General features: G+C 53.8%; 49 protein-coding genes (2 of these 49 only partly in view). 30 read left to right on the top strand and 19 right to left on the bottom strand.

The features are described 5' to 3' along the window. The 4 genes from AC0VXT_RS14285 to AC0VXT_RS14270 form a co-directional block, all read right to left on the bottom strand. Nucleotides 1-1,398, bottom strand: the 5' portion of a protein-coding gene (locus tag AC0VXT_RS14285) for a GcvT family protein (protein ID WP_475545957.1). Its footprint begins 1,164 nt before the window's first position; 1,398 of the gene's 2,562 nt are visible here — the first part of the coding sequence; it begins with the start codon at nucleotides 1,396-1,398; its stop codon lies off the left edge, out of view. A gap of 92 nt (nucleotides 1,399-1,490) precedes the next feature. Next, nucleotides 1,491-2,348, bottom strand: a complete 858-nt coding sequence (gene purU / locus AC0VXT_RS14280; protein ID WP_417823990.1) for a formyltetrahydrofolate deformylase — start codon at nucleotides 2,346-2,348, stop codon at nucleotides 1,491-1,493. A gap of 36 nt (nucleotides 2,349-2,384) precedes the next feature. Continuing rightward, nucleotides 2,385-3,320: an electron transfer flavoprotein subunit alpha/FixB family protein gene (locus AC0VXT_RS14275; RefSeq protein WP_475545956.1), complete on the bottom strand. Its 936-nt coding sequence runs from the start codon at nucleotides 3,318-3,320 to the stop codon at nucleotides 2,385-2,387. Between the two features lie 20 nt (nucleotides 3,321-3,340). After that, nucleotides 3,341-4,090 (bottom strand): electron transfer flavoprotein subunit beta/FixA family protein, encoded by a 750-nt coding sequence (locus AC0VXT_RS14270; protein WP_475548587.1) that lies wholly within the window; start codon nucleotides 4,088-4,090, stop codon nucleotides 3,341-3,343. A 407-nt stretch (nucleotides 4,091-4,497) separates the two neighbouring features. Between AC0VXT_RS14270 and AC0VXT_RS14265 the strand changes: the two genes are divergently transcribed. Continuing rightward, complete coding sequence (locus AC0VXT_RS14265; RefSeq protein ID WP_475545955.1) at nucleotides 4,498-5,595, top strand: GlxA family transcriptional regulator; 1,098 nt, start codon at nucleotides 4,498-4,500, stop codon at nucleotides 5,593-5,595. A 30-nt stretch (nucleotides 5,596-5,625) separates the two neighbouring features. Here AC0VXT_RS14265 and AC0VXT_RS14260 read toward each other — a convergent pair whose 3' ends face one another. The 4 genes from AC0VXT_RS14260 to AC0VXT_RS14245 all read right to left on the bottom strand — a co-directional run bounded on the left by AC0VXT_RS14260 (nucleotide 5,626) and on the right by AC0VXT_RS14245 (nucleotide 11,494). After that, nucleotides 5,626-6,759: an FAD-binding oxidoreductase gene (locus tag AC0VXT_RS14260; RefSeq protein WP_475545954.1), complete on the bottom strand. Its 1,134-nt coding sequence runs from the start codon at nucleotides 6,757-6,759 to the stop codon at nucleotides 5,626-5,628. Next, on the bottom strand, nucleotides 6,756-8,033 hold the full coding sequence (locus tag AC0VXT_RS14255; protein ID WP_475545953.1) for an aromatic ring-hydroxylating oxygenase subunit alpha: 1,278 nt from the start codon (nucleotides 8,031-8,033) through the stop codon (nucleotides 6,756-6,758). Before AC0VXT_RS14255 ends, AC0VXT_RS14260 begins: the two co-directional genes overlap by 4 nt. Nucleotides 8,034-8,700: 667 nt before the next feature. Next, nucleotides 8,701-10,656: a 3-hydroxyacyl-CoA dehydrogenase NAD-binding domain-containing protein gene (locus tag AC0VXT_RS14250; RefSeq protein ID WP_475545952.1), complete on the bottom strand. Its 1,956-nt coding sequence runs from the start codon at nucleotides 10,654-10,656 to the stop codon at nucleotides 8,701-8,703. 1 nt (nucleotide 10,657) lies between these two features. Continuing rightward, a complete protein-coding gene (locus AC0VXT_RS14245) occupies nucleotides 10,658-11,494 on the bottom strand; it encodes an alpha/beta hydrolase (RefSeq protein ID WP_475545951.1) in 837 nt (278 codons plus the stop codon). A gap of 267 nt (nucleotides 11,495-11,761) precedes the next feature. Between AC0VXT_RS14245 and AC0VXT_RS14240 the strand changes: the two genes are divergently transcribed. From AC0VXT_RS14240 to AC0VXT_RS14170, 15 genes are all read left to right on the top strand, one after another. Then, nucleotides 11,762-14,002 (top strand): bifunctional salicylyl-CoA 5-hydroxylase/oxidoreductase, encoded by a 2,241-nt coding sequence (locus AC0VXT_RS14240; RefSeq protein ID WP_475545950.1) that lies wholly within the window; start codon nucleotides 11,762-11,764, stop codon nucleotides 14,000-14,002. Between the two features lie 6 nt (nucleotides 14,003-14,008). After that, entirely contained in the window at nucleotides 14,009-14,767 is a 759-nt protein-coding gene (locus tag AC0VXT_RS14235; RefSeq protein WP_475545949.1) for an SDR family NAD(P)-dependent oxidoreductase, read from the top strand. Further along, nucleotides 14,764-15,261, top strand: a complete 498-nt coding sequence (locus tag AC0VXT_RS14230) for a MarR family winged helix-turn-helix transcriptional regulator (RefSeq protein WP_475545948.1) — start codon at nucleotides 14,764-14,766, stop codon at nucleotides 15,259-15,261. Before AC0VXT_RS14235 ends, AC0VXT_RS14230 begins: the two co-directional genes overlap by 4 nt. Next, on the top strand, nucleotides 15,254-16,066 hold the full coding sequence (locus tag AC0VXT_RS14225; RefSeq protein WP_475545947.1) for an enoyl-CoA hydratase family protein: 813 nt from the start codon (nucleotides 15,254-15,256) through the stop codon (nucleotides 16,064-16,066). The genes AC0VXT_RS14230 and AC0VXT_RS14225 overlap by 8 nt, the downstream gene beginning before the upstream one ends. Next, nucleotides 16,066-17,220 carry an acyl-CoA dehydrogenase family protein gene (locus AC0VXT_RS14220; RefSeq protein WP_475545946.1) on the top strand — a complete coding sequence of 385 codons (1,155 nt, stop codon included), beginning with the start codon at nucleotides 16,066-16,068 and terminating at the stop codon, nucleotides 17,218-17,220. The genes AC0VXT_RS14225 and AC0VXT_RS14220 overlap by 1 nt, the downstream gene beginning before the upstream one ends. A gap of 22 nt (nucleotides 17,221-17,242) precedes the next feature. Beyond that, nucleotides 17,243-18,868, top strand: coding sequence for an AMP-binding protein (locus AC0VXT_RS14215; protein ID WP_475545945.1), 1,626 nt, complete (start codon nucleotides 17,243-17,245; stop codon nucleotides 18,866-18,868). Then, nucleotides 18,865-20,058: a kynureninase gene (kynU, locus tag AC0VXT_RS14210; RefSeq protein ID WP_475545944.1), complete on the top strand. Its 1,194-nt coding sequence runs from the start codon at nucleotides 18,865-18,867 to the stop codon at nucleotides 20,056-20,058. Before AC0VXT_RS14215 ends, kynU begins: the two co-directional genes overlap by 4 nt. Before the next feature lie 2 nt (nucleotides 20,059-20,060). Continuing rightward, nucleotides 20,061-20,906 carry a tryptophan 2,3-dioxygenase gene (gene kynA / locus AC0VXT_RS14205; RefSeq protein WP_475545943.1) on the top strand — a complete coding sequence of 282 codons (846 nt, stop codon included), beginning with the start codon at nucleotides 20,061-20,063 and terminating at the stop codon, nucleotides 20,904-20,906. A gap of 138 nt (nucleotides 20,907-21,044) precedes the next feature. Next, complete coding sequence (locus tag AC0VXT_RS14200; RefSeq protein ID WP_475545942.1) at nucleotides 21,045-22,184, top strand: ABC transporter substrate-binding protein; 1,140 nt, start codon at nucleotides 21,045-21,047, stop codon at nucleotides 22,182-22,184. A gap of 79 nt (nucleotides 22,185-22,263) precedes the next feature. Further along, nucleotides 22,264-23,181 (top strand): branched-chain amino acid ABC transporter permease, encoded by a 918-nt coding sequence (locus tag AC0VXT_RS14195; RefSeq protein ID WP_181951533.1) that lies wholly within the window; start codon nucleotides 22,264-22,266, stop codon nucleotides 23,179-23,181. Nucleotide 23,182: 1 nt separating this feature from the next. Further along, complete coding sequence (locus AC0VXT_RS14190) at nucleotides 23,183-24,169, top strand: branched-chain amino acid ABC transporter permease (protein ID WP_022733363.1); 987 nt, start codon at nucleotides 23,183-23,185, stop codon at nucleotides 24,167-24,169. Next, nucleotides 24,162-24,911 (top strand): ABC transporter ATP-binding protein, encoded by a 750-nt coding sequence (locus AC0VXT_RS14185; protein ID WP_475545941.1) that lies wholly within the window; start codon nucleotides 24,162-24,164, stop codon nucleotides 24,909-24,911. Before AC0VXT_RS14190 ends, AC0VXT_RS14185 begins: the two co-directional genes overlap by 8 nt. 1 nt (nucleotide 24,912) lies before the next feature. Continuing rightward, on the top strand, nucleotides 24,913-25,602 hold the full coding sequence (locus AC0VXT_RS14180; RefSeq protein ID WP_475545940.1) for an ABC transporter ATP-binding protein: 690 nt from the start codon (nucleotides 24,913-24,915) through the stop codon (nucleotides 25,600-25,602). 1 nt (nucleotide 25,603) lies between these two features. Then, entirely contained in the window at nucleotides 25,604-26,035 is a 432-nt protein-coding gene (locus AC0VXT_RS14175) for an acyl-CoA thioesterase (RefSeq protein WP_475545939.1), read from the top strand. After that, nucleotides 26,028-26,423 carry a RidA family protein gene (locus tag AC0VXT_RS14170; protein ID WP_475545938.1) on the top strand — a complete coding sequence of 132 codons (396 nt, stop codon included), beginning with the start codon at nucleotides 26,028-26,030 and terminating at the stop codon, nucleotides 26,421-26,423. Before AC0VXT_RS14175 ends, AC0VXT_RS14170 begins: the two co-directional genes overlap by 8 nt. Here AC0VXT_RS14170 and AC0VXT_RS14165 read toward each other — a convergent pair. Next, the gene (locus AC0VXT_RS14165; protein WP_475545937.1) at nucleotides 26,309-27,469 is read right to left on the bottom strand and encodes a transposase; all 1,161 of its coding nucleotides are present in this window, start codon (nucleotides 27,467-27,469) and stop codon (nucleotides 26,309-26,311) included. The two genes, AC0VXT_RS14170 and AC0VXT_RS14165, sit on opposite strands and share 115 nt — an antisense overlap. Nucleotides 27,470-27,690: 221 nt before the next feature. Here AC0VXT_RS14165 and AC0VXT_RS14160 point away from each other — a divergent pair, with 221 nt between their 5' ends. Both AC0VXT_RS14160 and AC0VXT_RS14155 read left to right on the top strand, forming a co-directional pair. After that, nucleotides 27,691-29,121, top strand: a complete 1,431-nt coding sequence (locus AC0VXT_RS14160) for a sigma-54-dependent transcriptional regulator (RefSeq protein WP_102782436.1) — start codon at nucleotides 27,691-27,693, stop codon at nucleotides 29,119-29,121. Next, nucleotides 29,121-31,127, top strand: coding sequence for a sensor histidine kinase (locus AC0VXT_RS14155; protein ID WP_475545936.1), 2,007 nt, complete (start codon nucleotides 29,121-29,123; stop codon nucleotides 31,125-31,127). The genes AC0VXT_RS14160 and AC0VXT_RS14155 overlap by 1 nt, the downstream gene beginning before the upstream one ends. Nucleotides 31,128-31,219: 92 nt before the next feature. Here AC0VXT_RS14155 and AC0VXT_RS14150 read toward each other — a convergent pair whose 3' ends face one another. Continuing rightward, nucleotides 31,220-31,642: a VOC family protein gene (locus AC0VXT_RS14150; RefSeq protein ID WP_475545935.1), complete on the bottom strand. Its 423-nt coding sequence runs from the start codon at nucleotides 31,640-31,642 to the stop codon at nucleotides 31,220-31,222. 552 nt (nucleotides 31,643-32,194) lie between these two features. Between AC0VXT_RS14150 and AC0VXT_RS14145 the strand changes: the two genes are divergently transcribed. The 7 genes from AC0VXT_RS14145 to fdhD all read left to right on the top strand — a co-directional run bounded on the left by AC0VXT_RS14145 (nucleotide 32,195) and on the right by fdhD (nucleotide 41,224). Further along, nucleotides 32,195-33,922: an OFA family MFS transporter gene (locus AC0VXT_RS14145; protein ID WP_475545934.1), complete on the top strand. Its 1,728-nt coding sequence runs from the start codon at nucleotides 32,195-32,197 to the stop codon at nucleotides 33,920-33,922. Between the two features lie 143 nt (nucleotides 33,923-34,065). After that, entirely contained in the window at nucleotides 34,066-35,064 is a 999-nt protein-coding gene (locus tag AC0VXT_RS14140; protein ID WP_475545933.1) for a LysR family transcriptional regulator, read from the top strand. 123 nt (nucleotides 35,065-35,187) lie between these two features. Further along, on the top strand, nucleotides 35,188-35,661 hold the full coding sequence (locus AC0VXT_RS14135; protein WP_475545932.1) for a formate dehydrogenase subunit gamma: 474 nt from the start codon (nucleotides 35,188-35,190) through the stop codon (nucleotides 35,659-35,661). Next, the gene (locus AC0VXT_RS14130; RefSeq protein ID WP_475545931.1) at nucleotides 35,658-37,214 is read left to right on the top strand and encodes a formate dehydrogenase beta subunit; all 1,557 of its coding nucleotides are present in this window, start codon (nucleotides 35,658-35,660) and stop codon (nucleotides 37,212-37,214) included. Before AC0VXT_RS14135 ends, AC0VXT_RS14130 begins: the two co-directional genes overlap by 4 nt. A 5-nt stretch (nucleotides 37,215-37,219) precedes the next feature. Next, nucleotides 37,220-40,099: a formate dehydrogenase subunit alpha gene (gene fdhF / locus AC0VXT_RS14125; protein WP_475545930.1), complete on the top strand. Its 2,880-nt coding sequence runs from the start codon at nucleotides 37,220-37,222 to the stop codon at nucleotides 40,097-40,099. 94 nt (nucleotides 40,100-40,193) lie between these two features. Then, nucleotides 40,194-40,418 (top strand): formate dehydrogenase subunit delta, encoded by a 225-nt coding sequence (locus tag AC0VXT_RS14120; RefSeq protein ID WP_102782428.1) that lies wholly within the window; start codon nucleotides 40,194-40,196, stop codon nucleotides 40,416-40,418. Beyond that, entirely contained in the window at nucleotides 40,415-41,224 is an 810-nt protein-coding gene (gene fdhD / locus AC0VXT_RS14115) for a formate dehydrogenase accessory sulfurtransferase FdhD (protein WP_475545929.1), read from the top strand. The genes AC0VXT_RS14120 and fdhD overlap by 4 nt, the downstream gene beginning before the upstream one ends. Before the next feature lie 2 nt (nucleotides 41,225-41,226). Here fdhD and AC0VXT_RS14110 read toward each other — a convergent pair whose 3' ends face one another. From AC0VXT_RS14110 to AC0VXT_RS14095, 4 genes are all read right to left on the bottom strand, one after another. Continuing rightward, a complete protein-coding gene (locus tag AC0VXT_RS14110; RefSeq protein WP_475545928.1) occupies nucleotides 41,227-42,267 on the bottom strand; it encodes a LacI family DNA-binding transcriptional regulator in 1,041 nt (346 codons plus the stop codon). Nucleotides 42,268-42,471: 204 nt separating this feature from the next. Then, a complete protein-coding gene (locus AC0VXT_RS14105) occupies nucleotides 42,472-43,965 on the bottom strand; it encodes a tripartite tricarboxylate transporter permease (RefSeq protein ID WP_417823962.1) in 1,494 nt (497 codons plus the stop codon). Nucleotides 43,966-44,003: 38 nt separating this feature from the next. Beyond that, on the bottom strand, nucleotides 44,004-44,429 hold the full coding sequence (locus AC0VXT_RS14100) for a tripartite tricarboxylate transporter TctB family protein (RefSeq protein WP_022733344.1): 426 nt from the start codon (nucleotides 44,427-44,429) through the stop codon (nucleotides 44,004-44,006). Nucleotides 44,430-44,594: 165 nt separating this feature from the next. Then, nucleotides 44,595-45,641 carry a type 2 periplasmic-binding domain-containing protein gene (locus AC0VXT_RS14095; RefSeq protein ID WP_475545927.1) on the bottom strand — a complete coding sequence of 349 codons (1,047 nt, stop codon included), beginning with the start codon at nucleotides 45,639-45,641 and terminating at the stop codon, nucleotides 44,595-44,597. 351 nt (nucleotides 45,642-45,992) lie between these two features. Here AC0VXT_RS14095 and araD point away from each other — a divergent pair, with 351 nt between their 5' ends. The 4 genes from araD (at nucleotide 45,993) to AC0VXT_RS14075 (ending at nucleotide 51,052) form a co-directional block, all read left to right on the top strand. Beyond that, the gene (gene araD / locus AC0VXT_RS14090; RefSeq protein WP_475545926.1) at nucleotides 45,993-47,738 is read left to right on the top strand and encodes an L-arabinonate dehydratase; all 1,746 of its coding nucleotides are present in this window, start codon (nucleotides 45,993-45,995) and stop codon (nucleotides 47,736-47,738) included. Between the two features lie 69 nt (nucleotides 47,739-47,807). After that, nucleotides 47,808-48,719 carry a dihydrodipicolinate synthase family protein gene (locus AC0VXT_RS14085; RefSeq protein ID WP_475545925.1) on the top strand — a complete coding sequence of 304 codons (912 nt, stop codon included), beginning with the start codon at nucleotides 47,808-47,810 and terminating at the stop codon, nucleotides 48,717-48,719. A gap of 29 nt (nucleotides 48,720-48,748) precedes the next feature. Then, nucleotides 48,749-50,263, top strand: a complete 1,515-nt coding sequence (locus AC0VXT_RS14080; protein WP_475545924.1) for an aldehyde dehydrogenase (NADP(+)) — start codon at nucleotides 48,749-48,751, stop codon at nucleotides 50,261-50,263. A 63-nt stretch (nucleotides 50,264-50,326) separates the two neighbouring features. Continuing rightward, the gene (locus tag AC0VXT_RS14075; RefSeq protein ID WP_475545923.1) at nucleotides 50,327-51,052 is read left to right on the top strand and encodes a ribonuclease activity regulator RraA; all 726 of its coding nucleotides are present in this window, start codon (nucleotides 50,327-50,329) and stop codon (nucleotides 51,050-51,052) included. A gap of 88 nt (nucleotides 51,053-51,140) precedes the next feature. Here AC0VXT_RS14075 and AC0VXT_RS14070 read toward each other — a convergent pair whose 3' ends face one another. From AC0VXT_RS14070 to xylF, 5 genes are all read right to left on the bottom strand, one after another. Continuing rightward, complete coding sequence (locus AC0VXT_RS14070) at nucleotides 51,141-52,406, bottom strand: ROK family protein (RefSeq protein ID WP_475545922.1); 1,266 nt, start codon at nucleotides 52,404-52,406, stop codon at nucleotides 51,141-51,143. 142 nt (nucleotides 52,407-52,548) lie between these two features. Beyond that, nucleotides 52,549-53,730: a fumarylacetoacetate hydrolase family protein gene (locus tag AC0VXT_RS14065; RefSeq protein WP_276654477.1), complete on the bottom strand. Its 1,182-nt coding sequence runs from the start codon at nucleotides 53,728-53,730 to the stop codon at nucleotides 52,549-52,551. Then, nucleotides 53,727-54,554 carry an ATP-binding cassette domain-containing protein gene (locus tag AC0VXT_RS14060; protein WP_475545921.1) on the bottom strand — a complete coding sequence of 276 codons (828 nt, stop codon included), beginning with the start codon at nucleotides 54,552-54,554 and terminating at the stop codon, nucleotides 53,727-53,729. The genes AC0VXT_RS14065 and AC0VXT_RS14060 overlap by 4 nt, the downstream gene beginning before the upstream one ends. Nucleotides 54,555-54,565: 11 nt before the next feature. Beyond that, nucleotides 54,566-55,831, bottom strand: a complete 1,266-nt coding sequence (locus AC0VXT_RS14055) for a sugar ABC transporter permease (RefSeq protein WP_475545920.1) — start codon at nucleotides 55,829-55,831, stop codon at nucleotides 54,566-54,568. 98 nt (nucleotides 55,832-55,929) lie between these two features. After that, nucleotides 55,930-56,961 (bottom strand): D-xylose ABC transporter substrate-binding protein, encoded by a 1,032-nt coding sequence (gene xylF, locus AC0VXT_RS14050; protein WP_475545919.1) that lies wholly within the window; start codon nucleotides 56,959-56,961, stop codon nucleotides 55,930-55,932. Between the two features lie 241 nt (nucleotides 56,962-57,202). On the opposite strand from xylF, the gene AC0VXT_RS14045 reads away from it, so the two are divergent. Continuing rightward, nucleotides 57,203-57,671 carry the 5' portion of an SDR family NAD(P)-dependent oxidoreductase gene (locus AC0VXT_RS14045; protein WP_101304121.1) on the top strand. It continues 293 nt past the right edge of the window, so the window shows 469 of its 762 coding nt (coding positions 1-469); the start codon lies at nucleotides 57,203-57,205; the stop codon falls past the right edge of the window.

Genomic DNA, 57,671 nt, shown 5'->3' with positions numbered 1-57,671 from the left:
ATAACCATGCGCACGTTCCCAACCACCCAACTCCATGAAATATCCACCCAGTTCGACTTCACGCTCATAGAACGGGGAGCGACGAATGCCACGTGCATTGGCGAACGGTTCACGCGGGTGGACTGGCGGGTTATAAATCTTTTTCGCCGTCTCATAGCAACGGTCATAGATGTATTTTTCGTCGAGTTGGAATTCATTGTAGCGGGCAAAATCAATTGCATGATGATCGACATGGGTGCGGCCATGGGTCATCCAGTCGGCAATAAGTTTGCCCATGCCCGGTCCGTCTTTGATCCAGATTCCAACAGCATACCACAATCCGCGCAGTTTCTGACTTTCCCCCATCGCAGGGCCACCATCGGCTGATGATTGCAACAGGCCGTTAAACGAATGGCTTTCGTTAAAGCCAAGCTCGGTCAGGATTGGGGTAAGTTCCATGGCGCGTTCAAGTGGTTCGATCACGTCTTCGAGTTCGAGATCGCGCTGTGATGGTGACAGGCGTGCCTGGTCTTTTTCAAGAATGTCGCGCGGATGCACAAGACGCGGGTTTTCTTCGTAGTAATACCCCCACTCGATCTGACCGCCTTCGGTGCTTTTGGGATCGCCCGTATCGCGCATATAGGCCGAGTTGCCCTGATCACGCAGAAGCGGCATGCCGATTTCAACGCCGGTGTTTTCAAAGGCGTTGTACGGACCAAAGAAGGTCAACGGATGATCGACCGGCATCACCGGCAAATCTTCGCCAGCCATTTCCGCAATCAAACGGCCCCAAAGACCGGCACAGACAACAACATGATTGGCATGGATCGTGCCACGTTCGGTCTTAACGCCGATGATGCGACCATTTTCGGTGATCAGATCAAGGGCCGATGTGTTGGCAAACATTTGAAGTTTGCCGGTGGCAGCAGCCTGATCAATCAGTTTGCCAGCAACAGTTTGGGAGCGCGGTGTCACAAGACCAGCATCGGGGTCCCACAAAGCCCCCTGAATTTGATCTTCTTCAAGCAGCGGGAATTTTTCCTTGGCCTCGGCAGCACTGATGATTTTGACATTGGTGCCAAAAGCCTTGCTGGAATCAACGCGGCGTTTGAGTTCTGCCATGCGTTCGTCATCGCCAACACGCGCGACTTCGATGCCGCCGATGCGCGCGTAATGGCCCATCTTTTCATAGAAATCCATGGAATACATGGTTGTCCAGCACGTCAACAGATCGTGGCTCGTCGCAAAGCAGAAGTCAGATGCATGCGCCGTGGAGCCAACGTCAGTTGGTATGCCGGACTTATCGATACCAACAATATCGTCCCACCCGTTCTCGATCAGGTGATGGGTAACCGAAGCCCCCACGATACCGCCGAGGCCGACGATGACGACGTTAGCCTTTTGTGGAAATGCGGCCATTTTTTCATTCCTTGTTTTCGAGACGATTATCATTGGTCGGCATTGGACAATATGTCCGGACCGATTTGACCCGGTCCCGACACTCATTTGGCCTATAAGGTGAAGACCACAGTGCGATGATTGTTCAGCATCACGCGACCTTCAAGATGATATTTTACAGCACGGGCAAGAACGCGAGCTTCAATGTCACGACCCGTGGCGACAAAATCATCCGCGGACATCGCGTGGTTTACCCGTTCTGTTTCCTGTTCAATGATTGGGCCTTCATCAAGATCAGGTGTGACATAGTGTGCCGTGGCACCAATCAGTTTCACCCCACGGTCATAGGCCTGATGATAGGGTTTTGCGCCCTTGAACGACGGCAAGAACGAGTGATGAATATTGATGATCATGCCATAAAACTGGCTTGAAAGCTCGTTGGTCAGAACCTGCATATAGCGGGCAAGGACGACCAGCTCGGAATTGGTTTGCTTGATCAGGTCGGCCAGTTTGGCTTCCTGTTCAATCTTGTTGTCCTTGTTCACCGGCATGTAATGGAACGGAATACCTTCCTGTTCGGCAACTTTGCGGGCGTCTTCGTGGTTGGAGACAATTGCAGCAACTTCCGCATCAAGCCACCCCACCTTGATTTGATAGAGCAGGTGAAGCATGGCGTGGTCGAATTTCGACACCATGATGATAATTTTCGGGCGCCGCGAAACGACATCGACTTTCAGCTTCATGTTGAAGCGGTCAACCGCCGGATTAAGTGTTAGAACAATTGAATCCTTGTCGATTTCTGCCGGTACACTGATCCCCACACGAAGGAAGAACTGGTTCGTGTGCCGGTCCCAGAACTGATTTGATTCGATGATGTTTGCACCGCGCGATGCCAGTGCAGACGTTACCGTTGCAACGATGCCGGGCTGGTCGTCACAGGCGATGCGCAGGATGTAAGAATTTTCGCTCACTGGATCAGTTCCGTTTCAATTGGGTTAAGGTGCGTCTCAGAGCTGACCTTCCAGCTCCGGCAGGACATCAAACAGATCTCCGACAATACCGTAATCTGCGACCTGAAAAATCGGTGCATCTTCGTCAGTGTTGATGGCGACGATGATCTTTGAATCTTTCATGCCTGCCAGATGCTGGATCGCACCGGAAATACCACACGCGATATAAAGATCGGGTGCCACGACCTTGCCGGTCTGGCCAACCTGCAAGTCGTTTGGAGCATACCCGGCATCAACAGCCGCGCGTGATGCACCAACGGCCGCACCGAGTTTGTCCGCCAATGGAGTAATGACGGCCTTGAACTTTTCCTCGGAGCCAAGTGCACGGCCACCCGAAACAATGATCTTGGCAGATCCCAATTCCGGGCGGTCATTTTGCGACAGGATATTTTCGACAAAGGATGATTTTCCGGCATCAGCCGCACCGACATCAATGCTTTTGATCGGGGCTGTGGTGCTGCCGTCTTCGGTGGCACCAAAGCTGGATGTTCGGATGGTCATGACCTTTGTCGCATCGGTCGTTTGAACGACTTCAACAGCATTTCCCGCATAGATCGGACGTTTGAACGTATCAGCATCGACGACGTCCATAACCTCGGATATCTGCATCACATCAAGTAGGGCTGCGACGCGCGGCAGAATGTTTTTGCCGTTTGCGGTTGCCGCGGCAACGATGGTGTCGTAGTCGCCGCTTAGCGAGACAATGAGGGCTGCTGCGTTTTCTGCCAGTTGGTTTTCCAGTGCATCACTTTGGGCAACCAGTACAGTACGCACGCCTGAAAGCTTGGCACTTGCTTCGGCAACTGTGCTGACATCTTTGCCTGCAACCAGAATATCGATGTCACCACCGATCTTTGCCGCAGCACTCAGCGCCTTTGCGGTCTGCTCGGAGAGTGCGATGTTGTCATGCTCGGCAAAAAGAAGAATAGCCATAATTTCAATCTCCGCTTGGTTCAGATGACGCCAGCTTCGTTTTTAAGTTTTTCGGTCAATTCCGCAACGTTGGCGACCTTAACGCCAGCCTGACGGACAGCGGGTTCTTCAACCCGGATGACGCGCAGACGCGATGCGACGGTAATGCCGAAATCATCGGGGGTTTTCGTTTCAAACGGCTTTTTCTTGGCCTTCATGATGTTTGGAAGCGACGCGTAGCGCGGCTCGTTCAGACGCAAGTCCGCCGTCACAATCGCCGGGAGACTGATGTTGATGGCCTGAAGACCGCCGTCAACCTCTCGGGTGACTTTTGCACTGTCGCTGCCAAGTTCAAGCTTGGAAGCAAAGGTTGCCTGCGACCAGCCCAGCATTGCCGAAAGCATTTGACCGGTTTGATTGGCATCATCATCAATGGCCTGTTTGCCAAGGATGACAAGTTCGGGTTGTTCGTCTTTTACTACGCCAGCAAGAATTTTTGCGACGCTAAGCGGCTCAACCGGCCCATCGATGGTAATCAGGATGGCGCGGTCTGCGCCCATGGCAAGGGCGGTACGCAGGGTTTCCTGCGCTTGTGCCGGGCCGATGGAAACGGCAACAACTTCGTCTGCCTGACCATTTTCCTTCAAACGAACGGCCTCTTCGACGGCAATCTCGTCAAACGGGTTCATCGACATTTTGACATTGGCAAGATCAACGCCGGAACCATCCGCCTTGACGCGGATTTTCACGTTGTAATCGACGACGCGCTTTACTGGTACGAGTACCTTCATCATTTTCCTCTCTATCGAAGTCCCCGACAGAATGACCTGTCTTAGGACGACCAGCGCATCAGCCGCGGTCTATTGTGCGTATCAAAGATTGGAAGCATTACGTGATGTAAGACTTCCGAAGGTAACATCGGTTTTGGATGTGTTTTCCCGGAAATAGGGTCAGATCAATACGTTGGAGATCGAATATCAGGGGCGCGAATGTTCTGTGTGCAAGTTTGCGCGAAAAAGAACATGGTCCTTTAGGCCGATATGCCGAGTCCTTAGAGTTTCTCTTGGTTCCCCAATCTGGTCGTCTAGATCGCAGTTGATAATCTGGCGACTTTTTGCGCCACAAAATAGAATGTTTGCGTCAAAGTGAGATTATCGCTACGACAAAAGCAGAAACCTTGTCTGTATCGGAGGAACCGGTGCTCACGAATACGAAATTTGGTAACCAAAACACACCGCGCCTGACTGTCGGGTTTATTCTGGCGAACAGGTTCACGCTTTGCGCTTTTGCCAACTTTGTTGATGTACTGCGACTGGCTGCAGACGAGGGGGATCGTAGTCGACCGATCCTGTGCAACTGGACGGTTCTGTCTGAACGGATGGACCCGATAACGTCCAGCAGCGGTATCACGGTGCAACCCAAAGAACGCCTTGGCGATCCCCGACGGTTTAATTACATCGTTGTCGTCGGTGGCCTCATGGCGGAAGAGCCAAATCTTAGTCCGGCCTATCAGAAGTTTTTGCATGAAGCCGCCGCCGTTGGTGTGCCGCTTGTTGGTGTTTGTACCGGCGCGTTTCTGCTGCATGAAGCTGGGCTGCTTGATGGGTATCGCTGTTGCATAAGCTGGTTCCATCACTCCGAAGTTGTTGATCAATTTGAAGGACTTGACCCGGTTACAGAGCAGATCTTTGTTGTCGATCGGGATCGCCTAACCTGTTCGGGGGGCGTGAGTTCGGCCCATCTGGCGGCTTATCTTGTTGATAAGCATGTCGGGCGTGCACAGGCCAACAAAAGCCTTCACATCATGATCATTGATGATGCGCTTCAGGCTGAAAAACCGCAGCCGGGCATTCCGCTTGATCTGAAGACACAAGATACGATTGTTCAGCGTGCCTTGCTCATCATGCAGCAGAACATCGATATGCCAATTTCCGTGCAGGAGATTGCGCGCCGGATGGGCAACAGCAAGCGTCAGGTCGAGCGACATTTTCGCATCAGCCTCGACACATCCCCGCAGGTTGCCTTTCTTAACATCCGTCTTGATTTGGCCCATCACCTGATCGAAAAGAGCCAGAAGTCTGTCGCCCAGATTGCCGTGGATTGCGGTTTTTGCGACTCGTCACATCTAAGCAGGATGTTCCGCCGCCGCTATGGCTGCACGCCGCAAGCATTGCGACGGCCCGTAAGTTTGGAGGCGGAATTAGCCGTTCAACGAACTGCAGCCAGAAGGTACGTTCGAGGAATAATTCCCAAATGGTCGTACCACTGGTGGCGGCTTCTTGGTCCTGAACCGTGATGAACGGCGTATGGGCGCCGGGACTGGATTTTACAGCTCGACCTCAACATCGGAAAGCGGTGTGGAGCAACAGATCAGGATTTTTCCCTGATCGATTTCGCGCTGACGAATGCCGCCACCATGCTGCATATCGACCTCGCCTGAGTTCAGCTTTGATTTACACGTTCCGCAAATGCCACGCTGACACGAAGACAATGGCAACAGTCCCGCTTCACGTGCGGCCGAAAGGATTGTCATGCCCGGACTGCATTCGACGACATGACCGGTTTTGCTGAAACTTACACGGAAGGTCTGGCCACTGATTTCCGGTGCGACAGAGCTGTGCTCTTCGAAAGTACCTGCCGTTTCAGCACCGAAGTCAAAGCTTTCCTCATAGTACTTTTCCATGTCGAACCCGGCTTCGCGCAACATGTCGCGCACACCATCCATGAAGCGGCCCGGTCCACAGCAGAAAATCTTCCGGTCCTTGAAGTCAGGTGACATAAGCGACAGCATCTGCAAGCTCAGGCGCCCGCTAAAGCCCGTCCAGCTGTGGCTGGCTGATGTGCTGTCGCAGGTTAGCGATACTTTTAGTCCCGGGTTCTGCGACGCCAGAAGTGAAAGTTCGTCGCGGAAAATCAGGTCGGATGGCGTACGTGCTGCATGGACGAAATGCAAATCTGTCGGTTCGGACAAATCACATGCCGTTCGGGTCATCGACATCATCGGTGTGATGCCGCTTCCTGCGGAAATGAACAGCAGTTTTTCTTCAGATGTCGCGTCGGTGGTAAATTCACCCCCCGGGCCCGAGACATTTACTTCCTTGCCCGGCACCATGTAATCATGAAGCCAGTTTGATCCGGGGCCGCCGGGAACACGTTTGACCGTGATTTCGAGCCGGTATGGCCGTGCCGCCGATGCAGAGATCGTATAGCAGCGCGTCACCATGCCTTCGACCGGAAGTTCGAACGTCATGAATTGTCCCGGTGAATACCGAAAGTCGCGCGGTTCGCGTCCGGAAAAGACGAACGTTTTGACGTCATGGGTTTCCTGGCGCACCTGTTGACAGACAAGAACGTCGTCATGCTCAGGGTCCCAAAGCGGAACGCGGGTTGCTTCGGTCAGCATTTCTTCGCTGGGCTTATCGCCACCTTGTCCAGTCGTGGTCGTTTTGTTCGCACTCATTCTGCGGCAATCCCGGCTTTTTGGGTGGTAGCAAAGTGGTCATCCAGACGCTTGATATACCAGTCACAGAACGCTTCGACATGTGGTTCTGTGAATGTGGAATAAGGACCCGGTTCGTAGGCAGGCTGTTGACTGCCAATCTGGGCGAGACGCACAAGTTCAGCATCCTGCACGTTGGTCATATTCCAGACATGCGTGAGGTTATCAAGATTGTAATCTTCGTTCTCATGGGCATTCTTGTGCACAAGCCATGTGGTCCGCACCAGCGTCTTATCAGGGCCGAGTGGCAAGACGGAGAATGTGACAATGTGGTCGCTCATGAAATGGTGCCACGAGTTCGGATGTGTCCAGAAACTAAGCCCGCCAAGTTTGGCGTCCGTGAACTGCCCAAGCAGCTTTTTCGATGCAACTTTGGTGTCAAGCGTATGCGATTCCCCGGCGCGCATGAGCGGCAGCCGCATCGTGCGGAAACCGGTAATGTTTGACAGATGATCTGATTCTGCTGATGGCAGGCCACATGCTTCCCAGCGCGTATGATCTGTGTGAACTGCAGAAAGGTACTTGTTTACCTCCTCAGAACGCCGCTGATCCATTTCATCGGGTGAGAAACCAAAGCCAAATGCTGACAACGGAACGGTGAGCTGCGGGTGATTGCCATCACAGTGATAGCATTCCCGATTGTTCTCCATCGTCAGTTTCCAGTTGCCTTCTTCGATCAGCTCCGATGTATGGGCGACCTTACAGTTGGCAATATCATGCGGTGCGAGGTAGGGCTCCATAACTCGGGCCATTTCCTCAATATCGGCAGGGGCATCTTTCGCAAGGCATATAAAGATCAAACCCGCGATTGAGCGCACATGTACAGTCTTGAGGCCGTGACAGCTTTTGTCAAAGCCAGCCCCCATGTGTTCGGCAAGGATCAAGTTGCCATCTTCGTTGTACGTCCAACCGTGATAGCGACAGACAATGTTACCAATTGTTGTGGCACGTTCGTCAATCAGCTTGGCCCCGCGGTGGCGACACACATTGTGAAAGGCGCGTATTTCCATATCATCGCCACGCAGCAGCAAAACCGACGTCTTGTCGACCTCAACCGTGACGCAATCGCCTGGCTCGGGGAGCTCCGGCTCGACGGCGACAAAAATCCAGTGCTTGCTGAAAATCTCTTTGATGTCGAGATCAAGAATTTCAGGCGAACTATAGAAAGGAGCTTCGAGGCTTTTGCCTTTTTGGCGACGGGACACAAGTTTTTGAATATCGGATAATGAATGCATGATCGAAACCTTGGCTTCTGTGTGGTGCCCGGATAGAAAACCTGTGCAGGGCGCATGTCTGCAGCAGGGAATTAGCGTCTCACGTCACAAGGCATCGTCGTATCTTTTGTCCGTCCTGATCTTTGATCAGAAGGGCATGGACGCGTGATCGCCTGTTTGGCCGAGGTGATTTGCAAACAGATAACGTGATCGCCGACCTTAATACAGGCGCTGATTGATCATGCCCCGCGCGATCGAAGATGCGGGGATATGTGGTGTTCAGGCGGGACCCTGAACACTTAAGATCAGTCACATGCCATGCATGGGCTGCGTCACGGGCTGTCAGTTGCACCCAAATTCTCCCTAATCTTCGTCGGCAGGTTACCTGCTCTTTGGTCGCCGTCGTTTGAAATTTTGACGACTTGAAAATCTATTTCGGATTGATCCCGATATGGCAGAAAGCTTAAGTCAAAAAGGCAGTAGGTTTGCGACGCAACACCGTATTGTGTGATCCAAAGGCACGTTTACGCCGACATCGAGGACTTTTCACGGTGTTGAGTATGTACTTTATTTGGTCATCAAAGTGCATTTAGACAAGTTCGAAATACACCAGAAACCAAATCGGGGCGGAAGGTGAAAAACCTTCTGCCCCGACGACGTTGAAATGATTAGGCGTTCTTGATCCCGGTTACTTTTGGGTCATGAACATCGGGCCGCCCTTATGGCGCGGGAAACCGTATCCATTGACCATGACGACATCAATGGCGTCTGGGCCCATGGCGATCCCCTCGGCAAGGATTTTATCGCCTTCGCGACGCATGGCATCAAGGATGATGGACATGATTTCTTTGGTGTCGAAATTGCGACGTGTGATGCCTTTTTTATCCGATTCCGCAATCACCAGTGCATCGACGTCCGGGTCCGGGTGTCCTTTGCCGTTTTCATCATAACGATACCAGCCAAGACCGTTCTTTTTGCCAAACCGTTCCATCTCACACAGGTAGTCGCCAAGCGCGACGTAGCGTTCATTCGGATCGCGGAATGGGGCAAGGCGTTTGCGGGTGGCCCATGAAATTTCAAGCCCGGCCATGTCCTGCATGGCAAACAGGCCCATAGGAAAACCAAATTCGACCATCGCATCATCAATTTGATGAGGAAGTGCGCCATCTTCGAGCATGTATTCGCAATGTTTGCGATAGGCCGACATGATGCGATTGCCAATAAAGCCATCGCAAACTCCACAGGGAACAGCGATCTTGCCAAGTTTGCGCGCAAAGGTAAAAGCGGTCGCAAGACTTGTCGCATTGGCCTGATCGGTGCGGACCACTTCAAGCAGCTTCATGATATGTGCCGGTGAAAAGAAATGAAGCCCGATCACCCGTTCCGGATGGGCGCATTTGGCAGCAATTTCATTGATGTCGAGATAGGACGTGTTGGATGCCAGAACCGCATCTGGCTTGCAATGCTGTGATAGTTTGCCAAACACCTCGTGCTTGACGGTCATATCTTCAAACACAGCTTCGACCACCAGATCGGCAATGCCAAGGTCCGCGTAGTCGGTGCTGGTAGAAAGCGATGCCAGCAGATCGTCAAAACGATCTTGCGTAATCAGGCCGCGTTTGAGGCTGCCGCCAAGATGCTTTTCAACGGTTGCCCGCCCATGAGCACAGGCGTCTTCGTTGCGTTCAATAATCGTTGCCTTGAAACCCGCCAAAAGGGATGCGGTTGCAATGCCAGCCCCCATGATGCCGCCACCGATCACGCCGACTTCATTGATTGGGTTTGGTGAAGCACCATCAAGTTCAGGAAGTTTGGCAACGGATCGTTCGGCAAAGAAAATATGACGCAGTGCCTTGGACTGATCACTATCGCGCAGTTCGACGAACTTTTCGCGTTCATGAACAAGGCCCGCTGCGGTGTCCTGTTCGATGCCGATGCGAATGGCCTGGGCGGCGATGACGGGGGCAATCTGTCCGCGGGCTTTTTTACCGACACCCGCAATGATTTCATCCCACTGATGATCATCAGGCGCATCAACTGGCGGGCAGCGACGCAATTCCAAGGGGCGCGGGCGATTAATGATGGTACGGGCGAAATCCTGTGCGGCATCGCGAAGCGGGCCATGCGCGATGGCATCAATCAGGCCGATTGCGTTGGCCTTGTCGGCCGAAACCGGTTTGCCACTCGTGATCATGACAATAGCGTCGCGGACTGGAACAAGGCGTGGCAAGCGTACTGTACCACCAGCACCGGGAATAAGCCCCAGATTAACTTCTGGCAGGCCAAGCTTCGCACCACTTTCCGCAATCCGGTAATGACAGCCAAGCGCAACTTCGAGCCCGCCACCCAGTGCATGGCCATGAATGGCGGCAATGATTGGTTTGGTGGTGGCCTCCAACCGTTTGATCACATCGGGCAAGATCGGATCTTTGGGCGGTAGACCAAATTCACTGACATCGGCACCGGCAATGAACGTTTTGCCCGCACAGATTAGAATGGCGACCTTGATACTGCTATCGCCTTCGATCTTATCAAGGGCGTCGACGATGCCTTGACGCACGCTGTGGCTGGTGGCGTTGATCGGCGGATTGTCGATGGTGATGAAGGCGATGTCGTTTTCAGTTGAGAGGTTGACGGTCAACATGTCAGATGTCCTCCGGATTAATCGGGGTCAGCAGACAGGCTGTCAGATCAGAGTCCGGTTCGGCCAGATCGGAAATAACATTGAAATGATGCTTGTCCGGGACGTGCACCGCACGGGTCGATGCCCCAAGTCCGGTCCAGATATTGGCCAAAAGATCATTCTGGCGGACAAATTCAGGACGTTCATCCGCCCCGACCCAGCAGGTGATTGAGCAGGGAAGGGCGGGGCGCAGAAGTGCCGCACTTTCCATCACAAATTCCTGACCATCCAGCCCTAGAGCATCATTCATTGATGTGTTTAGAAGTGGGCGCAGGTCATGCAGGCCGGAAATTGAGACTGTGTTTTTAACACGTGACAGGTTGCCCGACAGTAGCGGGCTGGTTTCACTGACCATGCGACTGACGAGGTGCCCACCGGCAGAATGGCCGGTCAAATGAATGGGACCATCGATGCGCGCAGCGGCGTGATTTATTGCCGCCCCGATTTGACGGGTGATCTGCGACAGGCGGACATTTGGAGCCAAGGTATAACTTGGCATGCATACCGCCCAACCCTTGGCAACAGCACCGTTCGCCAGATGTGACCAACTGGATTTATCAAAGGCCTTCCAATACCCGCCGTGCACAAAAACAACCAGTCCCTTTGGCGTGTTGTCAGGAAGAAACAGGTCGTATTTTTCGCGGTCCCCGGTGCCATAGGCGATATCAAGCTCTGCGCGTTGGGTCGCGAGCAGGGTGTCACGGAACCGTGCGGATTGCTCTGCCCACATGCCCGGATATGAGCCGGCATCGGCGATATGGTCGCCATTGGCATATGCGTCGTCCCAGTCGGTAATCATGTGATCTGTCTTCCCTGATCGTCGATATGTTAGGTGCGCCAGCCGTGATTTTCGTGGGGCTATTGTGGGCGCACCTTCGTTTGTTTGGCAAATTCTAGGCAATTTCACAGATATTTCAAACTCAAAATATTTATGCTTGAAATAAATCAATTCGAGGCGTACCGTTTTGTCAGTTTCCCGAAACAGCCAAACAAATCAGGAAGGGAAAAGCTGGTGAGAGTAGCTTGTCTGGGTGGCGGTCCCGCGGGGCTTTATTTTGCAATATCAATGAAATTGCGTGATCCGGCCAACGAGGTCGTGGTGATTGAACGCAACAAAGCCGACGATACGTTCGGTTGGGGCGTTGTGCTGTCTGACGAGACTCTTACGAACCTTGCTGAGAATGATCCCAAAAGTGCCGAAGCCATTCGGGCGCATTTTTCCTATTGGGATGATGTTGCGGTCAAATACCGTGGTGCTAAGACAGTCTCAACCGGGCATGGCTTTTGTGGCATTGGTCGAAAACAGCTTTTGATCCTGTTGCAGCAACGTGCGCGTGAACTTGGCGTAGACCTGCGCTTTGAAACAGAAGCCCAGAGTGCGGCGGACTATAACAAGGATTACGACCTTGTGGTTGCCTGCGATGGGTTGAATTCTAAAACCCGCACCGACTATACCGAGCATTTCCAGCCCGATATTGACACGCGCAAATGCAAGTTTGTCTGGCTGGGCACTCATCAGAAATTTGATGATGCCTTTACCTTCATCTTTGAAGAAACCGACAAGGGCTGGGTCTGGGCGCATGCCTATCAGTTTGATGATGAAACGGCGACGTTCATTGTCGAATGCTCTCATGAAACCTGGGAAGCTTATGGCTTTGGCGAGATGACCAAGGAAGAGTCTATCGCGACCTGCGAGGAGATATTCAAGGATCATCTTGATGGCCATGCCCTGATCAGCAATGCGCACCATGTGCGCGGTTCCGCGTGGCTCAGCTTCCCGCGCGTTTTGTGCAAAAGCTGGTCGCATGAAAATATCGTTCTGATGGGAGACGCCGCGGCAACCGCACATTTCTCCATCGGGTCGGGAACCAAGCTGGCGCTTGAAAGTGCGATTGCACTGGCAAATTATCTGCATTCCGAAACCGATCTGAAATCGGCCTTTGGCAAATATGAAGACGAACGCCGTCTTGAAGTTTTGCGCCTGCAGTCGGCAGCGCGTAACTCGATGGAATGGTTCGAAGAAATTGAACGCTATTTCGATTTTGATCCGGTTCAGTTTACCTATTCTCTTTTGACCCGATCACAGCGTATCAGCCACGAAAACCTGCGTGTCCGCGATGCCAGATGGCTCAGTGCGGCAGAAGGCTGGTTCCAGAAACAGGCTGGTGTTCCTGTAAACGATGCGGTCCGTCATCCCATGTTTGTGCCGTTCAAACTGCGCGACATGGACCTTAAAAACCGGATCGTTGTGTCCCCGATGGCCCAGTATAAGGCGGTTGATGGCTGCCCGACGGATTGGCATTTGGTGCATTACGCCGAACGGGCCAAGGGCGGTGCGGCAATGGTCTATACCGAGATGACCTGTGTGTCGGCCGATGGTCGGATTACACCGGGATGTCCGGGGCTTTATGACGATGCGCATGAGCAGGCCTGGAAACGGATTGTCGATTTTGTCCATGGTGAAACCGATGCCAAGCTGTGCATGCAGATCGGGCATGCCGGGCGTAAAGGATCAACCCAGCTTGGTTGGGAAGAAATGGATGCGCCGCTGTCTGATGGTAACTGGCCGCTTTTGTCGGCATCTGCCATAGCATGGTCGGATCGCAATCAGACGCCAAAGGCCATGACGCGCGATGATATGGACGTTGTCCGTGATCAGTTCGTCGCAAGTGCCAAAATGGCCGACCGGGCCGGGTTTGACATGGTCGAAGTCCATGCCGCCCACGGGTATCTTTTGTCGTCCTTCATCAGTCCGGTCAGCAATGTACGCGATGATGAATATGGCGGGTCGCTTGAAAGCCGGATGCGCTATCCGCTTGAAGTGATCAATGCGGTGCGTGCCGCATGGCCTGCACGTAAGCCGCTTTCTGTGCGTATTTCGGCCAATGACTGGGTTGGTGAGGCTGGTGTTACGCCAGAGGAAGCGGTTGAAATCGCCCGTATGCTTAAGGCCAATAATGTTGATATCTGCGACGTGTCGGCCGGTCAAACCACCAAGGATGCCCGCCCGGTTTATGGTCGGATGTTCCAGACGCCGTTCTCTGACCGTATTCGCAACGAAGCCAATATCGCGACGATGGCGGTGGGCAATATTTACGAACCCGATCACGTTAATTCGATCCTGATGGCAGGGCGTGCGGACCTTGTCTGTCTGGCGCGGCCGCATCTGGCGAACCCGTATTGGACGTTGCATCAGGCAGCAGCCCTTGGCAATCAGACGGAAAACTGGCCCGCACCTTATTATGCGGGACGTGACCAGATGGTCCGTCTGGCCGAACGGGCCGACGTCATGACCGGAAAGGTCTAAGCACTCATGGTCGATCTTGCTGTTCAGCGTGCATTGATTACTGGCGGTGGGTCCGGGGTGGGGGCCGTCATGGCGCGCATGTTGGCTGATGCCGGGGTGAAGGTTGCTGTTTCAGGACGTCGCAGCGACGTTTTGGCCGAGGTCGCCCAACATGAAAATATCACAGCAATCGTTGCCGATGTGACCGACGAGACATCGGTGCGCGACATGTATGCGACCATGGTGGCCGAAATCGGCGCCCCGGATTTGGTGATTGCCAATGCGGGTATGGCCGAAAGTGCTCCGATTGGCAAAACATCGGTCGATCTGTGGAAACGCACGATTGACGTCAATCTGACCGGTACGTTTCTGACCTTCCGCGAAGGATTGGCTGTGATGGATAAGGCCAAGCCGGGCCGCCTGATTTCGATTGCTTCGACCGCCGGGCTTAAGGGCTATGCCTATGTCACGGCCTATTGCGCGGCAAAACACGGTGTGGTCGGCCTTGTTGAGGGCATGGCCGCCGAGCTTGCCAGCAGCTTGGTTACCGTAAATGCGGTGTGCCCCGGTTTTATGGAAACGCCGATGTTGGAAAAGTCGGTCGAAAACATCGTTGCCAAAACCGGCATGAGCATGGACGCCGCGCGTGCAAGCCTTGCGAAAATCAATCCGCAGAACCGCTTTATCCAGCCTGGTGAAGTGGCCAACACCGTCATGTGGCTTTGCAGTCCCCATGCGGCATCCATTACCGGACAGGCGATTTCGGTATCGGGAGGAGAAGTATGAAAATGAACCATTCCGATGATCGGCGCGATCTGATGGATAATGAAACATCTGATCTGTCCAAGGCGCGTTTGCGGGCGTGGCTTCAGATTCTGAAAGTCTCGCGCAAAATCGAAGGTGAGCTGCGCGAAAAAATGCGCATCGAATTTGGCTCAACCCTGCCGCGTTTTGATGTTCTGGCCGCACTTTACCGCGAACGCGATGGCATGCGCATGAGCGAACTTTCAAAATCCCTGATGGTGTCAAACGGCAATGTCACCGGCATTGTCGATCGCCTTGTCGGGGAGGGAATGCTCGTACGTGTGCCGGTCGAAAATGACCGCCGCGCATCGATTGTGCGCCTGACCGAAGCGGGCGAAAAGGATTTCGCCGAACGGGCCCTTGTGCATGAAGGCTGGGTTTCCGAGCTGTTTAGCGACCTTTCGGCCAGTGATGCCGATGGCCTGATCCGTATTCTGCGCACCATTTCCCATCATAACGAGGCGCCCCATGACTAAAATGGCGAACATCAAACCAACCCATTTCAACTGGCGCATGGAAGGCGACGTTGCGGTCATTTCACTGGATCGTCCCGACCGCAAAAACCCGTTGACGTTCGATAGCTATGCCGAGCTTCGCGATACCTTCCGCGATCTGGTTTATGCCGATGATGTCAAGGCGGTGGTGTTTGGATCAAACGGTGGCAACTTCTGTTCTGGCGGGGATGTGCATGACATCATTGGTCCGCTGATCAAAAAGGACATGAAGGGTCTTTTGGAATTCACCCGCATGACGGGTGATCTGGTCAAGTCGATCATTGGCTGTGGCAAACCGGTGATTGCGGCGGTGGACGGCGTTTGTGTGGGTGCGGGGGCAATCATTGCCATGGCATCCGACCTTCGTCTGGCGACGGCCGCCTCCAAAACGGCCTTCCTGTTTACCCGTGTCGGGTTGGCGGGCTGTGACATGGGGGCATGTGCGATCCTGCCACGCATCATCGGACAGGGACGTGCGGCTGAACTTCTGTATACCGGGCGTTCGATGTCGGCCGAGGAAGGCGAACGTTGGGGGTTCTATAACCGTCTGGTCGAGGCCGATGTTCTTGAGGCGGAGGCCATCACCCTTGCAACCCGTATTTCCCAAGGCCCGAATTTCGGTCACATGATGACCAAAACCATGCTGGCGCAAGAATGGAACATGTCGATCGAACAGGCGATCGAGGCGGAGGCACAGGCGCAGGCAATTTGCATGCAGACCGAAGATTTCAATCGTGCCTATACGGCCTTTGTTGCCAAGGAAAAACCGGTGTTTGAGGGCGACTGATGGCAGATATATCCTTCCTTGATTGGCCGTTTTTTGAAGACAGGCACCGTGAATTGGCGGTTAAGCTTGATGCTTGGGCGGCGACCAATCTTGATGGCATTGATCATGATGATGTCGATGATGCCTGCCGGGATCTGGTTCGCCGACTGGCCGATGGTGGTTGGTTGCGCCATGCGGCCATTGATCCGCAAGATACCGGATCGAAACTTGATGTGCGGTCGCTGTGCCTGATCCGCGAAACATTGGCGCGCTATGACGGGTTGGCTGATTTCGCCTTTGCGATGCAGGGGTTGGGGAGTGGCGCGATCTCTTTGTTTGGGACGCAAGCCCACCGGGGGGGATGGCTTTTGAAAGTACGTTCTGGCAAGGGGATCGCTGCCTTTGCGCTGACCGAACCGCAATCGGGATCGGATGTTGCCAATATCGCCCTTGATGCCAAACGTGATGGCGATGATTTTATTCTGAACGGTGAAAAGACCTGGATTTCCAATGGCGGGATCGCAGACTTTTACTGCGTCTTTGCGCGCACCGGCGAAGCACCGGGGGCCAAGGGGCTTTCGGCCTTTGTCGTTCCGGCAAACACACCCGGATTAGAAATTGCCGAACGGCTGCATACCATCGCACCCCATCCACTCGCACGCCTGAAATTCACCGATTGCCGTATCCCCAAAGAAGCCCTGATCGGTTCGGGTGGGGATGGATTTAAAATTGCGATGTCGGTTCTGGATGTTTTCCGGTCAACCGTTGCCGCCGCCGCCCTTGGTTTCGCGCGCCGTGCGCTTGATGAGACGATCAATCGCGTTCAGGAACGCGAATTGTTTGGCGCACCGCTTTTTGATCTGCAGATGGTTCAGGGACATGTCGCGGACATGGCGCTTGATATCGATGCGTCGGCGCTTTTGGTCTATCGCGCCGCATGGCTCAAAGACAGCGGTGCCCCGCGCGTAAGCCGCGAAGCGGCGATGGCAAAACTTTATGCAACCGATCATGCACAAACCGTCATTGATAAGGCGGTGCAAATTCATGGCGGCGACGGTGTGCGCAGTGGGCACATCATAGAACTGCTGTACCGGGAAATTCGCGCTCTTCGTATCTATGAAGGCGCCTCAGACGTCCAAAAAATAATCATCGCACGGCAAACGCTGGCGAAATAATGGCTTTATCAGGGGCTTTACAATGCTTGGACCGACTGCACATACTGATCAATTCACACGGGACAATTTGCCACCGGTGGCAGACTGGCCAGAGTTCAATTTGGACAAGTTTGAGTATCCCGAATATCTGAATGCCGGGGTCGAACTGACCGACAAAATGGTCGAACAGGGTTTTGGCGATAACACCGCCCTGATTGGCAATGGTCGCCAGCGGACCTATAAGGAACTGGCAGACTGGACCAACCGCATTGCCCACGCGCTGGCCGAAGATTACGGCGTTAAGCCGGGCAACCGTATTTTGATCCGCTCGGCCAATAATCCGGCGATGGTGGCCTGCTGGCTGGCAGCGACCAAGGCCGGCGCAGTTGTGGTCAATACCATGCCGATGCTGCGGTCTGGCGAACTGGCCCAGATTGTCGAGAAGGCGGAGATTGAATTTGCCCTATGTGACACGCGCCTGATGGATGAGATGGTCGCCTGTGCCAAGGACAGCAAATTCCTTAAAAAGGTTATCGGATTTGATGGTACCGCCAATCACGACGCCGAGCTTGACCGCATCGCCTTGACCAAATCGGTCAAATTCGAAGCGGTTAAAACCGGGCGCGATGACGTGGCCTTGCTTGGGTTTACCTCGGGCACGACCGGCAGCCCCAAGGCAACCATGCATTTCCATCGTGATCTTCTGATCATTGCCGATGGCTATGCCAAGGAAGTGCTGAATGTAACGCCTGATGATGTGTTTGTCGGATCGCCCCCCCTTGCCTTTACATTTGGTCTGGGCGGACTTGCCATTTTCCCACTGCGCTTTGGGGCGACTGCGACCTTGCTTGAAAAAGCGTCCCCTCCCAACATGATCGAGATCATCGAAACCTATAAGGCGACGGTGTGCTTTACCGCGCCGACCGCCTATCGCGTGATGTTATCGGCGATGGAAGAAGGGGCTGATTTGTCATCCCTGCGTGCGGCGGTTTCGGCAGGCGAAACTCTGCCAGCGCCGGTTTATGATGCCTGGATGGAAAAAACCGGCAAACCGATGCTTGATGGTATTGGCGCGACCGAGATGCTTCATATCTTTATCTCCAACCGGTTTGGTGACAGTCATCCTGCCTGTACGGGGCGCCCGGTTGGTGGATATGAAGCCAAAATCGTTGACTACGATATGAATGAAGTTCCGGTCGGAACGGTTGGCAGGCTTGCGGTGCGCGGACCGACGGGGTGTCGTTATCTTGATGATGTGCGTCAGTGCACGTATGTGCGTGATGGCTGGAACCTGACAGGGGATGCGTTCTTTGTTGATGAGGATGGCTACTATCACTTTGCTGCACGCAATGACGATATGATCGTCTCGTCGGGTTACAACATCGCCGGTCCGGAAGTCGAGGCCGCCTTGTTGTCCCACGTAGCTGTTGCCGAATGTGCGGTCATTGGTGCACCGAATGAAGAACGCGGCACCATTGTTCAGGCCCATATCGTTCTGGCAGACGGTTTTCACCCGACACCCGAGATGGCCAAACAGTTGCAAGATCATGTAAAAGCGACGATCGCGCCGTTTAAATACCCGCGTTCCATCGTCTTTATCGAGACACTGCCAAAAACCGCGACTGGAAAAATTCAGCGCTTTAGACTGAAACAGGACATGTCTGCATGATCGATTTCGCCGCCACCAAATCCCTGTTCCATATTCCCAAAGGTGTCATTTACCTTGACGGGAACTCGCTTGGCATGATGCCAAAGTCGGCCGCAAATCGCGCCAAGACGATGATCGAGGATGAATGGGGGGAAATGCTGATCCGGGGCTGGAATGATGCCAAATGGATGGCGCAACCCGAACGTGTTGGCAATCTTGTCGCGCGTTTGATTGGGGCGGCTCCCGGTACCGTGGTCATGGGCGATACCCTGTCGATCAAGGTGTATCAGGCACTGGCAAGTGCGCTGGAACTGCGCCCGGATCGTAAGGTTATTGTATCGGACAACGGGAATTTCCCGACTGACCTTTATATGGCCGATGGCCTGATCAAAAGTCTCGATAAGGGGCATGTGCTTAAAACACCAAACCCCGAAGATGTCGAAAGCCTGATCAACGAAGGCCTTGCTGTCTTGATGCTGACCCAGGTCGATTATCGCACCGGGCGTATGCATGACATGAAACGCATTACCGATCTTGCCCATAAGGCGGGGGCGATTGTGATCTGGGACCTAGCGCATTCGGCGGGGGCTGTGCCGGTTGACCTGACTGGATGCAACGCGGATTTTGCCGTTGGCTGTACCTACAAATATCTTAATGGCGGTCCTGGTGCCCCGGCATTCATTTATGTCCGGCCCGATCACGCCAAAACCATCCGACCGGCATTGTCTGGATGGTTGGGCCATGCTGCCCCATTTGCCTTTGACCGTGATTATACGCCGGCCCCGGATGTTTCACGCATGCGGGTTGGCACACCACCGGTTATTCAGATGACGGTGCTTGAAGAAGCCATGAAGGCATGGAACGGCGTTGACATGGCTGATATCCGCACACGCAGTATCGAGCTGTGCGAGCAGTTTATTGCGGGTGTCGAGGCATCCTGTTCGATGCTGGAACTGGCAAGCCCGCGTGATCCACAACATCGTGGTTCACAGGTGTCGTTCAAGTTTGATCAGGGATATGCCGTGATGCAGGCCTTGATCGCACGCGGCGTGATTGGTGATTTCCGCGCACCCGATATCATTCGTTTCGGGTTTACCCCACTTTATATCGATAATGGTGATGTCGATGGTGCGGTTAAAATTCTGGCCGAGATCATGGAAACCAAATCATGGGATCAGCCGGAATTCCATAAACGCAACGCGGTGACCTGATCATGGCCAAGCAAACCAAACCATATGATCCCAGCAACGAAGGCGCACGCACGGATTTTTCCGATCAGATGTCCTATGGCGATTACCTGTCGCTTGATGCGATCCTGACGGCCCAGCATCCCAAGTCGGATGCCCATGACGAAATGTTGTTCATCATTCAGCATCAAACGTCCGAGCTTTGGATGAAGCTTGCGATCCGTGAAATCAGTGCGGCCCGCGGCGTCATGGGTAAGGGGGATTTCCGCCCGGCGTTTAAGATGTTGGCGCGCGTGTCGCGGATTTTCGAGCAGCTTAACAACGCATGGGACGTTTTGCGCACCATGACGCCAAGCGACTATACGACGTTTCGCGATGCGCTTGGTCCGTCATCGGGGTTTCAGTCCCATCAGTATCGTCAGATCGAATTCATGTTGGGCAACCGCAATCACGCGATGTTACGCCCGCATGCCCATCGCGAAGACATTCTTGAGTTGCTGAAACAAGAACTGGCAACGCCCAGTCTGTATGATGCGGCGTTGGGTCTTTTGGCGGGCGAAGGCATTGATCTTCCTGATCATGTTCTTGGACGTGATGTTTCGCAACCCTATACGCCAGATGACGCCGTGATTGCGGCCTGGCACAAGGTTTACAGCAATCCAACCAAATACTGGTCGCTGTATGAACTGGCTGAAAAGCTGGTGGATTTTGAAGACTACTTCCGTCGCTGGCGCTTTAACCATGTGACCACTGTTGAACGCGTTATTGGTTTTAAACGCGGGACCGGTGGCACGGGTGGCGTCAGTTACCTTAAGAAAATGCTGGAAGTAGAACTGTTTCCGGAACTCTGGCGGGTGCGAACCACGCTTTGAGGATGGACGGGCATGATGCAAATACTGCAAGATCAGGGGCAGGCATCAAGTTCGTTAAAACCACGACGCACAAAGACATAAATGTCGTGGGATCAACGTGTTGCTAAACGAATAAAATGTATAAACACGGAGGCTTAAATGAAGGGTATTAAGACAACCATTGCAGCTGTTGCTGCGTTGTTTGTTGCTGGGGCGGCGCAGGCCGATCCGGTAAAGGTAGGCATGATCACCACACTTTCGGGCGGTGGTGCCAGTTTGGGTATTGATGCACGTGACGGCTTTATGCTGGCGGTTAAACAAGCAAACAATTCCGATCTGGAAGTCGTGATCGAAGATGATCAGCGCAAACCGGACGTCGCTGTCCAGCTTGCTGATAAAATGATCCAGCAGGAAAAGGTTGATGTTCTGACCGGTATTATCTGGTCGAACCTTGCCATGGCTGTGGTGCCGTCCGCGGTTGCACAGGACAAATTCTATCTTTCCGTCAATGCGGCACCGTCGCAGTTGGCAGGCAAAGGCTGTAACGCGAACTATTTCAGCGTTTCTTACCAGAATGACAACCTGCACGAAGCAGCCGGTGGCTATGCGTCGAGTGCCGGGTATGAAAACGCCTTTATCCTCGCACCGAACTATCCGGCGGGTAAAGATTCTCTGGCTGGGTTCAAACGCTTCTTCTTTGGCGACATCGCAGGCGAAGTTTACACCAAGCTTGGTCAGACAGATTACGCCGCCGAAATTGCTGAAATCCGTGCGTCGGGTGCTGACAGCGTCTTCTTCTTCCTGCCGGGCGGCATGGGCATTGCGTTCATGAAACAGTATGCTCAGTCGGGTGTGGATATTCCGCTGATCGGTCCGGCATTTTCGATGGATCAGGGCATTCTTGGTGCAGTTGGTGATGCAGCTCTTGGTGTGAAAAACACCTCGAACTGGTCAAAAGACATCGACAATGCGACCAACAAGGCATTCGTCGAAAGCTTCGTTGCTGAATATGACCGTCTGCCGTCGCTCTATGCATCTTATGGTTTTGACACTGCAAACCTGCTGCTTTCAGCAATGGGCAAAGCAAATGTCAATGACAAGGAAGCATTCCGCGATGCTTTGCGGGCGGCTGATTTCAATTCGGTCCGTGGCAAGTTTGTCTTTGGTCCGAACCAGCATCCGATTCAGGACATCTATGTTCGTGAAGTCGTTAAAGAAGGCGACGTTCTGACCAACAAGATCGTTGGCGTTGCCCTTAAAGATCATGCCGATGCCTATGCATCGGAATGCTCGATGTAATCACGGGCTGACAAGTCGGTGGGGGCCGTTGCCCATAACGGTTTACGGCCCCGACCACCTTGTGACGGAGTTTCCAATAATGTTCACTCTTTTCCTGGAGCAGCTGCTAAACGGCCTTCAGTCCGGTGTGATGCTGTTTTTGATGGCATCTGGGCTGACGCTTGTTTTCGGTGTAATGGGGCTGATTAATCTGGCCCATGGCTCGCTCTATATGGTTGGCGCATTTGCTTGTGCAGCGGTTGCGGCATGGACCGGTTCGTTCTGGCTTGGTCTTGTTGCTAGCCTGATGGCGGCGGCCATTGCCGGCGCGCTGGTTGAGATACTGATTATTCGCCGTCTTTATAACCGTGATCACCTTGATCAGGTTCTGGCGACTTTTGCCCTTATTTTGATTTTTTCCGAAGGCACACGCTGGATTTTCGGATCCTTCCCATTGTTTCTAAGCGTTCCCGAGTTTTTGACGGGCACTGTTGTGATGCCCGGTGATTTCCAATATCCGCTGTTCCGTCTTGCGATCATTATTGCCGGTTTTGCCGTGGCGGCGGGATTGTTCCTGCTGATTGGTAAAACCCGTCTTGGTATTCGCATTCGAGCTGGTGAAGCTGATCGCGGCATGATCGCCGCCTTGGGGGTGGATATTGATCGCCTTTATACAATTGTCTTTGCCCTTGGGGCCGCCTTGGCCGGGCTTGCCGGGGCATTTGTAGGGACAACCCAATCGGTTCAGGTCGGCATGGGCGAACCGGTGCTTATTCTGGCATTCGTTGTGATTGTGATTGGTGGGATTGGCTCGATCAAGGGCGCGCTGGTCGGATCCCTTCTTGTTGGCTTTACCGATACGATGGGTCGGTTTTTGTTGCCCCATGCGTTTGCAACCTTTCTTGATCCGGCAAGTGCGACGGCCATTGGGTCCGCCCTTGCATCAATGTTGATTTATATCGTTATGGCGCTGGTTTTGTTCCTGCGGCCAAGCGGTTTGTTCGGGACGGAAGCCTGATATGACCATGAACCGCGAAACCTTTATCAACTGTATCCTTGGTCTGGCGCTGGTGATTGTCCCATTGATTGCGCTGGGCATGGATGAGCCGTTCATCATTACCCTGGCAACCAAGGTGGCGATTTTTGCCATGGCGGGGGTAGGCCTTAACCTTGTGCTTGGCTATGGCGGGCTTGTGTCGTTTGGCCATGCGGCGTTCTTCGGAATTGGCGGCTATGCGGCGGGGATACTTGCCAGCCATGCGCTGAATTACGAACCGATCATGACATGGCCGTTCGAGATCGAAGGCACGACCCAGATGATCATTATCTGGATCGTCGCGCTGCTGGCATCGGCGATTATTGCCTTGGCTATTGGGGCGATTACGCTGCGCACAAGCGGCGTTTACTTCATCATGATCACGCTGGCGTTTGCGCAGATGATCTATTACTTCGCGATTTCCTGGCCTGCATATGGCGGGGAAGACGGCCTGTCGATCTATGTGCGCAACGGGTTCCCGGGGCTCAATACCCTTGATCCGATCAGTTATTTTGCACTCTGTGCCGTGATGCTGGGTCTTGCGATCGCATTTTCGGCCGTTTTGATCCGTTCGCGGTTTGGTCTTGCCCTTCAGGGCGCTCGCCAGAACAGCCAGCGTATGACGGCCGTGGGGATTGCACCGTTTCGCATTCGTCTGGTGGCGTTTGTGATCTCGGCGATGATCACGGCGTTGGCCGGCGCACTTTATGCCGACCTCAACCGTTTTGTGAGCCCGTCGATGATGTCTTGGCATATGTCAGGTGAAATCATGGTGTTTGTCATTCTCGGTGGGGTTGGGCGCTTGTTCGGCCCGCTGGCCGGGGCGGGGCTGTACATTATTCTTGAACATCTGCTTGGCGGGGTTTGGGAATTCTGGCAATTGCCGCTGGGTGTGTTGTTGCTCATCGTGGTTTTGTTCGCGCGCGGTGGCCTTGTCGGTGTTTTGGCGGGGGAACGCAAACATGTCTGATCCCATTCTTTCACTGTCAAACATCACCAAGCAGTTTGGGTCCCTTCTGGCTAGTGACAGCGTAACGCTTGATCTGCGTGCGGGGGAAATCCACGCACTGATCGGGCCGAACGGGGCGGGAAAATCCACCCTGATCAAACAGATCGCGGGCGAGATCAAATCTGATAGCGGTGACATTCATTTTAACGGTCAGCACATTAATGCCTTGGACGCGGTCCAACGGTCGCGCATGGGCCTTGCCAGAACGTTTCAGGTGTCGTCCCTGATGCCGGAGTTCTCGGTTCTGCAGAACGTGATGCTCGCTCGCCAGTCAGTCAGCGGGAAGGTCTTTCGTTTCTTCCGCCCGGTGCTGAGTGACAAGTCGCTTGTAGAACCGGCAATGGCGCAGCTTGAAAGGGTTGGTCTTGCGGATCGTGCGGAAATGCGCGCGGCCGATATTTCACATGGCGAACGTCGTCAGTTGGAAATGGCGGTAGCCCTTGCCCTTGAACCACGTGCATTTCTGTTGGATGAACCGATGGCGGGCATGGGACCAGAGGGCTCCAAACGTCTGACCGGATTCCTTGATGGTTTGCGCGCACAGGCCCCGATCCTTCTGGTCGAACATGACATGGATGCGGTTTTTGCCTTGGCCGACCGGATTTCGGTTCTGGTTTATGGCCGTGTCATTGCGACCGGTACTGTTGATGACATTCGCGGGAATGATGATGTCAAACGTGCCTATCTCGGGGAGGAAGCCTGATATGTCTGCACTTCTCGAACTTAGTGGTGTGACCGCGTTTTACGGCGCATCGCAGGCCTTGTTTGGCATTGATCTGTCGCTGAATGAAGGCGAAGCCGTTGCTCTTATGGGCCGTAACGGCATGGGCAAGACGACCACAATCAAAACCATCTGTCGCATGATGGAACATCGCGATGGGGTAATCCGGTTTGCTGGACAGGACTTGGCAAAAATGCCATCGCACAAAGCGGCCCGCTTGGGGCTAGGTCTGGTGCCCGAAGGCCGCCGATGCTTTGCCCGTTTAACCGTCATGGAAAACCTGATAGCGGCTGCTCGTCCGGGTGAATGGGATTTCTACCGGGTGGCGGGGTTGTTTCCGCGTCTTGCCGAACGGCGTGAGCAAAAGGCGATGACGCTTTCAGGCGGCGAACAGCAAATGTTGGCGATTGGCCGTGCATTGATGACCAATCCTCGTCTTTTGATTTTGGATGAAGCAACCGAGGGGTTGGCGCCGGTGGTCCGTCAGGAAATCTGGGCAGCAATCAATCAGCTTAAGCAATCAGGTCTGACCATTTTGGTGGTGGATAAGTCGCTTAAGGAACTTTCGGGTGTCGCGGATCGCTATGTGATTGTCGAAAAGGGCGTCACGGCCTGGAGCGGTGCGGTCAATGAACTGACCGATGCGCTTGCTGACCGGTATTTGGGGATCTGATATGGCGGTATTTACCTATCGGCAAAAGGTCCTGTTTCAGCATTGTGATCCAGCCGGGATTGTCTTTTACCCCCGCTATTTCGAGATGGTGAATGCCACGGTCGAAGAATGGTTCGATGTCGTGATTGGCTGCGGTTTTCCAACCATGCACGGGCCGATGCAGGTGGCGGTTCCAACCGCGGGGCTCAGCATTGCCTTTACCGCACCAAGCATGCTTGGTGATGTGCTTGAGTTTCGTCTGACACCACTTCGGATCGGACGGTCTAGCTTGGAGCTGGAAATAACCGCGCATTCAGGCGACGAGCAACGCCTGAAAACAACGCTCACACTGGTGTTTACGAAAAGAGGCGCCGGAAAGTCAGTGGCATGGCCCGATGATTTGCGTGCCAAAATCGAAAAAGAAATCAATCAAGTGGTAGAAAAAAATGCATAAAATCGTTCAGCCAGATGGATGGAAAGAGCCCAAGGGATACGCAAACGGTGTGTTGGCAGAAGGTGCCACGTTGTATATCGGAGGACAGATTGGCTGGAACGCTGATCAGGTTTTCGTTGCCAAGGATTTCGTCGGTCAGATGGAGCAGGCACTGATCAATATTCTGGCCGTTCTGGAAGCAGGTGGGGGCAGTCCGGAGCATCTGACGCGATTGACATGGTATGTCACCGACAAACAGGAATATCTCGCCAAACAGCGCGAAGTCGGCCAGGCCTATCGCCGCGTCCTTGGCAAGAATTTCCCGGCGATGACCATGGTTGTGGTCAGTGCATTGGTCGAAGACGAAGCCATGATCGAGATCGAAGCAACCGCTGTGATCCCGAAGTAAACCGCACGTCGAACGCCATACGATAGATCGCAAAGGGCAGCATTATGAGGATGGGGAACAAAAGCGGTGATGCCATCTTCGTCACAGGCCGCGATCTGCTCTGCATCGGCATAGCCCGCATCGGCCAGAATATCTATCTTTGTGCGCTCAAGCACGTCCTTTGCTGCTTTGGCGACCCGATGCAATTCATTCTGGTCCGATGTCGCCTGTGTCACTTCATGATGAGCGATCAGCCCGTGGGCATCATCGACCGCAGACTGAAGATTGTAGCCGACAATCCGGCCTTTGCCTGATCGCATGATCCGGGCATCCCCATCTCCGATAACCACCTGTGTCTGTCCCATCTCGTCCATCAGAAGCACCGACTGGGCCAGATCGGCTTTCTGCGCGCGCAACTTTGCAAGGGTTGCACGCACATCACCTGTTTTACCTCCTGTGCCGCCCGGGACGTCCGACGGGGTGTCCGACGGGCCATCCGTAGCATTCTGGCTATGGTCAATGGCGTCCATCTCTGCGAGATAGTCCGATATTTGCCGGTCAATATCGGCGATCCGCTTTTGAAGCTGTGACTTCGTCCAGACTTTTTGCGGACTGGTATCTGCCTGGAATTTCGATCCGTCCACGGCCAGGCACTGACCCGCGATCAGCCCTTCCCCGCGCAGAAACAGCACAAGACTGCGACAAACCCGGCCTATCCCCTCCCGGTTCGTTCGGCGGAAATCGGCAATCGTCTTGAAATCAGGGGCCAAACGGTCCAGCAGCCACAAAAGTTCGATATTGCGGTGGCATTCGCGTTCCAGCCCCCGGCTCGAACGCAAACGGTTCAGATAGCCATACAGATACAATTTCAGAAGAACGCAAGGATGATAGCCCGGACGACCTGTCGCCTTTGGCTGCACCCGGACAAAACCCAGTGCCTGTAGATCAAGGGCCAAGACAAAGGCATCAATCACCCGCACCCCATTGTCATCGGCAACAAGATCATCAAGCCGGTCCGGGAAAAGTGTTCCCTGTTCGCGACTGGTTCCTTCGATAAAGCCTGACATAAAAAAAACTGCCCGAAATTCATCCTCCGGGCAGTTTCTCAAATCAGACAACGCTTGGGAATCCTGTTTTCACACAGGCTCATTATGCTGCCCTTTTGACGTTTTGCGGATTCCTGATGTTTTTGGTTGACCCTCAATCATTGCCATCAACGGTTTTGCTTTTCCATCGTTGCTGATCTAAGCTTTTAAAAAACAAAAATAAGTATCAGCGGAGGACCATCATGAGATCGACCGCATTGGATGAGGCCAATGGCGTAAAACCGCCTGTTGGGAATGATGATAGTTTTGGCGGCCCGGGTCCGGAATTTGGCCCGTGGCTGGAAAAGGCATCGATACTGGTTGTCGATGACGAACCGGGCATGCGCAATTTTCTGGTGCGCACTCTTGGCCCACGCGCCAAACGGGTTGAAGAGGCCGCCGATTGCGAAGAAGCAACCAAAAAGCTTGATCAGCATCATTTTGATGTGGTGATCCTTGATAACATCATGCCGGGCAAAAGCGGTGTCGAGTGGCTGACCGAGCAGCGCGAAATTGGCTTTTTCTCTGATGCCATCCTGATGACGGCCTATGCTGATCTTGATACCGCGATTAAGGCGTTGCGGGCGGGGGCTGTTGATTTTGTCCTGAAGCCATTTCGCTCCAACCAGATTTTAAACGCGGTGGCGCGGTGTCTTGATCGCATGCGGTTGCGCCGTGAAAACCATGTTCTGCGTCATGAATTACGCGCAACGTCCGATCATGTGTTGCTGCGTGATAGGCTGATTGGCTATTCCCCGCAAATTCAGGAAATCCGCGAAACCATTGCCCGTGTTGCACCCTTGCCAACGTCAATCCTGATTTCCGGGCAAAGTGGTACTGGTAAGGAAGTCACCGCGCGCTCCTTGCATGCATTATCCGACCGGGCGGAAAAGCCGTTCGTGCCGATTAACTGTGCGGCCATTCCGTCCGAGATGATTGAGGCCGAACTGTTTGGTCATGTAAAAGGTGCCTTTACCGGCGCGCACTCCGCCCGTGACGGGCTTTTCATGCATGCGCAGGGCGGGACATTGTTTTTGGATGAAGTCGGCGAACTGTCACTGGCCACCCAAAGCAAACTTTTGCGCGCGATTGAAAGCCGCCGTATCCGCCCCGTGGGGGCGGAACGCGAAGCGCCGGTCGATTTGCGCTTTGTCTTTGCCACCAATGCGGATTTGGAAGAAGAAGTCGAAGCAGGCCGTTTTCGTGCCGATTTGTTTTACCGCATCAATGTCATGCATATCGAGATGCCGCCGCTTCATGATCGCGGCGATGATGTGCTTGAACTTGCCAATCTGTTTATGACCAAGCTGTCCAAGCAGCTTGGTGTGCGTCAGGTGCCCATGGATGGGGCGGTTCGCGCGGGATTGACCCGCTATGGCTGGCCGGGGAACGTGCGTGAATTGCGCAACCTGATTGAACGAACCCTCATCCTTGGACGGTTCCCCGATGAGTTTCGTGACGAACGCGCCGATCAGGGATCACAAGCGGACGGCGACGAGACACTTGATGAAATGGAGCGCCGTCACATTCTGGCGATGCTGCATAAAACCGGGGGTAATCGCAACGAAGCGTCGCGGCGTCTTGGTGTGTCGCGCAAGACCATTGATCGTAAATGTGCCAGCTGGGATCTGTGATGAAGCTGTTTGGCCGGTCGATCTCGCCGCGACCAAAACGCACAAGATCGGTTCGCTTTAAGCTTTTGGCGATCGCACTTTTGCCGACACTGGTCATCTTGCCACTGTTGCTTGGCGTGATGATGGTGCGCTGGAATTCAAAGTTTGATGCGCTTCTGACCTCCAAGGTCAGTGGTGATCTGACGATTGCCCATCAATATTTTAGCCATATTCTCGATAATACCGGCGAACAGATACAGTCGCTGGGGCAGTCGGTTGCCTTTCGCACGGTTTTGATGTCGGGTAACCCGGATGCGGTAAATGATTTGCTCGTCAGCCATCAGGAGAACCTTGGGCTTGATTTCCTCTATCTGATTGATGGTGATAACATCGGGCCAGATACTGACACCGACGTTCATTGGCCGGTGATTGCATCGGCCTTTGCCGGCAGGGCGTCAACCAGTATCGATATTTTCAGTAATGCCGACCTTGATGCGATCTCCCCGGATTTGGCTGCACGTGCACGGCTTGATCTGGTTGAGACGCCAAATGCCGTGCCGACCACCCGCAATGCCGAAACGCGGGGCATGGTGGTTCACTCGGCAAGTCACGTCAGTTTGCCAAGCGGCAGGGACGGGGCACTGGTCGGCGGTATTTTGCTTAATCAGAATTTGGGCTTTATCGATACGATCAACGACCTTGTCTATCGCCAAAGCAGCCTGCCCGAAGGCAGCCAAGGCACAGCCACCCTTTTCCTTGATGATGTCCGGGTCAGCACAAATGTTCGCCTGTTTGCCGAGCGCCGTGCGTTGGGGACGCGGGTATCGAGTATCGTGCGCAAAACCGTACTTGAAGATGGCAAAGTCTGGCTGGATCGGGCCTTTGTCGTCAATGACTGGTATATTTCAGCCTATGAGCCGATCAAAGATAGTTTCGGCAAGCGGGTAGGGATGCTTTATGTCGGTTTTCTTGAAGCCCCCTTTGCCCAGACCAAATATGAAAGCCTTCTGATCATCATCGGGGCGTTTTTGTTTGTCGCGGCCCTGTCGGTTCCGATCTTCCTGCGCTGGGCGCGCGGTATTTTCAAGCCACTTGAACGGATGACCAATACGATTAACCGGGTTGAAAGTGGTGATTTTTCTGCCCGTACCGGTCTTAATCAGGTGCAGGATGAAATTTCACTGGTAGCCGAGCATCTTGATGATTTGCTTGATCAGGTGCAGGAACGCGACAAACGTTTGCGGGCCTGGAATGATCAGCTCAACGCACGGGTCGATGCGCGCACCAGTGAACTTCGCGAAGCCAACCGGCAACTGGAAAGTACGACCAAACAGCTCATTATGTCCGAAAAATTGGCGGCCATTGGCGAAATTACTGCTGGTGTCGCGCATGAAATCAACAATCCGGTCGCGGTTCTTCAAGGTAATCTGGATGTATTGCGCGACCTTTTGGGTGAGCACGCGCGTATCGCCGATACCGAACTGCGATTGATTGACGAGCAGGTCAACCGCATCAACCTGATTGTCACCAAGCTTCTGCAGTTCGCCAAGCCTGAGGAATATGCAGGCTATGTCGAACGACATATCGTCGGAGAGGTGATTGATGATTGCCTGCCCCTTGTTCAACATCTGCTGAGCAAGGCCGATATTGATGTGGCCCGCCAAAGCACGGCTGCCCGTCTGGTGTTGATGAACCGAACCGAGTTGCAACAGGTTCTGGTCAATCTAATGGTCAATGCCCTGCATGCCATGCCTGAGCAGGGGGTGCTTACTCTTATCGACGAAGATGTCGATCATCATGGGAAACCCGGTATCCAGATCACGGTGCGCGATACCGGAACCGGCATGGATGCAGAGGTATTGAACCGGATTTTCGATCCGTTCTATACGACAAAACGTCGCGAAGGGACCGGACTTGGGTTATCCATTAGCAAGACGCTGATTGATCGCCAAGGCGGTCACATGCGCGTTGAAAGTGTACCTGGTACAGGCACCACATTTACCGTGTGGCTGCCCGAGGCGGACTAAGGTCACGGGCGGATACCTGACAACAGGCCCGGAAAGTATCCGCGAAAAATGCACGGCGATATTCCGGACCTGTTGTCGGATTGCGGCTCTGTTTAAAGGCCAAACGTCACATGGCCGTGTTCATCAATAGTCCAAGCCGTATTCCATGCGATTTCCCATGCGTGACCGTCTGGATCCGCGACATATCCCCTAAAGCCACCATGCACGGGCGGATCTGCGGGTCGCAGCATCTTGCCACCGGCATTGATCAATCGTTGCATCAGGGGCTCTACATCTTCCTTGCGGGCTACATTGTGTGCCAATGCATGGGCCGAAGCCAATCCATCCGAAGGACGGTTCATGTCCTTCATCAGGGCTTTTTCAAGCCAGGTGCCCAGAACAAACCCATTCATTTGGTAGAATATGATTTCTTTGTTCTCAAAAACAGGCGACCAGCCAAACCCGTCGATATAAAAACGACGTGAACGCGTGAGGTCTGCTATGCCAAGGGTTATGACGGAAATCTGTTGTTGCATGTCCAATCCTTTCTGTTGGCATACGTACCTTGCGTACGCCTTGAAAGTCTTGGGCCGTTAATTTGCAACGGAAGGACCCGCTGTCGCGGGGGCCGGGCTAACCGCACCGAACCTAACCTGTTTCAGACAATCACATCTATATCAGAGCAGATCCAAGAAGGCAAAATTCCTGACCTCAAAACTTTTGGGGGATTAGTCCCGTCGAAAGGCCGGTTTGTTCTTCTCTTATGTCCCTGATTTATCGTGCGAAGAGCTCATTTTTGAGCACTAGCTCGTAGCGCATGCTTTGGGCGAAAATGCTGCAAATGCGAGTGGACATTTTGTCCGTTTAGAGTTTTTCCAGGTTGGAATGTTTGGACATTTTGTCCATATGCGTGCGCTGCAATATGGCGGGTTGGTGTCGAAAACTGACAGAGAATCAACCAAAACGGGTAATGGCATGACAATTGCCACGTTGAGAATTCGGGGTCTAACCGCGTTTGCCCTGCACCATCAGGTGAAACTGCATGGTCCGGGCAAGAAAAAGTCATACTACCGGGAGGAAACAACTTCATGTTTGATCGGCTGAAAAAAGAACATATCGTCGCTGGTGACGATTTCAACCGCTGGAAGGTGCCACCGGCATCTATCGCCATCCATCTGTGCATCGGCTCTGTCTATGCCTGGAGTATCTTTAACCCGGCCCTGATCAAGGAATTTGGTGTGGTCGCGGCAAGCTCCGGTGACTGGGGCCTGCAATCCGTCGTATGGATTTTCTCTGTTGCGATCGTAAGTCTTGGTCTTGCTGCTGCATTTGGGGGCAAGTGGCTTGAAGAAGTTGGTCCGCGCATGGTCGGCGTTGTCGCCGCATTCTGCTGGGGCGGTGGTTTCATCGTTGGCGGACTTGGGATTGCCTCCCACCAATTGTGGCTGGTTTATCTTGGATATGGTGTGATTGGCGGGGCCGGACTTGGGCTCGGTTATGTTTCGCCGGTTTCAACCCTGATCCGCTGGTTCCCTGATCGGCGTGGCATGGCGACCGGCATGGCGATCATGGGCTTTGGCGGTGGTGCGATGATCGCAACCCCGATCAAGGAAAGCCTGCTGGCTGCTTTCTATCAGGTGCCGCAATATCTTGGTGCTGAAAGTGCTGTTAACCTTGTTACCGAAGGTGGCAAGCGCATGGCAGAAGTCGGCGGCCAGATGGTCGAAGTCGTTGTCGCTGGTGCCGCGCAGGTCGCAGCCGCCCCGGTTCCGATCGAAGAGGGCGTTTATGTCGCTGGCACGGGTAACACTGGTGCTGCAGGAACGTTCTTTACCCTTGGTATTGCCTACTTCATCGTCATGTTGATCGCGTCGTTCTCTTACCGCGTTCCACGTGAAGGCTGGTTGCCAGCCGGTTGGACGCCACCGACTGCCGATGCTGCGTCCAAACGCATGATCACGCAGAAAAATGTTCACATTGATCAGGCGCTTAAAACCCCGCAATTCTATCTGATCTGGATTGTGCTGTGCTTTAACGTGACCGCAGGCATCGGGGTGATTGGCGTTGCCAAAACCATGATGTTTGAAATCTTTGGCTCGACTTTGCCTCTGATTGTCAATTCGGCTTTTGCCGCAACATATGTGTTTATGATTTCGGTCTTTAACATGTGTGGCCGGTTCTTCTGGGCGTCTATCTCGGATTATATCGGGCGTAAGAACACCTATTACTGCTTTGTCATTCTTGGGATCATTCTGTATCTGTCGATCCCGTATTCTGCACAGCAGGTCAGCGTCAATCCGGCTGTCACATATCTCGTGATGTTCTATGCCGCGACCATGATCATCTTCACGATGTATGGCGGTGGCTTTGCAACTATCCCGGCGTATCTTGCCGATATCTTTGGCACCAAATATGTCGGTGGCATCCATGGCCGTCTTCTGACTGCCTGGAGTACTGCTGGTGTGCTCGGTCCGCTGGCCATTACCCAGTTGCGTCAAACCTCGGTCACCAATTCGATCAAGGATCTGGCCGCCAAGATTGATCCGGCGGCCTTCCAGGCCAAATTCGGTGCAGGTCTTGAACAGCTTGACCAATTGGTTGCGGCGAAAACCGTTACGATTGGTCGTCTGATGGAAATCGCACCGGCTGGAACGGTCAACCCAACCTCAAGTCTGTATAACACCACCATGTATGCCATGGCGGCTCTGTTGGGGATTGCCTTGATCGCCAACAAAATGATCCGTCCGATTGATGACAAGCATTACATGGAAACACAGGAAAGCGGTTCAGGCGCAAAAGCAGCGTCCGAAGCGTAATCAGGCCCCAGGAACCGACCACCGTACCCGTGGTCGGTTCCGTCGGGTTGGCGTTCTGTCTGTCTGCCAACCCGCGTCCTGTTGCAGGAATAACCTTTTGGTCTGTAGGGGCTATCGGTTATCCTGCAGCAAGGGCACTTTCCATGTATGAAGGCTGTCTGATTGGCTGTTCGATAGTGCCAGACAGCAAACTTAAGGCAGCACCCAATGTCACAAAGCGCATCGCATCTTTCGATGCCGGATACAAAATGATCGATAAACTCGAAATGTTTATGGTGCTCGCCCGTGAGCAGCATTTTGGCCATGCCGCCGAACATTGCGGCGTGACCCAGCCAACGCTTTCCAGCGCGCTACGTCAGCTTGAAGACCATCTTGGCGTTGTGCTGGTCAAACGTGGATCACGGTATCAGGGCCTAACCCCCGAGGGCGAACGTGTTCTGGAGTGGGCGCGCCATATTGTCGGCAGTACACGGTCGATGCGCGATGAAATGCGCGCCATGCGGTTTGGCCTGACCGGGCAGGTACAGATTGCCGTTATTCCAACCGCTCTTTCGATGGTTCAGGAACTGACCACCCCGTTTCGTGAAAAGCATCCTGATGTGACCTTTGCGGTTTTGTCGCGGACGTTAACCGAAATTCAGGCATTGCTGGATAATCTGCAAATCGATGTCGGGATTACTTACCTTGATAACGAACCGCTGGGGCGCGTGACGTCGATCCCGCTTTATTACGAACGCTATCATCTGGTGACATCGAATTTCGCCGATATCGGGGACCGTGATAGCATTACCTGGCAAGAAGCTGCGAAGTTTCCGCTTTGTCTGCTGACACCTGATATGCAGAACCGACGGATCATCAATCAGCATCTCAGCGAGGCCGGGGCAAAGATCAGCCCGACACTTGAAAGTGATTCGATGATTGCCCTGTTTACCCATGTGCATACGGGAAACTGGGCCAGCATCATGCCGGTTAAAATGATCAAGGAATTCAGCATACATGACCGGGTCAAATCGATCCCGATTGTGGAGCCTGATGCTGCACACCTTGTCGGGATGATTGCGGTCAAGCGTGAACCGGCAACGCCGGTGGTTTCGGCCTTGTTGAAAGAAGCCAAGCTGTTGTCGGAACTCGAACGGGCGTGAAAACCGCTTGATAGGTTTACGCTATCGCGTAACGGGACGGCTTTATTGAACCGGCGATGTATATCGCTGACACTACAAAGAACAATAAGAAATTCAATAGACTGCTTAGTGAGAGAGGCTGGCATGTCAAATCAGACCGAGGAACAAAACGTCCGGGTTGCGTCCATTTGCGACCAGATGTCAGGGCTCGAAGGCCCATTGTTGCCAATCCTGCATGAAGTGCAGGAAGAATTCGGGCATATTCCCGAAGGCGCACTTCAGACGATTTCCAAGAAACTCAATCTCAGCCGGGCGGAAGTCCATGGGGTTGCCAGTTTCTATCATGACTTCCGCGAAGAAAAGGCGGGCAAGCATGTGATTAAAATCTGCCGGGCGGAAGCCTGTCAGGCGATGGGGGCAGATGATCTTGGCGATCATGCCAAAAGCCGTCTTAAAGTCGATTGGTCGCAAACAACCATCGATCACAAAGTCACGCTTGAACCTGTTTTCTGTCTTGGTCTGTGTGCCTGTGCACCGGCGGCTATGGTCGATGGCAAGGTGGTTGGCCGGGTCAGTAAAGATCGCATGAACCGTATTCTCGATGAGGTGGGGGCATGAGTATCAAAGTTTATGTTCCGCTGGACTCCGGCTCTGTCGCCCTTGGTGCAGACGATGTCGCAACCGCAATCGCCCAAAAGGCCACAACAGCCGGAGCGGATATCAAAGTCGTTCGCAACGGATCGTTTGGCATGTACTGGCTTGAGCCGATGGTTGAAGTCGAAACATCGCACGGTCGTGTGGCCTATGGCCCGGTAACACCGGAAGACGTAGATGCGCTGTTTGCAGCCGACTTCCTGACCGGTGGGGAGCACAAGCTTTACCTTGGTCGGACCGAAAATATCCCGTTCCTCAAAAGTCAGACCCGCCTGACATTCCAGCGTTGCGGCTTTATCGATCCGGTGTCGCTTGAAGATTACCGAGCCTACGACGGACTTACCGGTCTTAAAAACGCACTTGAAATGACGGATGAGCAAATTGTCCAGTCCGTGACCGATAGCGGCCTGCGTGGACGCGGTGGTGCCGGTTTCCCGACGGGCATAAAATGGAACACCGTGCGCCAAGCCCCGGCGGAGCAGAAATACATTGTCTGTAATGCCGACGAGGGCGACAGCGGTACGTTTGCCGACCGTATGATTATGGAGGGTGAACCGTTTGTCCTGATCGAAGGCATGATCATTGCCGGTTTGGCCACCGGTGCGACCAAGGGATATGTCTACACCCGGTCGGAATATCCTGCTGCCATCCGCATCATGAACGAAGCCATCGAAGTTGCACGTGCCAACGGCGTTTTGGGCGAGAATATCCTTGGATCGGGCAAGACGTTCGATATGGAAGTCCGTATGGGTGCGGGTGCCTATGTTTGCGGCGAGGAAACATCGCTTCTTAACAGTATGGAAGGCAAGCGCGGTGTTGTCCGTGCCAAGCCGCCACTGCCAGCCCTTGAAGGGTTCATGGGCCGTCCAACGGTTGTTAACAATGTTATCTCGCTCTGTTCGGTTCCAGTTATTCTGGAAAAGGGGGCGGCTTATTATCGTGATTTCGGCATGGGTCGGTCGCGTGGTACCATTCCGATACAGATTGCCGGGAACGTCAAACATGGCGGGCTTTATGAGGTCGGCTTTGGCCTGACCCTTGGCGAGATTGTCGAACAGATCGGCGGTGGCACAGCCACCGGACGCCCGATCAAGGCCGTTCAGGTCGGTGGTCCGTTGGGGGCCTATTTCCCCAAGGAACTGTTCGATACGCCGTTCGATTACGAAGAGTTCGCCAAGCGGGACGGCCTGATTGGGCATGCCGGCATTGTTGTCTTTGACGACACGGTTGACCTGATGAAGCAGGCCCGTTTTGCCATGGAATTCTGTGCAATTGAATCGTGTGGAAAATGTACGCCATGCCGCATCGGATCAATCCGGGGCACCGAAGTTGTTGATAAGCTGGCACGCGGCGAAGACCCCGAATTGCAGATCGAATTGCTGACCGATCTTTGTAACACCATGAAGTTCGGCTCGTTGTGTGCCTTGGGTGGGTTTACCCCTTATCCGGTGATGAGCGCACTGACCCATTTCCCTGATGATTTCAAGCCTCATGCGCTTGACATAGCTGCGGAGTGAAAACGATGTCCATGATCAAAGAAATCGACTACGGAACCCCCGCCGCCAAATCCGAAAAAATGGTTACCCTGACCATTGATGGCAACAACGTGACCGTGCCCGAGGGCACATCTGTCATGCGCGCCTCAATGGAGGCAGGCATTCAGGTCCCCAAGCTTTGCGCGACCGATATGGTCGATGCGTTTGGGTCCTGCCGCCTGTGTCTGGTCGAGGTCGAAGGCCGCAACGGCACACCATCATCCTGCACCACACCGGCGACAGACGGCATGGTGGTGCGCACCCAAACGGACCGTTTGAAGAAAATCCGCAAAGGCGTGATGGAGCTTTATATTTCTGACCATCCGCTTGATTGCCTGACCTGTGCGGCCAATGGTGATTGCGAATTGCAGGATATGGCCGGGGCCGTTGGCCTGCGCGATGTGCGCTATGGCTATGACGGTGGCAACCATGTGAAGGTGCGTGATAACGGTGAAGAAAATCCGCGCTATATGGCGAAGGATGAAACCAACCCGTATTTCACCTATGACCCGTCAAAATGCATTGTCTGTTCGCGCTGTGTCCGGGCCTGCGAAGAAGTGCAGGGGACCTTTGCGCTGACCATCGAAGGCCGCGGGTTTGAAAGCCGCGTTTCGCCGGGCATGCACGAGGATTTCCTTGATTCCGAATGCGTATCCTGTGGGGCCTGTGTTCAAGCCTGCCCGACGGCGACGTTGCAGGAAAAATCGATCATTGAAATTGGCCAGCCGGAACATTCGGTTGTCACCACCTGTGCCTATTGCGGGGTGGGCTGTTCGTTCAAGGCGGAAATGCGCGGCGAAGAACTGGTGCGCATGGTCCCGTATAAAGACGGCAAAGCCAACCGTGGGCATTCCTGTGTCAAAGGGCGCTTTGCTTATGGTTATGCCAACCATAAGGACCGCATTCTGAACCCGATGATCCGCGAAAACACCTCTGACCCATGGCAGGAAGTTAGCTGGGAAGAGGCCCTTCGCTTTACCGCCGATAAATTCCGGTCCATTCAAGCCCAATATGGCAAGGGTGCGATTGGGGGGATTACCTCATCACGCTGCACGAACGAGGAAACCTTCCTTGTTCAAAAACTGGTCCGGGCCGGCTTTGGCAATAACAACGTCGATACCTGTGCGCGTGTCTGCCATTCGCCAACCGGCTATGGCTTGAAAACCACCTTTGGCACATCTGCCGGGACGCAGGATTTTGACTCTGTCGAACAGACCGATGTGGTCATTCTGATTGGGGCAAACCCGACCGATGGCCATCCGGTGTTTGCATCGCGTTTGAAAAAACGTCTGCGCGACGGGGCGAAACTGATCGTCATTGATCCGCGCCGTATTGATCTTGTGCGGACCCCCCATGTTGAGGCCGTCGCCCATGTCGCCTTGCGTCCGGGCACCAACGTTGCGGTTCTGACATCCTTGGCGCATGTGATCGTGACCGAGGGCCTGTTTGACGAGACGTTTGTCCGTGAACGCTGTGATTGGGATGAATTCCAGGATTGGGCAGCGTTTGTGTCCGATCCAAAACACAGCCCAGAAGCCATCGCCGACATGATCGGTGTGGATGCGCAAACCATGCGCAAAGCCGCACGGACCTTTGCCACCGGTGGCAATGGCGCGATCTATTACGGGCTGGGGGTTACCGAACACAGCCAAGGCTCGACAACCGTGATGGCGATTGCCAACCTTGCCATGGCGACCGGCAATCTCGGGCGTCCGGGCGTTGGTGTGAACCCGCTGCGCGGTCAGAACAACGTGCAGGGCGCTTGTGATATGGGCTCCTTCCCGCACGAGCTGCCGGGCTATCGCCATATTCAGGACAGTGCGACCCGCGATATTTTCGAAGATATCTGGGGTGTCAAACTTGATGATGAGCCGGGCTTGCGTATTCCCAATATGCTTGATGCGGCTGTCGAAGGCACATTCAAGGGGATTTACATTCAGGGTGAAGACATCCTGCAATCAGACCCCGATACCAAGCATGTCGCGGCTGGTTTGGCGGCAATGGAATGCGTTGTGGTTCATGACCTGTTTTTGAATGAAACAGCCAACCATGCGCATGTGTTCCTGCCCGGTTCGACCTTCCTTGAAAAAGACGGTACCTTTACCAATGCTGAACGCCGCATTAATCGCGTGCGCAAGGTGATGACGCCGCTTAATGGTTTTGCTGATTGGGAAGTTACGCAAAATCTGGCGCGTGCCATGGGACTTGACTGGAATTACACCCATCCGTCGCAGGTGATGGATGAAATTGCCGCCACCACGCCAAGCTTTGCCAACGTGAATTATGACCTTCTTGAACGTGAAGGATCGGTTCAGTGGCCATGCAATGACAAGGCGCCAAAAGGTACACCAGTCATGCATATTGATGGCTTTGTTCGGGGCAAGGGCAAGTTTGTGGTGACGGAATATGTCGCCACCGACGAACGAACTGGGCCACGCTTCCCCCTTCTTTTGACCACCGGGCGTATTCTTAGCCAATATAACGTCGGGGCACAGACGCGCCGTACGGCAAACACGACCTGGCATGAGGAAGATTTGCTTGAAATTCACCCACATGATGCAGAGCAGCGTGGGGTGCGCGATGGCGATTGGATCCGTTTGGCGTCGCGGTCTGGTGAAACCTCGCTTCGGGCGACAATTACCGACCGTGTCGCGCCGGGCGTGGTTTACACAACCTTCCACCATCCGGGCACTCAGGCCAACGTGATCACCACCGATTTTACCGACTGGGCGACCAACTGCCCGGAATATAAGGTAACTGCGGTGCAGGTCTCTTCGAGCAACGGACCGAGTGACTGGCAGGTCGAATATGACCGTCAGGCAGAACAATCGCGTCGCATTAAGCCACGTGTGGATGCGGCGGAATAAGATAAACTCCGCGCACTGTGTTAGGATCGAAAGAACCGCACAGTGCGCGGAAGTTCCGTGTAAAGAAAAGTTTACAAGCAAAGAGTAAGCACCAATGGCACCTGATAAGCTTGTCTATATGGCCAATCAGATCGCGACCTTTTTCAAATCCAAGCCCCACGACGAAGGTGTTGCGGGGGTGGCCGGGCATATCAGCGATTTTTGGGATCCACGTATGCGTAAGCAGCTATTTGACATGATTGCGGATGGGCATGATGGCTTCGAACCACTGGTTCTCGAAGCCGCTCCGGCGATCCGCAAGGTTAAAGAAACCGCATGAAACCCAAATCATCAGACAATTATATTGTTGATGGTCGGGACCTCGATATGGCGCGCGCGGTGTCGCGTGATGACGGCAATGATGATGCGCCCATGATCTTGCAGCCGGAAATCCCGGCTGCATTGACCTTTAATGGGCAATCGCATGCGGTGATGATGGTGTCTCCGCATGATCTGGAAGATTTCATGGTCGGTTTTGCCCTGTCCGAAGGCATTGCCGATAATGTTTTCCAAATCACCTTGCGTGACGTGCGGAAAACCCTTCAGGGCTATGTGATTGAGGCCGATCTGCACGAAGACGTGTTTGACCGTCTTGAAGACCGCCAACGCACCCTTGAGGGGCGGTCGGGCTGTGGATTGTGCGGTGTACAATCGCTTGATGCGGTTTCGATGGATAAAATCGGTACCGTGACGCCGGGCAATATGGCGCAGGATATCGTGTTGCGTGCGATTGATGCATTGCCTGATCATCAGACCCGCAACCGCGAAGGCGGCGGCCTTTTACACGCCAGCGCCTTTATCGATGTTAGCGGTAACATCCAACTGGTCCGCGAAGATATCGGACGTCATAACGCGCTTGATAAAGTATTGGGCGCTGTTGCCCGTCAGGGGATCGATACCACTGGTGGCTTTATCCTGATGACCAGCCGTTGTTCATACGAAATTGTGACCAAGACCGTGCAATGCGGGGTCGGAGGGCTTGTGACCCTGTCGGGGCCAACATTAACGGCAGTGAATTTAGCGCGGCAGGCGAGGCTTACCATGATCTGCCGCGAACGGCGTGGATTGTTTCGCCGGTTCGCCTGATATCAGGTTGACGCGCGCGCAATGATTTCAAATCCGATATCAATCGAATTGTTTGACAGGGGCTGATTGTTGATCCGGGCAACCAGGGCTTCTGCGGCCTGCTTTCCCAAATGGGTGCGGTTGACTTCAACCGTACTCAGGGCGGGCAGGGTAAAGGGGGCGAAGTTCTGATTGCCAAAGCCTATAGCGGCGATGTCTTCGGGGACGCGAAGGCCGCGTGATTGGGCCTCGATCAAAACACCATGGGCCAAAAGATCAGAACTGCACATGACAATCCCGTTTTTAAAGCCCAGTTCAATTCCCGTGGTCAAACCATTGCGGCCCCGCTCAATCGTTGCACCGGTTTCGTACAGGACTTCGGTCGGGGCATTGCCGGTGAGCTGATCAAATTGGGCGGCAAAGCTGTTTTTACGGCGTAATGCGCGTTCATCCCCGGCCGAAATAATCAAGGCATGCTCATAGCCGCAGGAAACGGCATATTTAGCCACTTCCTCGCCGGCCTTGATGTGGGAAAAGCCAATACAGACATCCAGTGGGTTTTCCGTCATGTCCCAGACTTCAACCACTGGAATGCCAGCCCCCAGTAACATCCGTTTGCATCCCGGCGAATGATGGATGCCGGTCAAAAGAATGCCATCAGGGCGGCGCGACAGCATGGTCGACAGGACAGCCTGTTCTTCGTCCTGTGAAAAGCCGGTTTCCGCCATCAGAACGTGATAACCCGACCCGCGAATGACATCGATGAAGTTTTGCATCAGATCGGAATAGATCACATTGGTGATCGATGGCACGAGCGCGGCAATTAATTGGCTGCGTCGTGATGCGAGCGCCCCGGCAACCATGTTGGGCACATAGCCGGTCAGCTCAATCGCATCCTGAATGCGTTTAAGCGTCGCCGCCGATACTTTTTTAGGATCATTGAGCGCACGCGATACCGTTACTTGCGATACGCCAGCAATACGTCCGACCGTCTCCATCGTGACGGAGCCGCTTTTAAGGTCGGCGGTGATAACCGGATCGCTGTGTTCTGCTATGCGTGACAAGTTGTTTTGTCTCTTGATCTGAGGGCCTTACGCCAAAACAACGTAAGGGCAAAAGTGCGAAAGCGAAATGTTCAGAGCCGGTCTTTCGATTGCTCTGAACACTACATCAGCCCAGTAGGGTGGGCAAGAAGCGTGGCTCGGGTAAAAGCCACTCCACAGCCAGGGAGGAGGCTGTGGAGGTTGTTTGTTGCTTCTTGCCCGGACTCACTCGTTTTCTGTCTTGTTCTTTTTCCGCGCAACGGAAATCGAAAACGCAATCGATATCGCAATCAGAACCCACAGCAGTCCGGCGATCCAGCTTTTGGTAAAGAAGATCGAAAACGTGCCAAAGGATTCCAGACTTTTTACGAAATAGATTTCCGCCGATGGGCCCAGAATAAAGCCGATGATAAACGGCGCAATTTCAAGCCCGATCTTGTGAGCCAGATAGCCAAACAGACCAAAGATCAAAAGCGTCCAGACATCGAACATCACGCCGTAATTAATCGTATAGGCCCCGACAACACACATCATTAGAATGATCGGGAACAGGATGTTTTTTGGTACCGTCACGACCTTGGCCAGGTGCCGGATGGCAAATACCATAACCAGAAACATCACAATGTTGGCAACCAGCATGGCAATGATCATGGCATCCCATGTCACCGGGTTGTTGCCGATAAACAGGGGGCCGACCTGAATGCCTTGCAGGGTAAAGGCGCCGATCAGGATGGCGGTGGTTGAATCACCGGGGATGCCAAGCGACAATAGCGGTACCAATGCGCCGCCCGTCAGGCCATTATTGGCACTTTCTGATGCAATCACACCGGCTGGCTCACCCTTGCCGAATTTTTCAGGGGTTTTGGAAAAGTTCTTTTCCTGACTATAGGCCAGAATGGATGCGGCACTGCCGCCAACACCGGGCAGAATGCCGACAAAGGTGCCGATGGCCGATGAACGGAACAGATTGACGAACTGACCTTTGAAGATGGAAAGTTTGAACGGCTTTCCACCAATCTTGACCCCCGATAAGCTCTGCCCTTCTTTCATGCCTTGTTCGGCTTCGATCAGGATGGTGGCAAGGCCAAACAGACCGATCAGAACCGGCAGTAACGAAAAGCCGCTTTCGAGATAGTATTCAAGGAACTCAGGCACGAGGCGCAATTCACCATTGCCGCCGCGCGAAATGTCATAGGCGCCAATCAGGCTGATGAAGATACCCAGAAACCCGCTGAAAATACCGACCAAAAGGCTGCTTGAAAGAGCGGCCATGACGGTCAGGGCAAAGAAGATGATCAGGAATTTTTCGATATAGGAAAACTTGATGGCAAAATCGGCCAAGGCCGGGGCAAACAGGTAAAGGGCGGCAAGACTGAACAACCCGCCGATCAGAGATGATGTAATCCCGATTTTAAGCGCGCGTTCGCCTTCGCCGTTCTGCGTCATCGGATAACCATCAAGCGTCGTGGTGATCGATGACGGCGTGCCCGGAATGTTGAGCAAAATGGCAGGAACCAGCCCGCCGGAAATCCCGCCAACATACAATCCAAGCAACAGGGCGAGACCGTTTTCAAGGCCAAGCGAATAGGTCAGTGGCAAACACACGGCAACGGCCATGGTGGCGGTCATGCCCGGAATAGCGCCGAAAATGATGCCGATCACAGTGCCCGCGGTAACCAATGTGAAGAACATCGGCGTCAGAATGGATAGGAGTTCCATGATAAATCTCTTGGCTCAATCCGTGCCGGGGCAGGCCCTTATGGCAGCGAAATGTTGAAAAGTTCGGACAGGATGTACCAGACGATGGTTGGCGCGATCAGGGCGTTTGCGCCTGCGATCAGCAATGTCCGTCGGGTGCGCTCGTGCAGGAAAAGGGTGCTTAGCGCAAACAGGTACGGGATCGAACACAGGTAAAACCCAAGTCCTGTATTTGGGAAGAAGTCCCCAACCGATGGCATGGCCGTAAAATAGATGACCGTCAGGACCAGTGTTCCGAAAAAGCGCATATGATCGATGCCAGCAGGCCACCATGGGCCATTGGTAATCGTGGCAAGCATCGTGCGCCCGCGGGTAATCAAAATGGCCGTAAAAAGAATTCCCAGGATTATGGCAATGATCGTTGGGAAAATCATATGCGACGTATCGAAATCGATTGTCACATGAAAAGGGGAGTCAAATGACATGGGACGCCTCCGGGATGTGCCTGTTTTGACCCTACGTTACGCATTTTCATGAAATTAGAAAATCAGGTCAGGCTTATTTTACGGGAAATAGCGGCGGGCGACCACACGCATTGACCCGATCAGGCAAGAGCGGCCCGGCACATCAATGCCGGGCCATCCAGTATTTTAGTTAGTCGCAATCGCGTCGATGACATGACGATATTCGTCACGTTTTGCCTTCAGGTAAGTCGCAGCTTCGGCCTGCGGCCTGTAATTCGGGATGAAGAACGATGCTTTTTGCGTTTTCTGGATATCACCAGCGGCATAGATTTCTTTCAGTGCGGTGTCGATGGCCGCAATCTGTTCGGCATCCATGTCCTTGTTGAATAGGAAGAAGAATTCCTTGTCGAAGGTGAAGTCTTTTGAACCGTCAAGGGTGACGCTGACATTCGGGGTGGTGAATGCCAGAAGTTCGTCACGGGTGGTGTCGCCCATGCCTTCGGGGTTTGCCTGTTCGATGGTCTCTTCGCGTGCGGTCAACCAGATAAAGCGCATTGCTTTTTGATCATCTGCATCAAGCTGGGTGAACTGTTCGTTGGCCTGAACCGACCCGTTGATGACATCGGCCTGACCATCAAACATCAACTGATTTTTATCTGCCTGCGAACCGGTGTTGACTGGAACGATGTTTTCTTCGGCACCCGGATGGGTCACTTTTACAGCGTTTTTCAGAGCCGAGAACCCGATTTCCGAAACACCACCGGCCTGAATGGCAACGCGAACGCGTTGACCAGCGGCCGCAGCAGCAATCACGTCTTCCATCGACTGCATCGGCGAATTTTTCGCTACGAGATACGCATTGCCCGGATTGATCGCGACCGTCGGGCCGACAACGTAATTATCAAAGATATCGTCATAACCGCGCACACCGTACAGATTTCCAAGATAGGATTGATCGTGGAAGATCATGATGGTGGTGCCACGCGAATCGCGTTGCAATGCCTTGAAAGCTTCGCTGGAGCCAACGGCATCGACTTTTACGTTGATGTCGAGTTTCTTGGCGAGTGCCTCGGCAACGATCGCGCTGTTCTGGTAGGTGTCGCCACCGGTTGATTTCGAGCCGATGACAAGGCGAATGTTACTTGGTAGATCAGTAGCCGAAGCCAGAACAGGTGATGCAACCATGGCGGCGAAGCCAGCAGCAGCGGCGATGGATTTAAAGAGTCCGGTCATAAGATTTCCTCCCGAATGACGCGTTCCTGACGATGGGGGTATCCCCGTAATGCCCGCTTGGTGTGGTTCCCAAGTGGAGGGTGTTGCTTGTTCTTATTGTTGCTTTGGCTTGTAAATTTAAAAGCCATATGTATGCGCATACATAACTTGATACATCTTGTTTCAATTGGTGTCAATTGCTGAGTTTCTCGGATATTTTGTGTATTATATAGAGTATACTTGTGCATGTAAGTTTACTTGACATCTTGTCCTTGTATGCGCATACATAGGTCATCAATGAAAAGTGCAGGCTCCTGTTTTTCGTGTAACATGTGGAAAACAGGGAAAAAGCCGAACTACGGGAGGGACGCCATGTCCGAGAAACATAAAAAAGCTGCAGAAGATCTTAGAAGTGCGCGCTGGTTTGCGCCCGATGATCTTCGTTCGTTTGGTCATCGTTCGCGTCTGATGCAGATGGGGCTTGATCCTGAGGATTGGACCGGGCGTCCGGTCATCGGGATCCTTAATACATGGTCGGAGCTTAATCCGTGCCATGCGCATTTCCGTGAACGTGCCGGTGATGTGAAAAAGGGCGTTCATCAGGCGGGTGGTTTCCCGGTTGAACTGCCATCTATTTCGGTTGATGAGTCGTTCACCAAACCAACCTCGATGCTGTATCGCAACTTGCTTGCGATGGAGACAGAAGAACAAATCCGGTCTCATCCGCTTGATGGTGTTGTCCTGATGGGCGGGTGTGACAAAACCACACCGGGTCTGGTGATGGGTGCGCTGTCGGCGGGTGTCCCAATGATCTATCTGCCTGCCGGTCCGATGTTGCGTGGCAACTATGCCGGTAAAATCCTTGGTTCGGGCTCGGATGCCTGGAAATATTGGGACGAACGGCGTGCCGGTAACATCAGTGACGAAGAATGGGTTGGGGTCGAAGGCGGCATTGCGCGTTCATATGGTCACTGCATGACCATGGGAACTGCATCGACCATGACAGCCATTGCCGAGGCGATGGGGCTTTGCCTGCCGGGGGCGTCATCCATTCCGGCACCGGATGCCGGTCATATCCGTATGTTGACCCAATGTGGTCGCCGTATTGTTGATATGGTCTGGGAAGATTTGACGCCGGAAAAAATTGTTACTCCAGCATCGGTCAAAAATTCCGCCGTTGTCGCGATGGCAACCGGCTGTTCGACCAACGCGGTTGTGCATATGCTGGCCATGGCGCGCCGTGCATCGATTGATCTGACACTCGATGATCTTGATGCGCTGGGTCGTACTACGCCCTTGATTGCCAACATTCGACCATCGGGCAAAGATGACTACCTGATGGAAGATTTCTATTACGCGGGTGGCTTGCGTGCGCTGATGGCGCAGCTTGGAGATAAGCTTGATACGTCGGTGACGACCGTGACAGGTAAAACCCTTGGCGAAACGCTTGAGGGGGCGGTTGTTTATAATGATGATGTCATTCGGCCGCTGTCCAATCCGGTCTATCATCAGGGGTCGCTTGCGGTTTTGCGCGGCAATCTGTGCCCAGACGGGGCGGTGATCAAGCCTGCAGCCTGTGATGAGCGTTTCCGCAATCACGAGGGCCCGGCACTGGTGTTTGATAGCTATCCGGAAATGAAAAAGGCGGTTGATGACGCAAACCTTGATGTCACGTCCGATCACGTCATGGTTCTGCGCAATGCGGGTCCGCTTGGCGGGCCCGGTTTCCCCGAATGGGGCATGCTACCCATTCCAAAAGCCCTGATCAAACAGGGGCATCGTGACATGCTGCGTATTTCTGATGCCCGGATGTCAGGAACGTCTTATGGGGCATGTGTGCTGCATGTGGCACCGGAATCCTATATTGGCGGTCCACTGGCGTTGCTGAAAACCGGTGACATTGTGCGGCTTGATCTTGATAGCCGTCGTTTGGATATGCTGGTCGATGAAGAAGAAATCGAACGCCGTCGTGCTGCGTGGCAAAAACCCGAGCCGCGTTTCCAGCGTGGCTATGGCTATATGTTTGGCAAGCACGTGACACAGGCCAATGAGGGCTGTGATTTCGATTTCCTATCGCCGAAATTTGGTGAAACCGCCGGCGAGCCGGACATCTTCTAAACGCAAAAAGACGCAAAGCGGGGGCTATCTATGGCCCCCGCGAACCGCATCACTCAGGGATACAGTTCAATGGCACTTTCAAAAGCCGATCTGCGTGGCGTGCTGTCCGGGATTTCGGGCATTCTTGTTACGCCGTATGACGACAATGGCGACATCGCGCCAACCAAGCTCAAACCGATTATCGACCGTGCACTTGCAGCCGGAGTTCATTTTCCGGTGGTCAATGGAAATACTGGCGAGTTTTATGCGCTGACCACGGATGAGGCCATCACCATGGCAAAATCTGTTGCTGAAATGCTCGATGGTCATGCGCCGATGCTGGCCGGTATCGGGCGCGGCGTGCGCGATGCCTGCGCATTGGCCAAGGCATCGGCGGATGCCGGTGCAGAAGCCTTGATGATCCATCAGCCGCCTGATCCGTTCGTCGCGCCACGCGGTGTTGTTGATTACATCAAACGTATTGCTGATGCGTCCGGCGGGTTGCCGATGATGCTGTACCTGCGCAATGACATGATTGGTACCAAGGCGATTGCTGACCTGTGTGCTGTCGACGGTGTTGCGGGTGTGAAATGGGCGACGCCAAACGCCATGAAACTGGCTGATGCGATCAATGCATGTGATCCTGATATTGTCTGGGTTGGTGGTTTGGCCGAGACTTGGGCACCAGCATTTTACGCGGTTGGTGCACGCGGCTTTACATCGGGTCTGATCAATGTTTGGCCGGAACGTTCCATGGCGATCCACGCTGCCCTTGAGGATGGTGATTATGCCAAGGCACGTCAGTTAATCGGTGAAATGAAGGCATTCGAAGACGTCCGTGCCGAAGAAATGAACGGTACGAACGTGACGGGTGTCAAAGCAGCGCTTAAACTGCTGGGGGATGATTGTGGCGCGACGCGTCCGCCGTCTGCATGGCCGCTGACCGATGAACAGCACAAAAAACTGACCACGTTTATGCGTCAAAACAATCTTGTAAAATAAGGCGGCTCTGCCGCACCAAGGAGGCATCTATGTCCTATAAACTAACCGGCAAACATCTGATCGCGGGCAACTGGGTCGCAGGCGATGCGACGTTCCAGTCCGAACCGGCCCATGGTCCGGCCAATACATTCCCGGTTGGCACCCCGGCATTGGTCGATCAGGCCGCCAAGGCCGCCGAAGACGCATTTTGGTCCTTTGCTTATTCCACCCGCGAAGACCGCGCAGCATTGCTGAATAAGATTGCTGATGAGATCGCCGCACGCGGTGATGAAATTACCGAAATTGGCACGCAGGAGTCCGGGCTACCCGAAGCCCGCCTGAACGGCGAACGGGGCCGCACGGTTGGGCAGCTTCGTCTGTTTGCGAGCCATATTCTTGATGGTGCGTATCTTGATCGTCGCCATGACGAAGCATTGCCGGATCGCGCGCCCTTGCCGCGCCCGGACCTGCGTTTGATGCAGCGTCCGATCGGTCCGGTGGCTGTGTTTGGTGCATCGAACTTCCCGCTGGCATTCTCTGTTGCTGGTGGCGATACGGCGTCGGCCCTGGCAGCGGGCTGTCCGGTCGTGGTCAAGGGGCATTCGGCCCATCCAGGCACGGGTGAAATTGTCGCTCAGGCGATTGATGCCGCGATCAAGGCATGTGGCGTCCATCCCGGTGTGTTCAGCCTTATTCAAGGTGGTAAACGCGATGTCGGGCAAAGTCTGGTGCAGCATCCGCTGATCAAGGCGGTTGGCTTTACCGGATCGCTTGGCGGCGGCCGTGCGTTGTTTGATCTGTGTGCAAGTCGCCCAGAACCAATCCCGTTCTTTGGTGAGCTTGGATCGGTCAATCCGATGTTTATGATGCCGGTCGCCATGAAAGAACGCGGCGAGGCGCTTGGCAAAGGCTGGGCTGGATCATTGACCATGGGGGCCGGGCAGTTCTGTACCAATCCGGGGATCGCAGTTGTGATTGACGGGCCGGATGCCTATTCTTTTGTGAATGCGGCCAAGGCTGGTCTTGCCGAGGTTTCGGCTCAGACCATGCTGACCGATGGCATGGCAGATGCCTATCGTGCTGGCGCAAAACGGATTGCTTCGACCAGTGGTGTCAAAGACGTTTTGACCACGTCGTGTGATCTGCGCAATGCAACGCCGTATCTGTTTGAAACCACCGGTGAAAACTGGCTTTCAAATCGTGAATTGGGCGAAGAAGTCTTTGGCCCGCTTGGTCTTGTCGTCCGGGTTAAGAACATGGAAGAAATGCTTACCATTGCCAAGGCGCTTGAGGGACAGTTGACTTGCACGCTGCATCTTGATGGTGGTGATGCAGGGGATGCCCGGTCGTTGATGCCGATTTTGGAACGTAAAGCTGGTCGTGTTCTGGCCAACGGGTTCCCGACCGGTGTGGAAGTTTCCGACACTATGGTGCATGGCGGGCCGTATCCGGCATCGACCAACTTTGGTGCGACGTCGGTTGGTACCATGGCCATTCGTCGGTTCCTGCGTCCGGTTTGCTATCAGAACATCCCGGCGGATGTGTTGCCGGCTGATCTTGTCTGATTGTGTTTTCCCAATGATATTGCCCGGCTGTGCGTGGCCGGGCACTCTACGGAGTAAAGAAGTATGAGTGATTATGTCCTGAGTGATGCAATCCGTAACAAGCTTAAACGGGTAAGCACCGCGTCGTTATGTACGGCCCTTTTTAAGCGCGGCATTCGCAATCAGTTCATCCAGAATGTCCAGCAGGTTGCCCCTAAGAGTGAAAATATGGTTGGGCAGGCCTATACGCTGCGCTATATCCCCGCACGTGAAGATCGCAATCCGATTGAGGTGTTCCGAGATCCAAACCACCCGCAGCGCGTTGCCGTTGAACAATGCCCGGAGGGATATGTTTTGGTGATGGACAGCCGCAAGGACGCGCGCGCGGCATCGGCGGGATCGATCCTTGTAACCCGTTTGATGAAGCGTGGCGTCGAGGGGATCGTGACTGATGGTGGTTTCCGGGATGCCGATGGCATCGGAAAACTTGCCATTCATGGATATCACTCGCGCCCGTCGGCACCCACCAACCTGACCCTGCATGAGGCCTATGACCTTAATGTACCGATTGGGTGTGGCGATGCACCCGTGTTTCCCGGTGATGTTTTGGTTGGTGATAAAGACGGTGTTGTTGTTCTTCCGGCGCATCTTGCTGATGAGTTGGCCGAAGAATGTGCCGGTATGGAGAGCTTTGAGGACTTTGTTCTTGAAGAAGTTATGTCAGGCAAGCCGATCATTGGTCTTTATCCGGCAACCAAGGATGAAACCAAGGTCAACTTTGAAGCATGGCGCAAAAAGAACGGTCGCTAAGGCTTAATTGTACTGCCGGAACAAGACAAGAGCCGCTCCGAAACGGGGCGGCTTTTTTTGTGGTTCGGGCTCGACATCGCGTTGAGTGTTAGGTGTTGGTACCTGCCTTGAACATGTTTTCGTCATGACGCAGCAGGCTTTGACCAATCGCGCCTTGAAGGGCCAGATCCTTGTCCCATGCCAGATGGACGATTTCCGGGCCGCGGTGCAATTCAGGGACTTGCGCGAGATGCAGTCCGCGTTGCAATTCCGGCGCCATCAGGTCATAGGCCCGTGCGCCTGACCCGGTGATGAAAATCCGTTTGGGACCAATCAAGGCAATCAGATTGGCAATGCCATATCCAAGAACCTTGCCTGCATGCCGAAACAGATCGGCAAGGTCTTCGTTGCCAGCCCGTGCGCGTGCGACCAGATCCATCATTTGTTCTTCGCTGGGATGGAGGCTGTTGGCATCGGCAAGGTCAATCAGGCCAAGCGCATCGCGCAAAATGGCGTAATCACCTATATATGCCTCAAGACATCCGCGTCGCCCGCAATTACACAGCGGACCATCGGGCTGATACTTCATGTGACCGAATTCGGCGGCGGTGCCAAAATGGCCATTATAGACATTGCCATTTAACACCAGCCCCATGCCAATGCCATATCCCAGCATGATTACGGCAAAATCGCCACCGCCATGCAATGTGGTGTTCTGGGTGATGGCTGTGGCAATACAGTTGGCGTCATTGGACATTTGCACAACTCCGCCATAGCGTTCGCTTAACGGTCGGGTAATGGCAATTTGACGATGACGCAGGGCGGGTGACCAGATGATTTCGCCGCTGTTGCTATCGGTTACGCCTTGTACTGCGACGCTGATGCCGACTGGCGGGTGTGTGATGATGTCACTGTTATCTTTGATGAAGCTGTCAATCAGCGTGATCAGGGTGTCAATCAGTTGCCGGTCGGTTAAATCACGGGTTTTGATGCTGTGTTCGGTGTTGCGTTCGATTTCGCCTTTGAAATTGCCCAGTGCGATCTCGATCAGATTGATTGTCAGCTTGACGCCAATGACGCACGCCGCACCGGGGACCAGATCAAGCAGTACCTTTGGGCGGCCACGTGTTGTGCCATGTGTGCCGTTGGCGTTGGGCGTGCCATTACCATTAGCTGCACCAAGTGCGGCGGCCTGACTTTCCTGCACCAGCCCCTGTGCCATCAGATCGGCGGTAAGGGATGTGACTGTTGCCGGGCTTAAGCCCGTGGCCGTGCCGATATCGATGCGTGCCGCCGGTCCATGAATACGCAGATAGCGCAAGATGGCAATCTGGGATGGTTGGCGCGGGGTATCGCTTTCGGTGCGACGGCTCATGCGGTGGGCCTGCTTTCAGGTGTCAGTGGCAAGACGGGGCGGATAAAACTGTCCGCACCCCGTCTTGCTGATATGGGCATTTTTCATCCCGTTTTGGCAAGGGGATAGAAAATCGGAAAGTGCCGCAGCAAATTACCCGTCCTTAAAGCAAACCACGTGCGGCAAGGTTGGTCATAAGGGCGGTGATCCCGAACTGCCAAGGATTGATCACGTCCGAGCGATCCACCTGATTGATCAGTTTGCCAAGGCTTGGCGTGGCAATGGTCACAAGGTCGCCCATTTCGTGGGTAAAGCCCTTGCCCGCACCGCCCCGGTCATCGGTCGGGGCAAACATGGTGCCCAAAAACAGCATAAAGCCATCGGGATATTGGTGATGTTTGCCAATGGCCTGTGACACAAGGCTTTCGGGGGATCGGCTGATCTGGCTCATCGAGCTTACCGCATCAAGGTGATAGCCATCCGGGCCATCGACAGCCATGGCAAGATCAGCACCCTTAACCGTTTCAAGGGTGAAGCTATCATTAAACAGGCGGATGAAGGGCCCGATTGAGCACGACCCGTTGTTGTCTTTTGCCTTACCCAGAAGCAGGGCGGAGCGGCCTTCGACATCGCGCAGGTTGACGTCATTTCCAAGGCTGGCACCGACGATTTTTCCCTGTGATGTGACTGCCAGAACGACTTCGGGTTCCGGGTTGTTCCATGTTGAAATCGGATGCAGGCCAACATGCGCGCCATGACCAACGGCGGACATAGCAGGCGACTTGGTGAAGATTTCCGCATCCGGGCCAATGCCAACTTCGAGATACTGTGACCATGCGCCTTTTTCGATCAGGACCTTTTTGATATCGGCGGCTTTTTCCGATCCCGGTTCGATCTGTGAAAGGTCATCGCCGATGATACCGGTGATTTCGGTGCGAATTTGATCGGACTTACTGGAATCGCCACGGGCCTGTTCTTCGATCACGCGTTCCAGCAGGCTGGCAACGAATGTGACACCACTCGCCTTGATCGCCTGCAAATCATTGGGGCTGAGGAGATGGGCAGTGTTTTTGTCAGCACCCGGTTTCGACTGTGCGAGAACATCTTCAAGGGCGCCAACGATGGGGAAGTTTGCCGGACGCGCCAGTTTGCCAACCAGATCGCCGATTTCAAGAAGCTGGCTGACGGTTGGGGCGATGCTGCTGATGTCGCGCAATTTATCACCATCAACCAGTACCGGTGTTGGGCCGGAAACGCGTGGATCCCATATGCGTCCAATCAAAATGGCATGGTTGGCATCATCTGGCAGGATGTCATTGAGGTTGGTTGGGAAGCCGTTGGTCATAAGGGTGTCTCGCTTGTCTGGGTGTTGGTCGCGCCCGGTCCGGCCAAATGCAAAAGATGTTCGGGCATCTTGCCCAAAATGATCATGCCAAGAACATCATCATGGGTGACATCTTCTGTTCTGACGCTGCCGACCAGTTTGCCGTTTTTCATCACATGAAGGCGATCAGAGAGATCAAATACATCATGAAGGTCGTGACTTATCAATAGAATACCAAGCCCGTCATGTTTGAGCTTGTTAATCAGTTCGCAGACCATTTTGGTTTCATGCACGCCAAGTGCGGCGCAGGGCTCATCCATGATCAGGACACGTGCTTCAAACAAAAGCGCACGTGCAATGGCCACCGACTGGCGCTGACCACCCGACAGGGCAGACACCGGAGATGTGAATTTTTTGAAGTTCGGGTTCAGCCGGTGCAGGACTTCACGCGCCTTATGTTCCATGGCGGCGTCATCAAGGAAGCCAAACTTGTTGACAAACTCACGCCCCAAGAACAGGTTCTGCGTGGCATCAAGGTTATCGGCAAGGGCAAGGTTCTGATAGATCGTCTCGATATTATTGTCGCGGGCATCACGCGCATTTTCAATTTTGGCTTCCTTGCCGTCGACGACGATTTGCCCGGTATCGGCCTGATAGGCCCCTGACAGGATTTTGATCAGGGTCGACTTGCCTGCCCCATTATGGCCAAGCACCCCAACGACTTCGCCGGGATATAGGTCGATGGAAACGCCATCCACCGCCTTGACCCCGCCAAAGCTGACATGGATGTCGCGCATTTCGACCAGCGGATTTTTATCGGTGTTGGTATCATTCATATCTGGCATATCCGGTCTCCTTACGCGGTCGGGTCGCTATAGCGGCGGTGGAAATACTTGTCGCTAAAGACGGCCAGAACAAGAACCAGCCCAATCACGATACTTTGTAGCGACGTATCAACACCCAAAAGCGCCATGCCGCTTTGCAGGCTTTGCATCACAAGTGCGCCGATGAGAGCCCCGTAAATCGTACCGACACCCCCGGCAAGTGATGTGCCGCCGATGACAACGGCAGCAATCACACGCAGCTCATCAAGCGTGCCAAGGTCGTTGCCTGCTGATTGCAGGCGGGCCGATGATATCGCGGCACTGATGGCGCACAAAACCCCCATCAGGGCAAACACGGCAACGGTCATGCGTTTGACATTGATGCCCGCCAGTTCGGCTGCCTGCGGATTGCCGCCAATCGCAAAGATATACCGGCCAAAACGGGTGCGCTTGACAACAACGGTCAGGATAATCGCAACCAGGGCGACGATCAGAAGCGGAATAGCAATGCCGTGCGAGATTTCGATATTTTCCGGGGTCACCGGGATGCCCTTGTTCTCAAGGATTCGCTCGGCAGCACGGGTCGGCAGGTGATAGGCGTTTAAGGTTGTGACAACGGCTAAAACCAGTCCGGCCTTGACGATGGTATTGGTGTGTTCTGCCCAAATCGGCTTGACCGGAAAATCAAAGGCTAGGCGACGACGACGGTCCATGATGGCGACATATATGATGGCCGCAATGGCAACCGCAGCAACGATCCAGCTCCATGTTGCGCCAATCGTGCCTTCGATCCCGCCGCCCAGTAAAATGAAATTCTGATCAAGCGGGGCAACGGTACGCCCTTGCGTAACCCACCATGCTGACCCACGCCAGACCAGAAGTCCGCCAAGGGTAACAATAAAGGCAGGCACGCCGAGGTAGCCAACAGCAAGTCCCTGTATCCCGCCGATGGCAGCGCCAACCGCAATGCCGATCAAAAGGGTAAGCGCCCACGTCATCGGGTGATTGTAATCAAGGAATTGCGGGAGAAAATCGGTTTGAACAACACCCATGATCATCGCCAGAACGCCAAGGATCGCCCCAACGGAAAGGTCGATATGGCGGGTGACGATAATCAGAACCATGCCGCAGGCCATAACAGCCACAGAGGCCGTCTGAACTGACAGGTTAAAGATATTACGCGGGGTGATAAAGCGCCCGCCCGATGCGATATCAAAACCGACCCATATGATCAGCAGGACGAAAGCCAGACCGATCAGTCGGCGGTCAACTTCCATTTTCGAAAGCAGTCGTGACATGAAAAAGCTCGTAAAGCAGCGGGGCCGACGTGCTGTATTCTGCGCATGGATACAGCTGTCGGCCCCGGGTTAAGCAAGGTCGGAGGAAACTGGCTGCCTTAGTTGCAGGCAGCTACCTTGCCGCTCGAAACGCCCTGACAGACGACGTCTTTTGAAACCCAGCCAGCATCAATCACGAGATCAAGTTTGTTCTGGGTAATCGCAACCGGATCCAGGAAATAGGATTTCATGGTAACACCGTTCGGGCTTTCCCAATCGGCTGTGCCGTCAACATCACCAAGTTCGGTGCCACCTGCCAGTTCAACAGCGATTTCAGCCGCGCGCTTGCCAAGAAGGCGTGCGTCTTTCCAAACCGAAACAGTCTGGGTGCCAAGAGCAACGCGGTTCAGTGCGGCATGGTCGCCATCCTGGCCGGAAACCGGGATGCCCTGCATGCCCTGTGCAGAAAGTGCTGCGACAACGCCACCGGCAGTGCCATCGTTAGAAGCAACAACCGCATCAACCTTGTTGTCGGCAGCGGTCAGGAACTGTTCCATGTTGCGCTGTGCAATTGTTGGCTGCCAGCTATCGGTATAGGCTTCGCCAACAACGTTGATATCACCTGAATCAATCGCAGCCTGAAGAACTTCAAGCTGTCCTTCATGGAGAAGATTGGCATTCGGGTCGGTTGGAGCGCCCTTGATAAAGACGTAGTTGCCTTTTGGTTGCTCGGCAAAGACCGCTTCGGCCTGAAGGCGACCGACTTCCTTATTGTTGAACGTAATATAATAAGCGCTCGCGTCTTCGATCAGTCGGTCATAGCCAACGACCGGAATGCCTTCGTTCGTTGCCTTCGTCACTGCCGGGCCGATTGACGACGAGTCTTGTGCCAGAACGATCAGTGCATTCGCACCGCGTGCGATCAGGCTTTCGATATCTGAAAGCTGCTTGGACGGAGAGCTTTGCGCATCGGCACTGATATATTCAGCGCCAGCTGCTTCGAGGGCTGCTTTAATGGCAGCTTCGTCAGTTTTCCAGCGTTCTTCTTGGAAGTTTGACCAGCTAACGCCAACGGTGAGGTCGGCGGCAAAGGCATTTGCCGACATCAATACGGTTCCGGCCAGCATGGCCGTCGAAAGGAGTTTTTTCATCTGTTTCTTCCCTGAATGAGTGTGTCTTTAGGCGACATTTATTTTTGTTGTCGAAAAAATGTTGACGTGAAGAGGTCGCCCTGTCAAATTTTTTTTAGTGATCAAATTAAAAAATATGCTAATGCCGCAATATATGCCCTAAATTTCTGCATCTTTAGTATAAAACGGGGGTTTTGGTAGGTTGCAGCGCAACATTTAATTTGGATACCTAAAATAAAATGAAAAAATGGCAGGGAACGTTATGACAGCGAAATATCACGACATTGATGGCAAGTCGGTTCTTGTGACCGGCGGGGCATCGGGGATTGGTGCATCAATCGTGCGGGCTTTCTGTGCCCAGGGTGCACATGTCGGGTTTATCGACATTGACGATGACGCTGCCCAAAAACTGATTGACTCGATCCGCGAAGATCACGGTGTTGCGCCGGTCTATAAATCACTTGATTTGCGTGATCAGGCGGCAATTCCCGGTGCTGTCCGCGAACTTTCCGCTGCCATCGGGCCTGTTGATGTTCTGGTTAATAATGCCGCACGCGATGATCGCCATCGCCCCGAAGACATTGGACCGGAACAATGGCGTGACGGGCTTGATGTTAATTTGAACCATCAGTTTTTCTGTGCCCGTGCTGTGGCGCAAGGCATGCGCGAAAAGGGTGGCGGCAGCATTATTAATTTCAGCTCTGTAAGTTATTTAATGGGACTACCCGATC

Source organism: Thalassospira sp. Z349TD_5 (assembly GCF_056173045.1).
The sequence above is the reverse complement of the archived record's forward strand: the minus strand, read 5'-3'. Positions and strand labels throughout refer to the sequence as shown.

Excerpts from the sequence above, each read along its gene's own strand:
- AC0VXT_RS14275 (WP_475545956.1), bottom strand. The coding sequence starts at position 3,320 with ATGGCTATTCTTCTTTTTGCCGAGCATGACAACATCGCACTCTCCGAG.
- AC0VXT_RS14270 (WP_475548587.1), bottom strand. The coding sequence starts at position 4,090 with ATGAAGGTACTCGTACCAGTAAAGCGCGTCGTCGATTACAACGTGAAA.
- AC0VXT_RS14260 (WP_475545954.1), bottom strand. The coding sequence starts at position 6,759 with ATGAGTGCGAACAAAACGACCACGACTGGACAAGGTGGCGATAAGCCC.
- AC0VXT_RS14255 (WP_475545953.1), bottom strand. The coding sequence starts at position 8,033 with ATGCATTCATTATCCGATATTCAAAAACTTGTGTCCCGTCGCCAAAAA.
- AC0VXT_RS14250 (WP_475545952.1), bottom strand. The coding sequence starts at position 10,656 with ATGTTGACCGTCAACCTCTCAACTGAAAACGACATCGCCTTCATCACC.
- AC0VXT_RS14245 (WP_475545951.1), bottom strand. The coding sequence starts at position 11,494 with ATGATTACCGACTGGGACGACGCATATGCCAATGGCGACCATATCGCC.
- AC0VXT_RS14240 (WP_475545950.1), top strand. The coding sequence starts at position 11,762 with ATGAAATTGCGTGATCCGGCCAACGAGGTCGTGGTGATTGAACGCAAC.
- AC0VXT_RS14235 (WP_475545949.1), top strand. The coding sequence starts at position 14,009 with ATGGTCGATCTTGCTGTTCAGCGTGCATTGATTACTGGCGGTGGGTCC.
- AC0VXT_RS14230 (WP_475545948.1), top strand. The coding sequence starts at position 14,764 with ATGAAAATGAACCATTCCGATGATCGGCGCGATCTGATGGATAATGAA.
- AC0VXT_RS14225 (WP_475545947.1), top strand. The coding sequence starts at position 15,254 with ATGACTAAAATGGCGAACATCAAACCAACCCATTTCAACTGGCGCATG.
- AC0VXT_RS14220 (WP_475545946.1), top strand. The coding sequence starts at position 16,066 with ATGGCAGATATATCCTTCCTTGATTGGCCGTTTTTTGAAGACAGGCAC.
- AC0VXT_RS14215 (WP_475545945.1), top strand. The coding sequence starts at position 17,243 with ATGCTTGGACCGACTGCACATACTGATCAATTCACACGGGACAATTTG.
- kynU (WP_475545944.1), top strand. The coding sequence starts at position 18,865 with ATGATCGATTTCGCCGCCACCAAATCCCTGTTCCATATTCCCAAAGGT.
- kynA (WP_475545943.1), top strand. The coding sequence starts at position 20,061 with ATGGCCAAGCAAACCAAACCATATGATCCCAGCAACGAAGGCGCACGC.
- AC0VXT_RS14200 (WP_475545942.1), top strand. The coding sequence starts at position 21,045 with ATGAAGGGTATTAAGACAACCATTGCAGCTGTTGCTGCGTTGTTTGTT.
- AC0VXT_RS14195 (WP_181951533.1), top strand. The coding sequence starts at position 22,264 with ATGTTCACTCTTTTCCTGGAGCAGCTGCTAAACGGCCTTCAGTCCGGT.
- AC0VXT_RS14190 (WP_022733363.1), top strand. The coding sequence starts at position 23,183 with ATGACCATGAACCGCGAAACCTTTATCAACTGTATCCTTGGTCTGGCG.
- AC0VXT_RS14185 (WP_475545941.1), top strand. The coding sequence starts at position 24,162 with ATGTCTGATCCCATTCTTTCACTGTCAAACATCACCAAGCAGTTTGGG.
- AC0VXT_RS14180 (WP_475545940.1), top strand. The coding sequence starts at position 24,913 with ATGTCTGCACTTCTCGAACTTAGTGGTGTGACCGCGTTTTACGGCGCA.
- AC0VXT_RS14175 (WP_475545939.1), top strand. The coding sequence starts at position 25,604 with ATGGCGGTATTTACCTATCGGCAAAAGGTCCTGTTTCAGCATTGTGAT.
- AC0VXT_RS14170 (WP_475545938.1), top strand. The coding sequence starts at position 26,028 with ATGCATAAAATCGTTCAGCCAGATGGATGGAAAGAGCCCAAGGGATAC.
- AC0VXT_RS14165 (WP_475545937.1), bottom strand. The coding sequence starts at position 27,469 with ATGTCAGGCTTTATCGAAGGAACCAGTCGCGAACAGGGAACACTTTTC.
- AC0VXT_RS14160 (WP_102782436.1), top strand. The coding sequence starts at position 27,691 with ATGAGATCGACCGCATTGGATGAGGCCAATGGCGTAAAACCGCCTGTT.
- AC0VXT_RS14155 (WP_475545936.1), top strand. The coding sequence starts at position 29,121 with ATGAAGCTGTTTGGCCGGTCGATCTCGCCGCGACCAAAACGCACAAGA.
- AC0VXT_RS14150 (WP_475545935.1), bottom strand. The coding sequence starts at position 31,642 with ATGCAACAACAGATTTCCGTCATAACCCTTGGCATAGCAGACCTCACG.
- AC0VXT_RS14145 (WP_475545934.1), top strand. The coding sequence starts at position 32,195 with ATGTTTGATCGGCTGAAAAAAGAACATATCGTCGCTGGTGACGATTTC.
- AC0VXT_RS14140 (WP_475545933.1), top strand. The coding sequence starts at position 34,066 with ATGTATGAAGGCTGTCTGATTGGCTGTTCGATAGTGCCAGACAGCAAA.
- AC0VXT_RS14135 (WP_475545932.1), top strand. The coding sequence starts at position 35,188 with ATGTCAAATCAGACCGAGGAACAAAACGTCCGGGTTGCGTCCATTTGC.
- AC0VXT_RS14130 (WP_475545931.1), top strand. The coding sequence starts at position 35,658 with ATGAGTATCAAAGTTTATGTTCCGCTGGACTCCGGCTCTGTCGCCCTT.
- fdhF (WP_475545930.1), top strand. The coding sequence starts at position 37,220 with ATGTCCATGATCAAAGAAATCGACTACGGAACCCCCGCCGCCAAATCC.
- AC0VXT_RS14120 (WP_102782428.1), top strand. The coding sequence starts at position 40,194 with ATGGCACCTGATAAGCTTGTCTATATGGCCAATCAGATCGCGACCTTT.
- fdhD (WP_475545929.1), top strand. The coding sequence starts at position 40,415 with ATGAAACCCAAATCATCAGACAATTATATTGTTGATGGTCGGGACCTC.
- AC0VXT_RS14105 (WP_417823962.1), bottom strand. The coding sequence starts at position 43,965 with ATGGAACTCCTATCCATTCTGACGCCGATGTTCTTCACATTGGTTACC.
- AC0VXT_RS14100 (WP_022733344.1), bottom strand. The coding sequence starts at position 44,429 with ATGTCATTTGACTCCCCTTTTCATGTGACAATCGATTTCGATACGTCG.
- AC0VXT_RS14095 (WP_475545927.1), bottom strand. The coding sequence starts at position 45,641 with ATGACCGGACTCTTTAAATCCATCGCCGCTGCTGCTGGCTTCGCCGCC.
- araD (WP_475545926.1), top strand. The coding sequence starts at position 45,993 with ATGTCCGAGAAACATAAAAAAGCTGCAGAAGATCTTAGAAGTGCGCGC.
- AC0VXT_RS14085 (WP_475545925.1), top strand. The coding sequence starts at position 47,808 with ATGGCACTTTCAAAAGCCGATCTGCGTGGCGTGCTGTCCGGGATTTCG.
- AC0VXT_RS14080 (WP_475545924.1), top strand. The coding sequence starts at position 48,749 with ATGTCCTATAAACTAACCGGCAAACATCTGATCGCGGGCAACTGGGTC.
- AC0VXT_RS14075 (WP_475545923.1), top strand. The coding sequence starts at position 50,327 with ATGAGTGATTATGTCCTGAGTGATGCAATCCGTAACAAGCTTAAACGG.
- AC0VXT_RS14070 (WP_475545922.1), bottom strand. The coding sequence starts at position 52,406 with ATGAGCCGTCGCACCGAAAGCGATACCCCGCGCCAACCATCCCAGATT.
- AC0VXT_RS14065 (WP_276654477.1), bottom strand. The coding sequence starts at position 53,730 with ATGACCAACGGCTTCCCAACCAACCTCAATGACATCCTGCCAGATGAT.
- AC0VXT_RS14060 (WP_475545921.1), bottom strand. The coding sequence starts at position 54,554 with ATGCCAGATATGAATGATACCAACACCGATAAAAATCCGCTGGTCGAA.
- AC0VXT_RS14055 (WP_475545920.1), bottom strand. The coding sequence starts at position 55,831 with ATGTCACGACTGCTTTCGAAAATGGAAGTTGACCGCCGACTGATCGGT.
- xylF (WP_475545919.1), bottom strand. The coding sequence starts at position 56,961 with ATGAAAAAACTCCTTTCGACGGCCATGCTGGCCGGAACCGTATTGATG.